Annotated in this window: 44 protein-coding genes (2 of these 44 cut by a window edge); 17 read left to right on the top strand and 27 right to left on the bottom strand. The window is 69.1% G+C overall.

Going from position 1 to position 57671, the window contains the following annotated elements; genetic code table 11:
- The 8 genes from IT359_01570 to IT359_01535 all read right to left on the bottom strand — a co-directional run.
- Positions 1-825 carry the 5' portion of a RagB/SusD family nutrient uptake outer membrane protein gene (locus tag IT359_01570; protein MCC6927653.1) on the bottom strand. Its footprint begins 534 nt before the window's first position, so 825 of the gene's 1359 nt are visible here — the first part of the coding sequence; the start codon lies at positions 823-825; its stop codon lies beyond the left edge, outside the window.
- Between the two features lie 2 nt (positions 826-827).
- Positions 828-3836, bottom strand: a complete 3009-nt coding sequence (locus tag IT359_01565; GenBank protein MCC6927652.1) for a SusC/RagA family TonB-linked outer membrane protein — start codon at positions 3834-3836, stop codon at positions 828-830.
- Positions 3837-4166: 330 nt separating this feature from the next.
- Positions 4167-6665, bottom strand: coding sequence for a GcvT family protein (locus tag IT359_01560; GenBank protein ID MCC6927651.1), 2499 nt, complete (start codon positions 6663-6665; stop codon positions 4167-4169).
- On the bottom strand, positions 6662-8620 hold the full coding sequence (locus IT359_01555; GenBank protein ID MCC6927650.1) for an oligopeptide transporter, OPT family: 1959 nt from the start codon (positions 8618-8620) through the stop codon (positions 6662-6664). The genes IT359_01560 and IT359_01555 overlap by 4 nt, the downstream gene beginning before the upstream one ends.
- Positions 8621-8662: 42 nt before the next feature.
- A complete protein-coding gene (locus IT359_01550; GenBank protein MCC6927649.1) occupies positions 8663-9760 on the bottom strand; it encodes a hypothetical protein in 1098 nt (365 codons plus the stop codon).
- 10 nt (positions 9761-9770) lie between these two features.
- On the bottom strand, positions 9771-10682 hold the full coding sequence (gene rocF, locus IT359_01545; GenBank protein ID MCC6927648.1) for an arginase: 912 nt from the start codon (positions 10680-10682) through the stop codon (positions 9771-9773).
- Between the two features lie 239 nt (positions 10683-10921).
- Positions 10922-12730: a hypothetical protein gene (locus IT359_01540; protein ID MCC6927647.1), complete on the bottom strand. Its 1809-nt coding sequence runs from the start codon at positions 12728-12730 to the stop codon at positions 10922-10924.
- An 84-nt stretch (positions 12731-12814) separates the two neighbouring features.
- On the bottom strand, positions 12815-13333 hold the full coding sequence (locus tag IT359_01535) for a winged helix-turn-helix transcriptional regulator (protein MCC6927646.1): 519 nt from the start codon (positions 13331-13333) through the stop codon (positions 12815-12817).
- Between the two features lie 346 nt (positions 13334-13679).
- On the opposite strand from IT359_01535, the gene IT359_01530 reads away from it, so the two are divergent.
- Together IT359_01530 and IT359_01525 are read left to right on the top strand one after the other, a co-directional pair.
- Positions 13680-15041 (top strand): response regulator, encoded by a 1362-nt coding sequence (locus tag IT359_01530; protein MCC6927645.1) that lies wholly within the window; start codon positions 13680-13682, stop codon positions 15039-15041.
- Positions 15042-15225: 184 nt separating this feature from the next.
- Positions 15226-18342 (top strand): efflux RND transporter permease subunit, encoded by a 3117-nt coding sequence (locus tag IT359_01525; protein ID MCC6927644.1) that lies wholly within the window; start codon positions 15226-15228, stop codon positions 18340-18342.
- On the opposite strand, the gene IT359_01520 is transcribed toward IT359_01525, so the two are convergent.
- On the bottom strand, positions 18339-20081 hold the full coding sequence (locus IT359_01520) for a hypothetical protein (protein MCC6927643.1): 1743 nt from the start codon (positions 20079-20081) through the stop codon (positions 18339-18341). The genes IT359_01525 and IT359_01520 overlap by 4 nt on opposite strands.
- 208 nt (positions 20082-20289) lie before the next feature.
- Between IT359_01520 and IT359_01515 the strand changes: the two genes are divergently transcribed.
- Positions 20290-20703, top strand: a complete 414-nt coding sequence (locus IT359_01515; protein MCC6927642.1) for an acyl-CoA thioesterase — start codon at positions 20290-20292, stop codon at positions 20701-20703.
- A 3-nt stretch (positions 20704-20706) separates the two neighbouring features.
- Here IT359_01515 and IT359_01510 read toward each other — a convergent pair whose 3' ends face one another.
- A complete protein-coding gene (locus IT359_01510; protein MCC6927641.1) occupies positions 20707-21336 on the bottom strand; it encodes a DUF421 domain-containing protein in 630 nt (209 codons plus the stop codon).
- Positions 21337-21460: 124 nt separating this feature from the next.
- A complete protein-coding gene (locus IT359_01505; GenBank protein MCC6927640.1) occupies positions 21461-22165 on the bottom strand; it encodes a BON domain-containing protein in 705 nt (234 codons plus the stop codon).
- Between the two features lie 639 nt (positions 22166-22804).
- Between IT359_01505 and IT359_01500 the strand changes: the two genes are divergently transcribed.
- The 4 genes from IT359_01500 (at position 22805) to IT359_01485 (ending at position 28406) form a co-directional block, all read left to right on the top strand.
- Positions 22805-23881, top strand: coding sequence for a Gfo/Idh/MocA family oxidoreductase (locus tag IT359_01500; GenBank protein MCC6927639.1), 1077 nt, complete (start codon positions 22805-22807; stop codon positions 23879-23881).
- Positions 23878-24603: a hypothetical protein gene (locus tag IT359_01495; GenBank protein MCC6927638.1), complete on the top strand. Its 726-nt coding sequence runs from the start codon at positions 23878-23880 to the stop codon at positions 24601-24603. Before IT359_01500 ends, IT359_01495 begins: the two co-directional genes overlap by 4 nt.
- A 459-nt stretch (positions 24604-25062) precedes the next feature.
- A complete protein-coding gene (locus IT359_01490) occupies positions 25063-26793 on the top strand; it encodes a hypothetical protein (protein ID MCC6927637.1) in 1731 nt (576 codons plus the stop codon).
- Positions 26794-26975: 182 nt separating this feature from the next.
- Positions 26976-28406 carry an oligosaccharide flippase family protein gene (locus IT359_01485; GenBank protein MCC6927636.1) on the top strand — a complete coding sequence of 477 codons (1431 nt, stop codon included), beginning with the start codon at positions 26976-26978 and terminating at the stop codon, positions 28404-28406.
- Here IT359_01485 and IT359_01480 read toward each other — a convergent pair.
- The 7 genes from IT359_01480 to IT359_01450 are packed head-to-tail and all read right to left on the bottom strand — an operon-like array spanning position 28403 to position 37732.
- A complete protein-coding gene (locus IT359_01480) occupies positions 28403-29542 on the bottom strand; it encodes a glycosyltransferase (GenBank protein ID MCC6927635.1) in 1140 nt (379 codons plus the stop codon). The two genes, IT359_01485 and IT359_01480, sit on opposite strands and share 4 nt — an antisense overlap.
- Entirely contained in the window at positions 29539-30729 is a 1191-nt protein-coding gene (locus IT359_01475) for a glycosyltransferase family 4 protein (protein MCC6927634.1), read from the bottom strand. The genes IT359_01480 and IT359_01475 overlap by 4 nt, the downstream gene beginning before the upstream one ends.
- Entirely contained in the window at positions 30729-31724 is a 996-nt protein-coding gene (locus IT359_01470; protein MCC6927633.1) for a glycosyltransferase family 2 protein, read from the bottom strand. The genes IT359_01475 and IT359_01470 overlap by 1 nt, the downstream gene beginning before the upstream one ends.
- Positions 31721-33097: an O-antigen ligase family protein gene (locus IT359_01465; protein ID MCC6927632.1), complete on the bottom strand. Its 1377-nt coding sequence runs from the start codon at positions 33095-33097 to the stop codon at positions 31721-31723. Before IT359_01465 ends, IT359_01470 begins: the two co-directional genes overlap by 4 nt.
- 2 nt (positions 33098-33099) lie before the next feature.
- Positions 33100-34599 carry a sugar transferase gene (locus IT359_01460; GenBank protein MCC6927631.1) on the bottom strand — a complete coding sequence of 500 codons (1500 nt, stop codon included), beginning with the start codon at positions 34597-34599 and terminating at the stop codon, positions 33100-33102.
- The gene (locus IT359_01455) at positions 34596-37019 is read right to left on the bottom strand and encodes a polysaccharide biosynthesis tyrosine autokinase (GenBank protein MCC6927630.1); all 2424 of its coding nucleotides are present in this window, start codon (positions 37017-37019) and stop codon (positions 34596-34598) included. Before IT359_01455 ends, IT359_01460 begins: the two co-directional genes overlap by 4 nt.
- Positions 37016-37732, bottom strand: coding sequence for a polysaccharide export protein (locus tag IT359_01450; protein ID MCC6927629.1), 717 nt, complete (start codon positions 37730-37732; stop codon positions 37016-37018). The genes IT359_01455 and IT359_01450 overlap by 4 nt, the downstream gene beginning before the upstream one ends.
- A 310-nt stretch (positions 37733-38042) precedes the next feature.
- On the opposite strand from IT359_01450, the gene IT359_01445 reads away from it, so the two are divergent.
- The 3 genes from IT359_01445 (at position 38043) to IT359_01435 (ending at position 41739) form a co-directional block, all read left to right on the top strand.
- The gene (locus tag IT359_01445) at positions 38043-39257 is read left to right on the top strand and encodes a hypothetical protein (protein MCC6927628.1); all 1215 of its coding nucleotides are present in this window, start codon (positions 38043-38045) and stop codon (positions 39255-39257) included.
- Positions 39258-39260: 3 nt separating this feature from the next.
- Positions 39261-40052, top strand: a complete 792-nt coding sequence (locus IT359_01440) for a L,D-transpeptidase (GenBank protein MCC6927627.1) — start codon at positions 39261-39263, stop codon at positions 40050-40052.
- 535 nt (positions 40053-40587) lie between these two features.
- Positions 40588-41739, top strand: a complete 1152-nt coding sequence (locus IT359_01435; GenBank protein ID MCC6927626.1) for an FAD-binding oxidoreductase — start codon at positions 40588-40590, stop codon at positions 41737-41739.
- A gap of 250 nt (positions 41740-41989) precedes the next feature.
- Here IT359_01435 and IT359_01430 read toward each other — a convergent pair whose 3' ends face one another.
- Entirely contained in the window at positions 41990-42373 is a 384-nt protein-coding gene (locus tag IT359_01430; GenBank protein MCC6927625.1) for a response regulator, read from the bottom strand.
- A gap of 29 nt (positions 42374-42402) precedes the next feature.
- Complete coding sequence (locus IT359_01425) at positions 42403-43524, bottom strand: PAS domain-containing sensor histidine kinase (protein MCC6927624.1); 1122 nt, start codon at positions 43522-43524, stop codon at positions 42403-42405.
- A 209-nt stretch (positions 43525-43733) separates the two neighbouring features.
- Here IT359_01425 and IT359_01420 point away from each other — a divergent pair, with 209 nt between their 5' ends.
- Entirely contained in the window at positions 43734-44852 is a 1119-nt protein-coding gene (locus IT359_01420) for a HAMP domain-containing histidine kinase (GenBank protein MCC6927623.1), read from the top strand.
- A 4-nt stretch (positions 44853-44856) separates the two neighbouring features.
- On the top strand, positions 44857-45291 hold the full coding sequence (locus tag IT359_01415; GenBank protein ID MCC6927622.1) for a response regulator transcription factor: 435 nt from the start codon (positions 44857-44859) through the stop codon (positions 45289-45291).
- Between the two features lie 74 nt (positions 45292-45365).
- Here the strand turns inward: IT359_01415 and IT359_01410 are convergent, their stop codons facing one another.
- Both IT359_01410 and IT359_01405 read right to left on the bottom strand, forming a co-directional pair.
- Positions 45366-46112, bottom strand: a complete 747-nt coding sequence (locus tag IT359_01410) for a DUF4397 domain-containing protein (protein MCC6927621.1) — start codon at positions 46110-46112, stop codon at positions 45366-45368.
- A 238-nt stretch (positions 46113-46350) separates the two neighbouring features.
- The gene (locus tag IT359_01405; GenBank protein ID MCC6927620.1) at positions 46351-46977 is read right to left on the bottom strand and encodes a response regulator transcription factor; all 627 of its coding nucleotides are present in this window, start codon (positions 46975-46977) and stop codon (positions 46351-46353) included.
- Between the two features lie 194 nt (positions 46978-47171).
- Here IT359_01405 and IT359_01400 point away from each other — a divergent pair, with 194 nt between their 5' ends.
- The 3 genes from IT359_01400 (at position 47172) to IT359_01390 (ending at position 49736) form a co-directional block, all read left to right on the top strand.
- On the top strand, positions 47172-47852 hold the full coding sequence (locus IT359_01400) for a hypothetical protein (protein ID MCC6927619.1): 681 nt from the start codon (positions 47172-47174) through the stop codon (positions 47850-47852).
- Between the two features lie 103 nt (positions 47853-47955).
- Entirely contained in the window at positions 47956-48186 is a 231-nt protein-coding gene (locus IT359_01395; GenBank protein ID MCC6927618.1) for a CsbD family protein, read from the top strand.
- 185 nt (positions 48187-48371) lie between these two features.
- A complete protein-coding gene (locus IT359_01390) occupies positions 48372-49736 on the top strand; it encodes a family 1 glycosylhydrolase (protein ID MCC6927617.1) in 1365 nt (454 codons plus the stop codon).
- Here IT359_01390 and IT359_01385 read toward each other — a convergent pair.
- The 5 genes from IT359_01385 to IT359_01365 form a co-directional block, all read right to left on the bottom strand.
- Positions 49720-51867, bottom strand: coding sequence for a sugar nucleotide-binding protein (locus IT359_01385; protein MCC6927616.1), 2148 nt, complete (start codon positions 51865-51867; stop codon positions 49720-49722). The genes IT359_01390 and IT359_01385 overlap by 17 nt on opposite strands.
- Complete coding sequence (gene glf, locus IT359_01380; protein ID MCC6927615.1) at positions 51864-53000, bottom strand: UDP-galactopyranose mutase; 1137 nt, start codon at positions 52998-53000, stop codon at positions 51864-51866. The genes IT359_01385 and glf overlap by 4 nt, the downstream gene beginning before the upstream one ends.
- On the bottom strand, positions 52997-54106 hold the full coding sequence (locus IT359_01375) for a glycosyltransferase family 1 protein (GenBank protein MCC6927614.1): 1110 nt from the start codon (positions 54104-54106) through the stop codon (positions 52997-52999). Before IT359_01375 ends, glf begins: the two co-directional genes overlap by 4 nt.
- 760 nt (positions 54107-54866) lie before the next feature.
- The gene (locus IT359_01370) at positions 54867-55199 is read right to left on the bottom strand and encodes a hypothetical protein (protein ID MCC6927613.1); all 333 of its coding nucleotides are present in this window, start codon (positions 55197-55199) and stop codon (positions 54867-54869) included.
- Between the two features lie 57 nt (positions 55200-55256).
- Positions 55257-55409, bottom strand: coding sequence for a lmo0937 family membrane protein (locus IT359_01365; protein ID MCC6927612.1), 153 nt, complete (start codon positions 55407-55409; stop codon positions 55257-55259).
- A 312-nt stretch (positions 55410-55721) separates the two neighbouring features.
- Between IT359_01365 and IT359_01360 the strand changes: the two genes are divergently transcribed.
- Positions 55722-55952: a hypothetical protein gene (locus tag IT359_01360; GenBank protein MCC6927611.1), complete on the top strand. Its 231-nt coding sequence runs from the start codon at positions 55722-55724 to the stop codon at positions 55950-55952.
- A 206-nt stretch (positions 55953-56158) separates the two neighbouring features.
- Positions 56159-57671 carry the 5' portion of a PAS domain S-box protein gene (locus IT359_01355; GenBank protein MCC6927610.1) on the top strand. Its footprint extends 1460 nt past the window's final position, so only the first 1513 of its 2973 coding nucleotides appear in the window; its start codon is at positions 56159-56161; the stop codon falls past the right edge of the window.

Here is a 57671-nt window from a genome sequence, read left to right as displayed (position 1 = left end):
GTTCTGCCGTCGCACGTTCACGCCGTCGGTCGAGATCGAATAGGTGAAGCCGGCGGGAATGCGTGCGGCATCAACCGCCGCCGCGGCGATCGAGGCCGCCGACTTCTGGTTCAGCAACGTGCGGGCACGCCCCAGCAACGCGAAGTTCAGCGTTGCCTGGTCGCTGGCCGCGGTAGCCGCGACCACCGCGGAATCGAAGCGGGACTTGGCCTGGTCAAAGAGCTGCGCCGGCGACAGTTCGGGCCCAAGGTTGATCGCCGCCGTGCACATCGACTCGCCCATGAGCAGGATGCTGTAGCCAGCGTACGCGTCGGCCTGGCCTATCAGCTTGGTGCGCACCACGCCCGTCGGCATCTGAGCGTCTGTCCATCCGCGGAGCTTGGCGGCGACGGTATCGGCCGACGCGCGCGCCACCGACAGTGTGGTATAGATCGGCGGCTGCTGGTTGGACCCACACGTTCCCGTGCCGTACGTCTCGATCGTCTGCACCGTGCGGCGATCGTAGTTGTAGTTCGACACGGAACCGATCGCGTTGGACAGCTCGTCGGTGAACAGCCCCGAACCGACGATGAAGCGAGAGAAGGCGCACTCGAAATCGGCGATGGCGCCGTTGGTCAGCAACTGCGCGTTGGACGGGATGTAGATCGTCGCCGCCGACAGCTGGCCGGGGTTGTCCTGCTTGAGCGCGGTCACCTCGGTGCAGGCACCGCTCACCACGAGCAGCGCGGCAACAGCGGAACGCTCGAACAGCGCCCGTTGCGACGCCGCCCGCGCACGGAGCGCCGACCGCTGCGACCGGCGCACGATGGAGTTGGAGAGTCGCATGGTTACCACGAGATGTTGAAGGTCGCGATGAAACGCATGAGGTTCGGCGTGGACGCCTGGTCGATGGTCTGCGCCGTCGTGGCCGCGTTGTTCACGTTTGATTCGGGATCGATGCCGCGGTAGTCGGTCCAGGTCTTGAGCTCGCGCCCGGCGAGCGTAACCGACGCACGCTTGCGGAACCAGCGTTCGGGGAGCGTGTACGTGGCCGACACTTCGCGCAGCTTCACGAACGACGCATCCTGGAAGTACGTCTCCGTCGTCCCGAGGCTCACCGCCTGTCCGCGCGCCTGCGCGACGTACTTGATGTCGTACTTCGACGGGTTGTACGCCACGTCGCATAGCGCGACGCCCAACTGCGCGCCGCAGCGCAGCAGCTCGACGGCGTTGTACAGCCGGTTGCCGTTGCGGAAATCCATGAGCGCGTACAGCCGCAGGTTGCGCCCGATGGTAACCGTGTTGGACACGGCGCCGGTGAGCTTGGGCGTCGGCGTCCCGATGTACAGGAAGGGAGCCGTGGCGCAGGCGATCGGGGTACCGCCGTTGGCGGCCTGGCAGAGGATGTTCGTGGCCGCGCCGGTGGCGTCACGATCGGCCGACGCGATGCGCCGCACGAAGATTCCGCCAATCGGGTAGCCCACGATGTTGGCCGCCCCCGCGGTGGCAATGACCGACGGCAGCCCGCCGAGGTCCTCGATCCTGTCCTTGTTGGTCGAGACCTTACCGGTCACTTCCCACGAGACGTTGCGCCGCTGTAGGGCCTGGAGCGTGGAGGAGATCTCGATGCCCGAGTTGCTCACTTCACCCAGGTTGCGGAACTGCTGCCCGGGGAAGCCGGCTGATGGCGCCACCGCCTGGCTCACGATCACGTCCTTCGTCGACTTGGTGAAGTACGTGAAGTCGATCGACAGGCGATTGAACAGCCCGGCCTCGAAACCGAGTTCGAGCTCCTTTCCGACTTCCGGCTTGAGGTCCGGGTTGCCGAGCGACCCGGGGGTCACCGCGGTGCCGCCGCCGGGGCCGGTGACGGGGGTAAAGGTGCGCAGCGCGGCGAAGGCGTTCGGTTGCCGTCCGGAGGCGCCGTAGGCGACGCGCAGGCGGAACGTCTGGATCGTGTTGTCGAGCGTCCAGAACTCTTCCTCGTTCACTACCCACGAGGCGCTCACCTTCGGATACGTGACCCACTTGAAGTCGGCACCGAAGGCGCTGTTGTTGTCCACGCGCAGCGCCGCGGTGACGTACAGGCGGTCGCGCCACGCGAACTGCTGCTCGCCATAGGCGCCGATGGTGGTGTTGAGCACCTGCGTCTGCGTGGCGGCCACCTGCGTGGCAGCGGCCGACACCAGCTCCAGCCCCGGACCGGCAAAGCCGAAGCCGCCCAGGAACGAGGTGTTGAGTTCCGTGCGGTAGAACTGCCCGCCCACCGACGACGTGGAGACGATCGCGCTCCCCAGCTTTGCCTTGGCGGTACCGCCGTACTCCGCGGTGAACAGCGTGTTGTTGCGAATCGTTTGCCCGACGCGGCCACCGGCCGCCGCGGGCGACATGACCTTGGCCAGATCGGGCGGGGCAAAGCGCTCGAGGGCGCGCGCGTCCTCGGCGCTCTGGTCGACCCCCAGGATGGCGCGGTGCGTGAACCAGCTGGTCGGGCGGTTCGTGACCTGCACGCTCCCCGTGAAGCGGTTCACGTTGCTCTTGTTGTCATACAGCCGCTGCGGGATCTCGGGAGAGACCGCGAAGAAACCGCGCGTGGCGGGAAAGAGGAGCGAGTGCCCCACCTGCGCGCCAAGGAGCGGCGAGGCACCGTAGTCGGCGCCCAGGCGGTTGCGCAGGATCACGCTCCCCAGACTCGCCGTGACATCGGTGCTGGGGCGCACCGCCGCGCTGACATTGGCACGGAACGACATCTGCTGCAGCGTGTTGTTGGGCTCGATGCCCAGGTCGTTCTGGTACGACCCGCCCACATAGTAGCGGAACAGGTCGCGTCCGCCCGAGACGGAGCCGTTGTAGCGGCGCGTCTGCCCGGTCTTGTAGAAGCCGCGCCCGGAATCGATCTCCTGCTGCAACCCGTTCCACGGGATCACGGTGCCGGAGGCGTTCTTCGCGTAGTTGGTGTTGATGCGGTTGACCGCGTCGTAGAACGAGAGCGATCCGACCTCGACCCCCATCGCCACCTGCGGGGCACTGTTGGCCGCGCCGCGCTTGGTGATGACCTGGATGACGCCGTTGGCCGCTTCCGTTCCATAGATGGTGCCGGCGGCTGGCCCCTTGATGATCTCGATGCTCTCGATGTCCTCGGGATTGAGGTCGTTGAGGCGCCCGCCAAACTGCGACCCCTGGCCGCCCAGGCCGCCGGAGACACCCACCGGCCCAGTGGCCGTCGAGTTGTTCACGCGCACGCCGTCGATGTACAGGAGCGGTGAGTTCTCGAGCGAGAGCGAGGCGCGGCCGCGAATCTGGATCGACGGCCCGGCGCCCAGTCGCCCGGAACGCGGGAGGATCGTCACCCCGGTGGCGCGGGCGTTGAGCAGCGCGCCAAGGTTGGGTGCCGCCGACTTGGCCAGCTCCTCACTGGCCGAGATCGTGGTGACCGCGTTGCCGATGGAGCGCTTCTCTTGCGCCCCGGCCGTCCCCGTCACGACGACCTGGTCGAGCGCGATGGCGCTCGCCTGCAGCCGGAAGTTTGCCGTGGCTTCGCTCCCCGCGCTCACCGTCACCGTTTGGCGCTGTGGGTTGTAGCCCAGGCGCCGCGCGATGATCACGTAGCTGCCGGGTTGCAGCCCCGTGATGCGATAGCGACCGTCGTTGGCCGTCCCCGCCCCGAAGCGAGTCCCTTCGACCTGCAGGGTGACCCCCGGGAGCGGCGCGTCAGCGGCCGCGTCGGTGACACGGCCGGCGAGAGTCCCCGTTTGCGCCTGCGCGACACTGGCGAGACCCGCTGTCAGTACGACGGCGAGGGTACCGGCGATGCGCGCGAGCCAGGGGGCCTGGTGGTGCCCCTTCGTGAACGACATGTGCGACTCCAGAGAGTGGCGTGGGAGGGCGGCGCCGCGCGGCCTGCATCCATCTGCTGTTCGCGGCAGTGTATACAAAATCGTAGTCGAACTTACAGCCTACGCTTCACGCCGCCAATGCGTTCGTTCGCGCGCGGCCTGCGCTCCCGGGGACGTGACGTGTCGAACAATCCCGCAGCGCCCCTCATCCCTTTCGGAGGGCGCGCGACGCGTGGGTCGCTCTCAGTTGGCAGGGGTGCGCCCTGGTACAATCCCGATCAACACGTTCGGGATTCATCGAGATGTTACGACGCCGCCGTTGAGACCCTTCGAGCCGGGGGTGCCGCGCCGTCACCCCTTCACGCGGAGCGCCGCAGGGTCGTACAGCGGGGCCAGCGACGCGATGGCTGGATAGCGCTCGCCGGCAATCTCGACGTCCCAGGCGCCGGCATCCAGCCAGCGCTGCGTGATCGGCTCGTCCGCTCTCTCGATCATCGCCAGCCCCACGGCCCCGCCTAACGTGTGGCCGTACGACGCAGCGCGCACGTATCCCATCGCCTCGCCGTTTCTCCGCACCACCTCGGCGTGGAACATCAGCGGCTCGGGATCCTTCACGAGAAGCTGCACGAGCTTCCGGCGGATCCCCGCAGCCTTCTTCGCCACCACCGCGTCCTTCCCCAGGAAGCCGCCCGGCTTGGAAAGGTCGAGGGCGAAGCCGAGCCCCACCTCGAGCGGCGAGTCGGTGTTGTCGATGTCGTGGCCGTAGTCGCGGTACCCCTTCTCCATGCGCAGCGAGGCCAGCGCCTTGAGCCCGGCGTGGCGCAACCCGAGATCACCCCCGGCCTCCACCAGCAGGTCGTAGACATGCACCGCCTGCTCGGTGGGGATGAACAGCTCGTAGCCTAACTCGCCAAGGTAGGTGATGCGCACCAGGAGAACGCGGGCGAAGCCGATATCGACCTCGCGAGCCGCGCGGAACGGGAAGGCGTCGTTGGAGAGGTCTGTCGAGGTCACGCGCTGCAGCAGCTCGCGCGAGCGCGGCCCCTGGATGTTCACCTGCGCGAAGGCGCTGGTGACATCCGTGGTGAAGCAATGCGCCGGGGCTGGCGTGTGCCGGCGCAACCAGGTGTGCACGTGGCGGTGCGCCGTGTCCGACGCGACGACGAGGAACGCCTGTTCGCCTGCTGCGCCCGTGTAGCCGGGTTCGAGCTTGGTGACGGTCAGGTCGCCCTCGAGCGTCCCTCCCTCGTTGAGCCACTGCGTGTACGTGGTGCGCCCCACCGCGCCATCCACATCGTTGGCCGAGATCCAGTTGAGGACGCGACCGGCGTCGCGCCCCTGCACGAGGAACTTGGCCATGAACGACATGTCCATCAGGATCACGCCGTTGCGGCAGGCCTCATGCTCGGCTCTCCAGTTCTCCCACGAGCGCGGACGCCCGAAGGTGAGCGGCTCGGGCTCGGGGGTGCTACCATCGGCGGTGTACCAGTCGGCTCCTTCCCACCCGCTCACGTCCTTGAACCAGGCGCCGCGAGCGGCGAGGCGATCGTGAATGGCGCCGCGCCGCGCGCCGCGCGCCGTGGTCATGGCGCGGTTGGGGTAGTGCGTCTGGTACACGAGCCCCAACGATTCCACGGTCCGCGTGCGCCGGTACTCGGGGTTGGCCTGGTAGCGGTGCAACCGGTCGAGGTGGTAGGCCGTCATGTCGCAATCGGGGCGCCCGGTGAGCATCCAGTGCGCCATGGCCCGCCCCACGCCGCCCCCCGTGAGGATGCCAATGGAGTTGAGCCCGGCTGCAACGAAGTATTTGTCCAACTCGGCCGACTCGCCCAGGCACGGCTTGAGGTCGGGCGTGAACGACTCGGGGCCGCAGAAGAGTTTGCGAATCCCGGTCTGCATCGAGATGGGAACGCGCTTCATTGCCGTCTCGAGGTACGGCCCCATGCGCTCCCAGTCGGGGGCAATCTCGCCGAAGGCAAAGTCGCTCGGCATTCCTTCCACCCGCCACGGCGCGCACACCGGCTCGAACAGCCCGATCATCAGCCCGCCACCTTCCTCGCGGAAGTAGCCGAACGACGCGGGATCCTCGAGCACGGGCCACGACTTGTCGACGCCAGCTATCTCCTCGGTGAGCAGGTAATAGTGCTCCGCCGCCTGCAACGGGACGTTCACGCCGCCCTGCGCGGCCAGTTCACGCCCCCACGCGCCACCGCAGTTGATTACCATCTCGCACGCGATGTCGCCTAACGCCGTGCGCACGCCGGTCACGGCGCCGTTGGCCGTCAGGAGCCCGGTTGCCGCCACGCCCTCGAGGATTGTGGCCCCCTGCAGCCGCGCGCCGGCCGCCAGCGCCATCGTCACGTCGACGGGGTTCACGCGCCCATCCTGCTTCACGTAGAAGCCGGCGAGGATGTCGTCGGTGCGGGCGAGCGGAAAGAGCGTCTGCACCTCGCTCGCCGAGATCTCCTGCACGTCGATGCCGCAGTAGCGATTGAAGGTGGAGACTCGGCGATACTCCTCGAGGCGCGCTTCGTCGATGGCGCACTCGATGAAGCCCACCGGCTTGAAGCCGGTGGAGAGTCCCGTCTCTGCCTCGAGGCGCGCGTAGAGATCGCGCGTGTACTTGCGGAACTCGGTCGATGTTTCCGACGTGGAGCCGAAGGTGACCATGAGCCCCGCCGAATGCCACGTGGTGCCGGCGGTGAGCTGGTGTCGCTCGAGGAGGACGACGTCGCGGCACCCCATGTGGGCGAGGTGATAGGCGACCGAACAGCCAATCACTCCCCCGCCGATGACGACGACGCGGGCGTGGCTGGGGAGCGCGGCAATGGACGACGACGGCTGCATCATGCCTTCGGTGCGCTGGCCGAGCGGCGAAGCATCCACCCGTACAACCCGACGATTGCCGCCACGAAACCGGCGGCGCCGAGCCACGGTGCCAGCGCAAAGTCGTCGGCGACGAGGGCGATCGGCGCATCCTTGGAGAAGCCGACTATGAGCCCCGCGTTGAGGACGCCCCACAGGCTCTCGCCGACGATCAGCCCCGACGCCACGAGCGTTCCGAGGCGTTCGGCGCGATCCGGGTTGGGCATCCTCCTGGAGCGCCCATCGTACCAGTGCGAGACGACGGCGCCGACGACGACCGCGAAGGTGGCCGACATGGGGAGGTAGATCCCGATGCCGACGGCCAGCGGCGGGATGCGGAGCTTGCCCATTGCGCCTAACGTCGCGTCGATGATGATCAGCGCCACGCCCACCAGTGCGCCGATCCCGATCATGTTCCACTCCAGCGACCCGCCAATCACTCCCTGCGCGAGGGCGGAGATGAGTGTCGCCTGCGGCGCGGGGAGCGGGTTGGGGGCCACGACGCCGACGTTCGCGGCCCCCGCAAAGCCGTAGGCCTTGGCGAGCAGGTTGAGCACCGACGGGATGACCGCCGCGCCAGCCGCAACGCCGACGATCAGCGCCACCTGCTGCCGCATGGGCGAGGCGCCGACGAGCTGGCCCGTCTTGAGGTCCTGCAGGTTGTCGTTGGAGATGGTGGCGCACGCAAAGACGATCGCCGTGGTGAAGAGCGCAAACGCCACGAGCGTCGCACGATTGGCCTCGGTGGGAGGGATGACCGCCACCAGCATCGAGGCGCAGATGACAATGGAGAGGATCCCGACGCCGGAGATGGGCGAATTGGAGGCGCCGATGAGCCCCGCCATGTAGCCGCAGACGCCGGCGATGAGGAAACCGACGAGGAAGACAAACGGGACGGCGATGATCGTGAGCGTGACCGCGTTGGGCGCAAGGACGCTGGCATTCGCGAAGCTCCACGCGAGCGCACCGGCAATCACCAGGCAGGCAATCGTGAGCCCGACAATCCACGGCGGGCTGATGTCGCGATCCAGGTCGTCGCCCGTGCCGCTCGTGCGCGACGCGGTGAGCGTGCTGACGAGCCCCCCGACGACCGGCCTGGCGAGCTTGGCGAGGGTGAAGACGGCGGCAACGGCAATGGCGCCGGCGCCGATGAACCGCACCTGCGTACGCCAGATGGTGGACGTATGCTGCGCCAGCGTGACGCCGTCGGCGATGGGGCTCATCGAAGTGAGGATCGGGACGCCGATCACCCAGGCGATGATGAGCCCCGTCAACATCGCCATCCCGACGGAGAGTCCAACGAGGTGGCCGGCGCCGAGGAGGGCGAGCGACCAGGCGATGTTGTAGCCGCTGGACGCGGTCGCACCCAACCGGAAGTAGCCTGCCAGCTCGGTGGCGGCGATGCGCGTTGCGCCAACGATCGCCAGCGACGCCGAGGCCACGGAGCCAAGGACCACCGCGCGCAACCCCTCGCGGGCCTCGCCGCTGTCGTCCTTTGACTCGCCGCGCGTCCCCGACCCCACCTTGAGCACCTCGGCAGCTGCAACGCCCTCGGGATACGGGAGGTCGGACGTCGTCACCAGCGCACGGCGCAGCGGAATCGTGAAGAGGACGCCCAGCACGCCGCCCGAGAGGCAGATCAGGAACGACTGCCAGAAGGGGAAGCCGGTCCACCACCCGACGATCACGAGCCCGGGAAGGACGAAGATGATCGCCGAGAGCGTCCCCGCCGCCGAGGCGACGGTCTGGACGATGTTGTTCTCGAGGATCGAGGAGTCCTTCACCGCGCTGAGGATGGCCATGGAAATCACGGCCGCGGGGATGGACGAGGCGAAGGTGAGCCCGACCTTGAGGCCGAGGTACACATTCGCGGCGGTGAAGACGAAGGTGAGGAGGGCGCCGAGGACCAGGGCGCGCGGGGTGAGTTCCTTGGGAGTCATGGGGCCCAATTCTACCGCCGGTTTGCCTCCCCGGCCACCGAATCAGGGCCCCTGCACCTCGCGTTCGACCGCCGCGCGCAGGATGCTCATGAAGTCCTGCGCGTTGGTCACCACCCCCACCGCCTGGTGCGTCCCGCGGTCCTTGAGCTTGCTCACGAGGAACTCGCTGGCGTCGACGCAGATGGTGGGCAACTCGCGGATCCCGCGCTCGGCGTCCTCGTAGTACGCGGGGAGCATGTTGCCGACCGCGATCGAATGGAGGGCCGTGGCGATCATCACCGCCATCGTGGCGCGCGTCGTGTGCGCGCGCGTGGCATCCTGCGCCGCGACCATGTCGGTGATCACGTCGGGAAGCGGGCCGTCGTCGCGCAACGAGCCGGCGAGGACGAACGGGATGTCCTCCACGACGCAGGCGTGCATGATCCCGGTCGTGAGGATCCCGCTGTGCACCGCCTGGGCAATCCCGCCGGCGCGACGGATCGCGTTGATGGCGCGCATGTGCGCGGCGTGTCCGTTCTCGGTGGCCTCCCCCTCGCTCGTCATTCCCAGTGTTGTCCCGACGATCGCCGCCTCGATGTCGTGCACGGCAACGGCGTTGCCCGCCAGCAGCACCTGCACGAAGCCGTTGCGGATGAACCAGACCAGGTTGTCGCGGGCCCGCGAGTGGACGAGCGCGGGGCCAGTGACCCAGAGCGTGTAGCCGCCGCGCCGCTTCTCCTCCACCAGCATGCGCGCGATGAGGCGATAGTCGATCGGCTTCTCGCGCGAGACCTGCGACGACATGAAGTGGAAGTCGCCCTGCGCCCCGTCGTCCATGCGGAAGCCGCGCGCATGCACGTAGACGCCGTCGCTCCCATCCTCGGCGTGCCCCACGACGACGGCGTCGCCCCGCCTCACGCGTCGCCCTTCGCGCACCCACCAGCCGCCGTCCGCATCGCGCACGAGCACGCCGTCCATGCGCGGCTCGCGCGGCATCGTCCACCGGCCGTCTGCTCCCTTTACATAGGTGGGGAGGTTGGTCGTGGCGAAGAACTCGTCGGGGAGCACGCCGTCGCGCTCGACCACGACGGTGCGCACCGCCGGCGCGTCTTGCAGCTGTCGGCTCGTGAAGTCGGGGGGGACGTAGGTCGGGATGCTCATGACGTGGGAGCTAGATGATGCGCTTGCCGAGCGCGGAGAGGATCAGTTCGCACGCCACCTCGGCGGTGCGGTTGCGCTCGTCGAGCACGGGGTTCACCTCGACGACGTCGATCCCGACCAGCTTCCCCGTATCGGCAATCATCTCCATCGCCAGGTGCGCCTCGCGATACGTGATCCCGCCGGGGACCGCCGTCCCCACACCGGGCGCGTCCGAGGGGTCGATCACGTCCACGTCGAACGACACCCACAGCCCGGCCGTCGCCTTCGTGGCGATGGACAACGCCTCCTCCATCACCTTGCGCACGCCATGCTCGTCGAGCGCGCGCATGGTGAAGGCCGACAGGTTCCACTTGCGGACGTGCGCCTTCTCGGCCTCGTCGAGGTCGCGGAGGCCGACCACGGCGAGATCGCTCACGCGCACCGCCGGCGTGCGCCCCGCAAGGGCGGACATAGCCTTGTCGCCGTGGCCCAGGAGCGCGGCGAGCGGCATGCCATGGACATTGCCGGAGCGTGATGTTGCCGGTGTGTTGAGGTCGCTGTGCGCATCGACCCAGACCACGCCCACATGACCGCCCTTCTGGGCAAAGAAGGCCGATGCCCCGGCAATGGAGCCCGCCGACAGTGCATGGTCGCCACCCAGGACGACGGGGAGCGCCCCCGCGCCCAGCGCGTCGCGCACGCGCGACGCGACATCGGCGCAGACGTCGGTGATGGCGCCCAGGTAGCGCGCGCCGCGCTGCGCTCCCTTGGCGGCATCCTCGCGGAAGGGGACGGGAACATTGCCCGTGTCCTCCACCTGATGCCCCATGGCTTCGAGGCGCTCGCGTAGCTCGGTGTATCGGACGGCCGAAGGTCCCATGTCGACACCGCGCCGCGAGGCGCCGAGATCCATGGGAACGCCGATGAGACGAATGAAAGTCATGCGCCCAAGCCTAGCGACGGGAGGCCTAACGTCAACCATCGCGCATGGTCATGCATCGCATGCAGGCGACTTTCACGCGATACGCATAACTATCGGAAGCCGCGAGCACGCCGCTTGGCGAGCACGCCGCCTGGCGCGCCCGTGCCTTGCGCCTGGCGCATGCGCGGCAGCGGCGCTCGTGCGCGACGCAATGCGCACGGGCGCGCCGAGGTGCCGCGGGTTGGCGGTGTGCGCCGCGCCTAACGCCTGAGCCCGTCGCCGCGGGCGAAGTAGCCAGGGAGCGAGACCGGCGTGGTCCCCGTGATGCGAATGCGCCCGGTGAGCGCTTCTGCCGCCGCGCGCTCCAGCCCATCGCCCACGCCATAGGTGACGAGATAGCTCCCGACCGCCGGGACCTGCCGCAGCAGGTACGGATTTCCGAAGGCGACGAAGACGAGTCGCGGCTGCGCCGACGCGGAGTCGGCCGCCGCAACGCTCGCCATCCATTCGGCGATGTGCGCAGGGATGGCCGGTCGCCCTTCACCTTCGATGCGCCGCACATAGGCGGCGAGGACCACACGCTCGGCGCCCGCCATGAGCGGGGCCAGCGCCTCGAGCTGCGGCGCGGCCGTGGCGGGCGAGATCTTGACGACGCGCACCGAGGGATCGGCGGCGCGGAGCGTGGCCGCGAAGGCGCGACCGGCGCGCAACTCCGTCTCCGGCATGTACTGGACAACGACGGTGCGCTTGCCGGCGAGCGGGACCAGCGATCCGCGATCGCGCAGGAGCGTCACGGCGCGACGGGCGATGTCGAGCGCCGCGGCGCGATGCGCGGGCGCACCAACTACGGCGCGCAGCGTGTCAAACGAGACAAAGCGGTGCTGCGCCAGGCCGACGCGCGCCTTGAGCTGGAGCACGCGACGGACCGACGAATCGATGCGCGCCGCCGTGAGCTCGCCACGCGCCACTGCGGCAACGATCGCGTCGATGGCCCTTGTCGGGTCGCTCGGCTTGAGGAGGATGTCGGCACCCGCCTTCACCGCGAGGACGCTGCTCTCGGCAACGCCGTAGCCCTTGCCCACGCCATCCATCGTGAGGGCATCGGTGATGGCCACGCCGCGAAAGCCTAACGTGTCGCGCAGCAGCCCCGTCATGATGCGCGGGGCGAGCGTGGCGGGGGTGGTCGAGTCGCCTTCGAGGGCGGGGAGAGCGATGTGTGCCGACATCACCAGCGCCGCCCCCGCGTCGACCGCGGCGCGGAACGGCACCAGTTCGACGCGGTGAAAGCGCGCCCAGTCGGCGCTCACCACGGGGAGCCCGGCGTGCGAGTCGACATCGGTGTCTCCGTGACCGGGAAAGTGCTTGGCGGTGGCGAGCGTTCCCGCCTCCTGCGATCCCTTCACGAAGCGTGCGGACAGTCGTGCGACGCGCGCGGGGTCCTCGCCGAACGACCGCGTGTTGATGACCGGGTTGGACGGGTTGTTGTTGACGTCGACCGTGGGCGCGAAGTTGATGTGCAGCCCCACCGCACGCGCTTCGCGACCGATGATGCGCCCCACGTCGTAGGCATCGTCGTCGCGCCCCGTCGCGGCGATGGCCATGGCGGTGGGAAAGACCGTGGCACCGCCCGTCTCCATGAGGTAGTGCGGGAAGACCGCCCCTTCCAGCCTGCCTAACGCCGGCTCGAGGTCGGACGAAGCGAGGAGCGGGACCTTGGCCAGCTTCTGGAACGCCTCCAGCTTGGCCGCCACCTCGATGGGAGTGCCGAGCGACATGCTCACCCCGCCAATGCCGTCGTTCACGATCCAGCGCCGGGCTTCCGCGAAGGTCGAGTCTTCGGCATTGGTGTAGTCACCGAGCTGCCACACCATCACCATCTGTCCCACGCGTTCGCGCAGGGTGAGCGACGCGAGTGTGCGTTCGACCCAGGCGCGTTGCGCGGCGGTGAGCGGCGTGGTGGGAGCCAGCGGCGCCAGGTCCGTGGGGCTCGGCGTGACGGCGGCGGGGGGGTGTGCCGTACAGGCAGCACCGAGCAGCGATGCCGCGGCCAGGAGAACGACTCGACGCATGAAGAGGGGTGCCGACGGGTGCAAACGGGTACGGACTGGTGCCGGCGGGTGCGGATCGCCGGCGGGGTGAGACGTGCCGGTCGATCAGCGGCGTGGCTTGGCGCGACGGGGCGGGGCCTTGGCCGTGTCGCGGACCTCATCGCGAATCGTCTCGAGTGAGGCACTCAGTTCGGTGAGCATCGCGAGCGTGGCACGCAACCGGGCTTTGGGGACGCGCGCCAGGACTTGTTGCACGCCACGCTCGACGCTCCCGCGCGAATTGGCCACGAGGTGCTCGCCCTTGGCGGTGAGCGAGACCATGACGACGCGGGCATCGCTCGAAGCGCGCGAGCGCCGCAGCAGGCCGCGTCGCTCGAGGCGTCCAAGCGTGGTGGAGAGCGTTCCGGGGTGCACGTGGAGGAGCCGGCTGAGTTGGCCAGCGGCAATGGGTCCGGTCTGGCCCGTTATGCGAAGCACCATTCGCTGCTGAGCCGTGACCCCGATCGTGCGGGCCATCTGCGACGAAGTGACTTCGAGTTCGTGGTTCAGCCGCCACAGGGCGCGCAGAAACTCCAGGACGGGTGGGAGCGCGGGAGCGTCGGCCGTCTGATCCGTAGGCGCCATGGAGGGGATTGGCGGAGAGAGTGCGGGGGGAGGGGGGAGAGAGCTGGCGGAACTTCGCGAGTCGCACGGCGGTCCGCGAGCCCCGGGGAACTGACCGCATGCGGTCGCCGGATGCAATAGCGGCGCGTCGAATCTAGCACCCTCCGTATGCGAGTCTGGCGCGATATCCGCGTTGATGTGGGGCGTTCGCCTCTTGCCGCTGCTCGTATCCGCAAACATGTTAGGCGGTCTCCGGCCGGCGGCGGTGCCGCGGCCGTCGGTGCCACCGCGCCGTTGGTCCACCGCGCCGTTGGCGCCAGAACCCGGCGGCGCGCTGGGCCGTCTCGCCCTCGACTCGACCGCGTCGATGTCACTCGCTGGCGTGTTGCGCCCGTTCGTCCCCGTCCTGTCCGAATCAGGGTCACCGCGCCTGTACCAGTCGATCGGTCCCCTGGCGGCGGTGGTCTGCGTGGTCACGTACGCGCTGACGATGTTGCTCCTGCACGTTGTCCTTGGGGAGCCCTTTGTCCCCGCTGGCGTGACGAACGCCGTCGCCACCGCCGGCTCGCTCGTGGCGCTCGCGGTCATGCGGCGAGGGCGCGCGCACCTGGGGGCGCGACTCCTTCTGGTCACGGTCGTGATCGATACCGTGGTCGACATGTTCGTCGGCCCGGCGCCGTTCTATCCGGTGATGGTCTTCATCCCCAACGTCGTGGTGGGGGCGTGCCTGCTGCTGGGGGCGCGCGACGCGTTGCTGGCGTGCCTGGTTTATGCAATCGCGATCCCGCTGTCGGTGCCGTGGCGGGAGGTGGCGGCCGCGGGTTTTCTGAGCAGTGCGCTGGTCGGCGTGGTGATGACGGAGCTGGCATGCGCCGGCGCACTGATGCTCGTCGTCGTCTCGCGGCACACCATCCTCGAGCTGGCGCGACGCTCGGAGCGGCTGGCGGCGCGGTTGGGGGTGATGATCGACCGTGCGCCCGACGGCATCGTGGTGATCGACGAAGCGGGCATTGTGCTTCACGCCAATCCGGCGGCCACGCGAACGCTGGCCCCGCACGTGGTGGCGGCGCACTCGCCGCTGGCGCCGTTGCTGCTGAACCTCGACGGTCGCCCCGCCGACGTTGCATACCTGCGCGGCGCCTGCGAGCAACTGCTGCGCGCGTATGTGCGTGAGAGCGGGCGCGACTTGGCCATCACGGGGGCCTACCTGGAACTGGGCGGCGAGGCGCGATCGATCGAGCTGATGATTCGCGACGTCTCGCCGCGTCCGCGCGATACTCGCGATACTCGCGACGCGCGTGACGAGGAGGTCTCGGACGCCATCGTGCCGCCGCCGGCCATGCCGCGCCAGCGGCGCGCGCTGGTGGTTGACGACGAAGCGCCGGTGCGCGAAGTGCTGCTCCGCCAGTTGCAACGCCTGGGATGGGCGGCCACACTGTGCGCCAGCGGTCACGAGGCGTTGCGCGTGCTGGAGCAGATGGAACCCGGGGGCGAGCTGATCGACCTGGTCCTGAGCGATGTGCGCATGCCATCGATGGACGGCGGCGAACTCGCGCGCCGGGTGCGGGCGCTGCGCCCGTCCACCCCCATCATCCTGATGTCGGGCGATACCGCCGGACTCACGCGCGACCTGGTGTTGCCCGGGCGTCCCTGGATCGCGCTCCCCAAGCCGTTCGACGCCGACCAGCTGGCGCGCGCGATCGACGTCGCGAACGGCGCGACGCGTTGACTTGCGGCGCGACGCGTTGACTTGCGGCGCGACGCGTTGACTCGCGGCGCGACGCGTTGACTCGCGGCGCGACGGGCGCCTGCACCGATTCGGCATCCGGCCCGCTCGATCGCTGGTTTCCTGGACGCGCGCTGGACTATCCTTCGGGGAGGCAGTCGCTGGCTTCCTCGACGCGGTCCTCCCTGTGTTCATCTCCGATTTCGCCATCAAGCGGCCGATCATCACGGTCGTCTCGATGATTGCGCTGGTCGTCTTCGGCCTGGCGTCGCTCGCCCGGCTCGGGACCGACGAGTTCCCCGAACTCAACCCGCCGGTCGTCTTCGTCGCGGTCCCCTACCCGGGCGCAGCCCCCGACGTGGTGGAGCGCGAGGTGATCACGCGCATCGAGGACAAGCTTTCGGCGATTAGTGGCGTCGACAAGCTCCACTCGTCGTCGACCGACGGCTTCGGACAGGTTGTCATCCAGTTCGTCTTCTCGAAGGATGTCGACCAGGCCATGCAGGATGTGCGCGACGCCATGACGGCGGTGCGCCCGCAGCTCCCGAGCGACATCCTCGAACCGGTCCTGACGCGCTTCGACCCGACGCAGCTCCCGGTCGTCTCGCTCGCCGTCACGTCGCGCACCATCCCCACGCCGCAGCTCACGCAGATCGCCGACCAGGACATCGGTGGCGAGCTGCGGGCGATACCCGGCGTGGCGCAGGTGAACATCGTGGGGGGCGACAGCGCGCAGCTCAACATCAACGTGCGCCCGAACGATCTCGCGGCGGCCGGCGTGGGGATCGACCAGGTGGTGAGCGCGGTGCGCACGCAGAACCTCGCGGCGCCGGTGGGGCGCGTGAATGCCGCGATGGAGAACCGCGTGATCCGCCTCGAGGGGCGGCTCGGTTCGCCGGCCGATTTCGCCGATATCGTCGTGGCGCAGCGCGCGGGACAGCTCGTCAGGCTCGGCCAGGTCGCCGGCGTGGAAGCAGGAGCCGCGGAACCGACGTCGGCGGCGCTGTTCAGCGGCGTCCCGGCCATCGGGCTCGACATCATCAAGTCGCGCGAGTACAGCACGACAGGAGTGGGCGACGCCGTGCGCGCGCGCGTGGCGGAGCTGCAATCCACGCTTCCCGCCGGGGTCCAGATCGAGTTCGTGCGCGATGGCGGTTCGCGCGTGCGACGGTCCGTGAACAACGTGCAGGAGACGCTGTTCGAGGGGGCGGTGCTCACCGTCCTCGTCGTCTTCCTCTTCCTCAACTCGTGGCGATCGACGGTCATCACCGGGCTCGCGCTCCCCGTCTCGGTGCTCACGGCCTTTGCCCCGCTCCTGCTCTTCGGCTTCACGCTCAACGTGATGTCGCTGATGGGGCTCTCGCTCGCCATCGGCATCCTCATCGACGACGCGATCGTGGTGCGCGAGAACATCGTGCGACACGTGGAGATGGGAAAGGACCATGTGCGCGCGTCGCACGAGGGGACCGACGAGATCGGGCTCGCGGTGGCGGCGACGACCTTCTCCATCGTGGCGGTCTTCGTCCCCGTCGGCTTCATGCCGGGGATCGCCGGGCAGCTCTTCAAGCCGTTCGCGCTCACGATTGCCAGCGCGGTGCTCGTCTCGCTCTTCGTCTCGTTCTCGCTCGACCCGATGCTGTCGGCCTACTGGCCCGACCCGCAGCTGGAGGCGCACGAGCGCCGCAACCCGATTGCCCGGCTCCTTGACCGCTTCAACACCTGGTTCGACCGTCAGGCGCAACGCTACGAGACGGTCATCGCCTGGGCGCTCGACCACCGCTGGTGGATGATCGGGATCGCCGCCGGGTCGCTGGTGGTGGCGCTCTGGCTGCAGGTCGCGTTTGGCGGCTTCGGCTTCCAGCCGGTGATGGACAACGGGGAGCTCAACGTCGGCATCGAGACGCCACCCGGGTCGTCGCTGGAGTACACGACGCTCAAGGCGGAGGAAGTGGCGCGGATGATCCGCGCGCACGAGGGCGTGGTCGCCTACACCTACACGACGGTCGGCTCATCGACGGGCTCCGGCGCGCTGGACGAGGCCACCGTCTACGTGCGCATGGTGCCCAAGCGCGCGCGCAAGGTGTCGCAGCTCCAGTTTGGCCAGCTGATCCGCCGCGAGGTGGCCACCGTGGCCGGTGCCGTGGTCTACACATATGATGCCGGGAGCCTGGCGGGCAACCAGAAGCAGATGCAGCTTCAGGTGCAAGGGCCCGACGCGCGCCTCCTGTCGCGGCTGGCCGAGCAGGTGGCGGACTCGGTGCGCGCCGTCCAGGGGGCGGTCGACGTCGGGCTCTCGACCAAGGGGCAGACGCCGGAACTCGGCATCCGCGTGAACCGCGCGCTGGCCTCGTCGCTGGGCGTGAGCGTGGGGCAGCTCGCGCAGTCGCTGCGCTTTGCCTTCGCCGGCGTGGAAGCGGGAACATGGGTCGATCCCTCCGGCATCTCGCGCTACGTGCGCGTGCGCCTTGCCCCCGAGTCGCGCGGGCGCGCCAGGGACGTCGCCCAGCTCCCGATCCTCCTGCAGGGTGCGCGCGCTTCGGCGGGCGAGACCATCCCCTTCATCCCGCTGTCGCAGGTGGCGACGGTGACGACGGGAATGGGGCCGGCGCGCATCGATCACTATCAGCGGCGGCGCGTGGTCACTGTCGGCGCCAACGTGCTCGGCGCCTCGATGGGGAACGTCGCCGCCGACGTGATGCGCCGCGTGCGCGCCATCCCCTTCCCTCCGGGCTACCGGGTGAGCGAGTCGGGGCAGGTCGAGAGCCAGAACGAGATGTTCAGCGCGATCATCACCGCACTCGGCGTGGCGATCCTGCTCATGTACCTCATCCTCGTGGTGCAGTTCGGTTCGTTCCTGGACCCGCTCGTCATTCTCCTTTCGCTCCCGCTGTCGCTGATTGGGGTGGTGCTGGCGCTGCTGCTCACCCGCGACACGCTCAACATCATGAGCCTGATCGGGGTGATGATGCTGATGGGGCTCGTGGCGAAGAACGCCATCCTCCTCATCGACTTCGCCAAGTGGGCGCACCGCGACGGCGGCCTGAGCGTGCGCGACGCACTCATCAAGGCGGGGCGCATCCGGCTGCGCCCGATCATGATGACGACCCTGGCGCTGATCGCCGGAATGACGCCCGTGGCGTTAGGCATCGGTGAGGGAGCCGACTTCCGCGCCCCGCTCGGACGCGCCGTCATCGGCGGCGTGATCGCCTCCACGGTGCTGACGCTCGTGGTGATCCCCACGGTCTACGAGATCGTCGAGCACTGGCGCGAATCGTTGCGCGCACGATTCAGGCGCAGCAGCTAGGGAAAGAGCGGCGGCGCCTTGCGTCGCCTGGTCGCCTGCTCGAAGGCGTAGGCAATCGCGATCAATCGCGGCTCCGCGCACGCCATGGCGGTGAAGGTGACGCCGAACGGCGCCGGTCGCGGCTCGAAGCCCGCCGGGAAGGGGCCGCCACCGAACGCCCCCGTCGTGCTCACCGGGAGCAACGCGAAGGGGACGGTGATGGATGGATATCCCGGGCGCGCCGCGATCGATGCGCTGCTCACGCCGGGAAAGAGAAGCGCATCCAGCGCGTTGGCCTTCATCGCCGAGTCGATCCCGTTGGCCGCCGAGAGGAGCAGGTCCTTGCGACGGTCGGCCTCGTAGCGCGCGCGGTCGCCCTGCACGTCCATCTCGTCGGAGATGTCGAGGAGCGCCTGTGCGTACTTGATGGCGCCGGCGCGCTGGTGGGCGATGTTCCACTGCCGCAGCTCGGTGAGCGTCCTGACGGGCGCCCTGTCGCCCAGCGACGTGAGCCAGGCGTTGAAGTCGCGCTTCATCCCGTACTTGAAGACGACGGAGCAGTCGGCGTCGCGCCCCTTCGCATTGTCGAGCCCACCACAGGTGTTCCAGTTGAGGAAGTTGCGGCTGGCGACGGTGTCGGTGACCGACGGGATATCGGCCGGGTCGACGATCGTCGCACCCTGCGTGCGGAGGATCTCGATCGCCTCCGCCATCGCGGTGCGCTGCGCATCGGTAATGCCGCCGCGCGGGTTGCTGCTCCCGGGGAGTGTGATGCGGTCGTAGAAGTAGGCGCGCGGGATCCCGATGCGCTTGCCAGCCAGCCCTTTCGCGTCGAGGAAGCGCGTGTAGTCACGACCGGCCGGCGGCGGGCACAGCGTCGTCGCCGGATCGTTAGGGTCCGGCGCGGCACCCTCCATCGCGCCGAGGAGGATCGCCGCGTCGGTCACCGTACGCGCCATCGGTCCGGGGGTGTCCTGGTCGGCGGTGATGGGGATGACTCCCCATCGCGAGATGCGCCCTACGGTCGGCTTGATCCCGACGAGGAAGTTCTGCTGCGACGGCGAGAGGATCGACCCCGACGTCTCCGTCCCCACGTTCGCCGCCCAGAACGAGACGCTCGTCCCCACGCCTGACGAGGAGCCGCCGGTGCCAAGTACGGGGCGTCCATCGAAGCTCCCGTCACGCGGGTCGCGCCGCGGGTCCCACGGATTCATCCCGTAACCATTGAGCCCGTTGTAGTTCCCCGGCATCCCGCTCGCCACCCAGTTGGCCAGCTCCGTCAGCTGCGTCTTGGCGAGGATGATCGCACCCGCGTCGCGCAACTGCCGGGTGAGCGTGGCGTCGTACGGTGGAACCAGGCCGGCGAAGGCGAGCGCGCCACCCGTCGTGGGAAGGTCCATCGTGTTGATGTTGTCCTTGAGCGCGATCGGGATGCCGTGCAGTGCTCCCCTTGCCCGTCCCTGCGCGCGCTCGCGGTCCTTTGCGTCAGCCTCGGCGAGCGCGTTCGGATTCACGGCAATGATCGCGTTGAGCCGGTCCTCGTAGAGTGCAATGCGCGTGAGGTACTGTTGCACGAGCTGACGCGACGTCACGCGTCCCTGTGCAAGCGCGGCCTGCATCTCGGGAATCGTAGCCTCGACGACGGAAAACGGCGTCGCGACCGCCTTGGTGCGCCCCCCCTGCGCGAACAGCGGAGCGGCGAACAGCACGGCGAGCGAAGCGGTCGAGGCAACCCGGAGCGAGATCGAGAAGCGGCGCATGTCGAGTGAGTCTTGGCAGAGTGGCGTCGGCGCATCGCCCTGGACGTGGTGTCAGAACCCACCAGTATTTCCGGCGGCGCGGCTCGACGATAGCGTGCGACGGACGACGGGACAACCTCTGTCGCTCCATGCGACGCGACTCCCCGGTTGACCCGCGCGCTGGGAGCGCTTTCTTGCATGGAGCGCCAGGACTCCCCCCGACTTCCATATGTCGACGCCGCATCCCGACGATCGCTTCGAACTCCCGCTCGTCATCTCGACGGACGACATCGACGAGCTGGGGCACGTGAACAACGTCGTCTACCTGCGCTGGGCGCAGGACGTGGCGACGGCGCACTGGCGTGCCGCGGCTACGACGAGGCAGCAGGAGGGCATCGCCTGGGTCGCGCTGCGCCACGAGATCGACTACAAGCTCCCTGCCCTTCCCGGCGACGCCATCGTCGCGTCGACGTGGGTCGGGCAAGCGGAGGCGATTCGCTTCGAACGATTTGTGGAGATCCTTCGCGCGCGCGACCGCAAGGTGCTGGCGCGCACGCGCACGCTGTGGTGCCCCATCTCCCGTGCCACGGGGAAGGTCACGCGCGTAGGCGACGACGTGCGGCGTGTCTTCTCGCGGGGGTGACGCTCAGCGCGGGGTGGTGTCGGTGCCCGGGATGATGGAGATATTGCCCCCGCGTTCGAGGATGGCGTACCGGACCGATTGCAGGGCGAGCAGTCCATGCTGTTGCCGCGCCGCCTGGAGCAGGTCGTCGACATCGACGCGATGCCGTCGCATGACCTGTTCGCGCGGTTGACCATCCTCCAGGAGGACGGCGGGGACATCGTCCAGCCAGGTGGAGAGCGTGGGCGATCGGTCCTTGGCAAACCCCAGCAAGGCGTCCATGCCAACGAGCGTAAGCAGGATGAGGGCCGCGTTGGTGAGCGAGTGGTCGTCGCCGACGAGTGCCGGTTGCACTGCCTCGCTCACGATCAGCAGGATGGCGAGGTCGAAGGTGTTCATCTCGCCGAGTGTCCGCTTGCCCGCCAGGCGCAACACCACCAGCACCAGGAGGTAGACGAGCATCGTGCGCGGCACGGTGAGTCCGATGCCGCTCCCGGGGACCTCCCACCGGACGCCGGCAGCGACGAGCATCGGCACGAGGAGGAGCCAGGCGACGCGTCGGACGCGTGTGAAGCGAACATCGATGCGATCGTCGGCACCGATGCCCAGCGGGTCCGGTGGGCGGTCGTCGCGATCCATCGTGGCGTGATCCATCGGCCGGTGGCGAGTGGCGTGGGAGCATCCAGCGACGCGGGGGCGGCTCAGACGCGGACCGTGACGGTCCGGCGCTCGGGCCACGCCCCGCGTCGTGGGTGCCGGCAGGTGACGCCCTCCGTGCCTAACGCGACTTGCTGCGACCCTCGGCTCCTTCGCCGGCCGTCGACGTCGCGGTGCCGGCCCCCGAGGACGCCGGGTTGCCTGACGACTGCCGCCCTTCGCGCGAGCGGCCGGAGGCGCCCTGCTGCTCCGACTCACCGCGCCGGGACATGCTGGTCCCTCGAGCGTCGTCGCGTTCGGCGTCGTCCTGACGCCTGACGCGCAGGTGATTCTGGATCTCCGAGGCACCGAAGATGTTCTCGGCCACATCCTCCGCGGCGCGCTTGTGGCGACGGTCGCGCACCGTCCCGCTCAGCGTGATCTCCCCGTTGTCGACGGCGACCTCGATCTCGCTGGCATCGATGCCGGGGTGGCGTGCCAGTGCCTCGTTGAGGTCCTCGCGCATGCGCTCGTCGGAGCGCTGCCAACCCTTGGGGCCACGACCGGCAAAGGACGCGCCCCACGTGCCGCCATCCATCGCACCCGCGTACTCGTTAGGTCCGTAGAGGCCCTGGCGTCGCACGCGTGCGTCGTCCATGGCGCTCCCATCCTCCATGCTATCGGCGTACCGCCCCATGCTCCCCCACCGGCGGGCGCGATCCTCGCCCGGCCCGAAGCCATGGCGGCTGGAGTAGCCGTCGGCCTGCTCTTCGGAGCCCCACCACGGCTCGCGCGCACCGCGCGCTCCCCAGCCTGCTTCGCGATCGTACCGGGCGAACGAACTCATGTCGTCCTGTCGATCTCGATCCCACCGTTGCTCGCGGTCGCCGCGCCCAGGACGGCGGCTCGACCCGCGATCGTCCCACGCGCGGATTTCCCACGGGCGATCGCTCATCGATCGCGCATTCCACGATCCCGGTCGCGAGTCGTAGCGACCGCGCATCGAACCACCGTCGTCCCGATCGGCGTCCATTTCGTAGGACCTGCGCCAGGCCCCCGCATCGCCCTCGCGTTCGCGGTCGTCGGACCAGCGACGGTCTCGCGCGCGGTACGCACCGCCCTCCGAGTCTCCCTGGTCGTCCCAATCACGCTGGCGATCCCGCCGTGGGCGTTCGCGATACTCATTCGCCTCGTTGCGTCCAGACCACATGCTGATAGCTCCTCTCGTGAGGGTGTTGAAGTTGTGACGTTTGGCCGTCGGCCACGGAGCAACGTGCCGCTTCGCTTGTGACGGCAACAGTCGCCGCGCGGGGCGTTTTTCCCTGTCTCCCACGGGGTAGCAGCGCGCTCGTCCGTCATGCGTGTGGCATTCGCGTGGGATGCGCGGCCGGGATCGTCCGGAAGGTAGAGATGCTCCTCGTCCCTGGTCCCGATGCGGCGCGCCGCCGCATTCGCGAGTTTGCCTCTCCCAGCACAGGGAGCCGTGGTGTCACCCATCCGCTTCGCGTTGGTCGGGATCGGCGACATCGCCGAACGTGCCGTGATTCCGGCGTTTCGCCATGCGCGGCGCGACGTGCGGCTCGAGGCGCTCGTCTCCGGCCACCGCGCGCGCGCCCGGCGCCAGGTGTCGCGACGCGACACGCCGCTCGTGGTTCGCTATCAGGACTACGACGCCCTGCTGGAGAGCGGTGCGGTGGATGCGGTATACATCGCCCTTCCCAACCAGCTGCACGCCGACTTCGCGCGCCGCGCGCTGCAACGCGGCGTGCACGTGCTGTGCGAGAAGCCGGTGACCACCACCGTAGCCGACGCGCGGCACATGCGGGAGATGGCCGCGAGTACCGGGGCGCGGCTCATGGTCGCGTATCGGCTCTACTTCGACGAAGCGACGCGACGCGCGATTACCCTGGCACGGGCGCGCGCCACGGGCGAGCTGCGCATCTTTGCCTCCGTCTTCTCGTCGCCGGTTGACGCCGGCGACATCCGCCTCGAGCGCGCCGGTCGCGGTGGACTCTTCGACCTGGGGATCTACTGCGTGAATGCGGCGCGGATGGTCTTCGGCAGCGAACCGTTGGAGGTGCAGGGGATGCACCTGGGGGGCGGCGGCAAGTTTGGCCAGGTGCCGGAGATGACGGCCGCGCTGCTGCGCTATCCCGGCGAGCGCCTGGCGAGCTTTGTCTGCAGCCTGCGCGCGCATCGCGTCAACTGGTGGAGTGCGCTCGGCACCCGGCGCCTGTTGCGCATGGAGCCGGCCTTTCACTATGCGGAGCCGCTGGCGCTGCACGTGCAGCGCGACGGCCGGTCGCGACATACCCGGTATCGCATGCACGATCAGTTCGCGGCGGAGCTGCGGCACTTCGCGCGGACGGTGGTGCGTACCACTGGCGAGGACGACACGGCGCGCGATGGCGAGGCCGACATCCGCATCCTGGACGCGATCGACCGCGCGGCGCGCACCGGGCGGGCGGTGCCCGTGCGCGCGCCGGAGGGCGCGCCGGGAAGTGCGGTTCTTTCCTCAGCACCCGGCCAGCGCTCGCACGCGTCGAGGAGTCGCCCCGCATGAGCGCCCCGTCGCGGTATCCGCACTCGGCGACCCAGCCACAGGGGGCGCACGCCATGGTGGACATCACCGGCGAGCGCGGACACGCGGCGGCCACCTCGCCGACGCGCGCGCTCGACAGCGAGGGGCTCGCGCGCTACCTGCGAGCGCACGTCGGGGCCTCGGAGGTCGCGTTGCAGCTCACGGCAGCGATCGCGAGGGGAGCGCGGGCGCTCGACCGCGGAAGGGGGCGCAGTGCCGCGGAGGCAGCGCTCGAGCCAACGCGAATCGGCGAGGAACTGGGCGAGGTGATGCGCGTGCTTGCCCGCGAGCTGCGGGAGGAACAGGCAGTGCTCCGTGTCCTGATTGGCGCCGTGGGTGATGGTGAAGGCGTCGTGGCGCGCACGATGCGATGGGGGAGCGAGCGCCTGACGAGTCGGCGTACGTACGCCCCCCGCGGCCCTGGCGCGGAGCGCCTGCTCCTGGCGATCGAGGAGCTGTGCCTCGTGCTGTGGGCGCGTCATGCGCTCTGGCGCGCCCTGTCAGCCATCCCGCGTGACCTCATCCCCTCGCGGCGTCTGGACTGCGCGGGCTTTGCCGCGCGTGCCTGCCAGCAGCACGACGCCCTGGAGCAGTGGCGCCTGGCCTGCGCCACCAGCGCGCTCGTGCGGGACGTTCCGCATGAGGGAGTGCGGGACGTACCGTCGGTCCCATCGACGTACGAGGCGCGCGACGCTGGCGAGTGAGCGTAGCTTCCTCATCCGGGTGATCCCACTGTTGCGCCGCCGCCGGGCGTTAGGCGAGCCCAACGTTGCCGTGCACCTGATTGCTCGTCCAACGGATGACCCTGCTCCGCTTCCGGGAGCGCTCGAGTCCTCGAGCATGGGTCGCGACACGAGCAACGCCGGCCCCCGCCGGCCGCGCCGCGCGGCGAGGCTCCGAGAACGCGCACCTCTGCGTGCGCTCCGTGACACCACGCCGTTCGAGCCGCGGTTTGCTCAACTGCGGTGGTTGGATTGGCAACGTTCCTCGGAGAACGCCCGCGCACCGTTCGTGCCTGGCTCTCGTGCCTGGTGCTCGCCGCAGCATGCGGCAACGCGACACGCGCGGTATCGCCTCCCCGCGACCCCTCCCAGAGCGCCGCGACCGCGACGGGGTGTTCCATTCCCACGATCCGCGGCCCGGGCGGTGAACGCCCTGGCATCGTGGCAATCGGTGAAGTCGCACTCGCCGTGGGCGACACCGTGCGGTTGCGCGACGCCCTTCCAACGAGCACGATCGCGAAGCCGGAGCTCGCCAATGCACCGTGGACGGCGGATGCGCCCGAAGTCGCCGCACTCGCGGGTGACCTCGTGGTTCCGCTCGACGCGGGCGTGACCTCGGCGCGCGCCACGGTGGGGTCGCGCGTGTTCTGCGTCACGCTGCGGGTGATGGCGAGCGCCGTGAGCGTGCAAGGGCTGGTGGTGGCCACACCCGTGGGGCCGCTCTGGTCGGGGGCGAGCGCACGCGTGACGGCGCAACTGGCCCTTAGCGATGGACGATCGATCGCGATGCCGCGCGGCGTGACGTGGGAGAGCGCCGACTCCTCGATTCTCTCGATCGATGAAAGCGGTATGCTCGCCCCACGCCGTGCCGGTCGCACGATTGTCGCCGGTCGCGTGGGTCTCTTTCGCGACTCCGCCGTGGTGCAGGTGACCGATAGCGGCGTGGTGACATTGCAGCCGGCGGCGACGACGGCGTTCACGCAGTCGGTAGGCGTGAACGTGCACCTGAGCTACCTCGACCGGGTGTACGGGTCGGGGCTTCGCAGCATCATCATCCCGCGGTTGCAGGAGCTGGGGGTTCGTCACCTGCGAGACGGCGGCACGGTGCTCCCCAACGAGGATTGGATGCGGGAGGTGTACGGTCGCTATCGCGAGGTGGCTATGGCGACCGGTGCGCGCTTCACGCTCATCATGAGCCCGCGACGCACGGCGGCCGGTCCGGGGAGCAACTACGACGACATGACGCACGTCCGCGAGCTGCGCGATCGGCTCGGGTTGCAGGCGATGGCGGCGGTGGAGGGGCTCAACGAGCACGACAACTCGGGGCATCTGCTCTTTGCCGCCGAGGTGCGTGCGGCGCAGCGCGCGCTGTTCGAGGCGGTCAAGGGCGATCCGTCGCTCGCCGCCTCGCTGGAGGTGCTGGGGCCGTCGATGGCCTTCGCGCGAAACGCCCCCGCGGTCGGCGACCTGTCACCCTATATGGATGCAGGGTCGATTCATCCCTACAGCGGCGGCGGTGTCCCGACGTCGAGACTGGCGGAGCATCTGGCGGGAGCGCGCGTGATATCGGGCAATCGTCCCCAGCAGGCCACGGAGGTCGGCTACCACACGTCACCCGTGTCGACCAATCCCTGGCATCCGGCGGTGTCGGAGGGAGCGCAGGCGCGCTATCTCCTGCGCGAACTGCTGCAGCTCTTCGCGGCCGGGATCCGTCGGTCGTTTGTCTACGAGCTCATCGACGAGGGGAGCAACCCGGGTGAGATGGAAGATCACTTCGGCCTGCTGCGCCTCGACGGGAGCGCCAAGCCATCGTTCACGGCACTCCGCAACCTGCTGCAGATCGTTGGCGACGCGGAGGCGGCTGCCTTCGTCCCCACACCGGTCACGCTCCAGCTCCGTGGCGACACGACTGGCATCCGTCGCCTCGCGCTGCAGCGCCCGGGTGGCGAGCTGCTCCTGTTGCTCTGGCAGGACGCGGACGCCTACGACACCGCCAACCGGCGGGATCTGTCGGTGGCCGCGCGCCGCCTGACACTCGAGCTGCCGGGCTCTTCGAGGGTGCGCGTCTACACACCGCTCACCACGGCGGCACCGCTGACCACGCTGCCATCGGCGCGTACGATTCAGCTCGACGTCCCCGACCATCCCGTGATCGTCGCCATCGCGCCCTGACGGCGCAGGTCCGCGCGCGCTGATGGCGCGGGGCCGCGCGCGCTGACGGCGCGGGGCCGCGCGCGCTGACGGCGACGCGCTTCGCATCGGGATGAACAAACGTCGCCGGCGACGGTACGACGAGCACGCGGCTGTTGCTGCGGGCGATGGACAAACCGGCGGCAGGAGCTTGGCGACCGAGCATGGGTGGCAGGAGCGAGGCACTCGAAAGCGGAGGCGTGGCGGCGCACGAGGTCCTGGCCCGCGCGCATCGCGGTACGCGCGTCATGACGGCACGCGTGGCCGCGATGCGCGTCATCAGCGTGAGCGCGAACCTTCTCCTCGTCCTGCTCGTCACACCGCGCGAACTGGGGCTCCTGGCCGTCGCCCGCGGGACGTTCACGCTGCTGCAGTACGCTGCCGAACTCGGCGTTGGCAAGGCGCTGCTTCGACGCGCCGCGGTCCCCACGCGAGAGGAGTACGCCGCCCTCTCCGGGCTGCAACTGGCCGTTGGTGTCGTCATCGTGATGGCCGGCCTGGGGTGGCCGCCGCTCGTCCTCGGCTTTGGCGCGATCGATCGATCGTTCCACCTTCCCATGCTTGGCACCGTGGTGACCATGCTCTCGCTCGCCTGGGGAACGGGGGCACGCGTGCGGCTGGAACGGGCGCTGGCCTACGAGCGGCTGGCCGCGGTGGACGTCGCCAACGTCCTGATGCTGAACGTTGGGCTGGTCGCGTGCGCGGCGTTCGGCGTCTTTGTACCCGGCGCCTTTGTCGTGCTGGGGGTGAGCACCGTGGTGAGCAACCTCATGCTGCATCACTGGGCGCCCGGGCCCGCGCCGACGCTGGCGATTGCGCCATTGCGGGGCGTGATGCGGGATTCGGGCGGCTTCCTCGTGGCCTCCTCGCTCATGGTGGCGCGCGAACAGGGGACGGCGGTCGTGGTGGGGCTCCTGTTCGGGCTCCCGACCGCCGGCGTCTACTCGTTCGCCGAGCGTGTGGCGCAGGTCCTGAACATCTGCTTCGATGGCTACAAGAACGCAGCGATTCCGGCGGCGTCGCGCCTTGCGGGCGAGGCCGCGGCGCTGCGCTCGCTGGCGACGCGCGTGTTGTCGGGGAGCATCGCGCTCGTGGCGCCCTGCACCGTGCTGGGCGTGATCCTGCTGCCGGCGGCGGCGCCGTGGTTGCCGCGCTGGGCCCCCGCCATCGTGCTGACGCAGTGGTACATGCTGGCCTTCGGATTGTTTGGGGTGATGCTGGCCACGCTGGATCCGATCAGCGTGGCGCGGCGCGGGGCCGTCGTTGCGATGTGGGAGAACGGTCTCGCGCTCCTCGCGGGGTGGGGGGCGTTTGCGCTGCTCGCCTGGCTCCACAGCTCGCGCCTGGAAATGGCGGTGGTCGCGATGTACGTGATTCCCTCGCTGGCGCTGGTCGCGTTGACGCCAGCCGCCATTCGCCCCGCGCTCGAGCCCGGGGCGCGGAGATCGCTTGCCTTGAGCGCCGGCGGGCTGTTGATCTTCCTCGCGCTGCGCGTGGCCGGCGCCCCCGTGTGGAGCCGGGTCGCGACCGCGGCGCTCCTGCCCGCGCTCGCCCTGGGGCGCACCGCGTGGCAGGTGCTGCAGGCGCGGCGTTAGGCGCTCGCCGTATGGGGGGCCGGGGGGATGGGGAGAAGGCCGTCGGTCGCGCGCGCCACGGCCAGTACCACGGCGCGATAGAAGCGATTGGCAAACGACGGAATGCTGAACTGCGCCGCATGCGCCCGAAGAACGTTGACATCCCACGCGATCTCGTCGGCCCGGCGCACCGCGGCCGCCAGGGCGTCGGCCGTCTCCTCGGCGAACAGGACGCCGCTTTCGCCATCGCGCACCGTGTCGATCGCCCCACCGGCGCGCAGCGCGACGACCGGGCACCCCGCGGCATTCGCTTCCAGCGGCGTGATCCCGAAGTCCTCCTCGCCGGGGACGATGAAGAGGCTGGCCCGTGCCATGTACTCCACCACTTCCGCGTCGCTTCGGCGCCCGAGCAACCGGACCATCGGCCCGGCCATCGCGCGCAAGGCCTCCGCGTCCGGGCCATCGCCAATGATCACGAGTGGGCGGCGCAACCGGTTGAACGCCTCCACGGCGCGATCGATGCGCTTGTAAGGCGCGAGCCGAGAGACGATCAGGGCGAAGTCGTCCCGATCCGAGTCGGCGCGGTAGCGCGTGGTGTCCACCGGGGGAAAGACCACTTCCGAGTCGATGCCGTACGCGCGGCGGATGCGCGCACGCACAGCGCTCGAGTTGGCGAGATAGACGCTGGGCCGATGCCGCGTGCGGTAGTCCCAGCGGCGCAGGTTGGCCAGCAGCGGCGACAGGGCGAGGCGCGCAACGCCCGGGACGCGCTCGCGTTCGAGGTAGCGCTCGCTGTTCCACGCAAAGCGCATTGGGGAGTGACAGTAGCAGACGTGCACGGCATCGGGCCTCACACGCACGCTCTTGGCAAACGCCGAGCTGTTGCTGATCACAAGGTCGTACGGCGTCAGGTCGAGCCGTTCGACAGCGTGCCGATACAGCGGGAGGAGGGCGCGCGGCCCGATACCAGTGCCACTCAGTGCCTGCAGCCAGGGAACGGGGCGGATATCCGCCGTTCGCAGCCCCGGCCACAGCGTCTCGGCACGGACGATCGTCGTATGTATGGGAGCAGCCGGGAACATGGCGTGGAGCGTCTCCATCACGCGCTCGGCGCCGCCAGCCTGGAAGAAATAGTCGTGCACCAGGGCCGTCTTCATGCGACCACCGCGGCGGGCGTGCTTGGGGCGCTGCGATGCAGGGGGCGCCCCATCGTGTTTTGCAGCTGCCGGACGATGCCCGCCACGTAGGCGTCGCGCGAGAAGCGCTTGCGGGCGTAGGCGCGTACGTGCGCCGATCGTTGGCGGAGTTCGTCGGGATTGGCGAGCAGGCGCTCGAGCAGCGTCGTGAGGGCGTGCGTGTCGCCGGGCGGAAAGAGGAAGCCGGTCTCCTCCGGCATCACGAGCTCCGGTACCCCGCCGCACCGCGTGGCGACCGGGGCATGCCCTGCCATCATCGCCTCGATCAACGTGCGCGCGAACGGTTCGGGGGCGATGGACGGGTGCACCACCACGTCGACCACATGGAGGAGCGCGGCCACGTCGCTGCGCTGCCCCAGGAAATGGACGCGATCCTCGATGCGCAGCGAGTGCACCGCGTCACGGAGTTCCCGCTCGTACGCCAGCTCACCGAACAGGGGACCACCCGCCAGCAGCACGTGAACGCCGGGCAACGGCGCCACCGCCTGCAGCAGCGTGAGCTGTCCCTTCCAGCGCGCCAGCCGGCTGAAGCAACCGACGAGCGGGACGTCGGAGAGACCGAGGGAGCGGCGCAGCGCTGCGCCCGACGCGGCATGGCGCTCGATTGCAGCGTGGTCGATGCCGTTGTAGACCACGCGCACGGCGCGCCGCTCGCCGCCCGCCCGCACGAACGCGTCCGCCGCGGCCCGGGAGACCGCGATCACGCGGGCGCCGTTGAGCCTCGCCAGCTGCACGTCGGCCCAGACATTGAGCCGGCTGAACGTCGGTGTCTCCAGGATGTCGTGCAAGTGCCAGACAAACGGCCGGCGGCTGCCCAACTCCGCCACGCTACCGACAATCATCGCCTTCTGGCTGTTGGCGTAGACCATGTCGTACTGCGCCGCCATGCGCCGCACATCGCGCGCCGCCGCCAGCAGGCTCCGGACCGAGGCAGCGCTCGGTGCGGCGGTGTCGCGCCGGACATCGTGCAGCGCACCGAAGTCGCAGACCGTGACCGACACGCCCGCATCGGTGAGCAGCGTGCGCAGCGGGCCATCCTCGAACAGCAGGACGTGCGCATGCTGCCGCAACTCGGTCACGACGTCGAACATGCCAAACTCCGCACCACCGATCTGCGCGGCATGGTTGAGGAAGAGGATGCGTGGCATCAGCGTCTCCGATGACTGGGGGAAGGCGGGTGGTTGTGCCGCGCCTCGTCGGCGACGGTGGCGAGCGCCTCGGCACTCTCGTCGCCACGCGGCACCTCCGTCGTGCCAGACGTCGCGGGCTCCTCGGACGGGCTCAGCACGTCGTCGTCGCCCCGCATTCCAAAGCGGGAAAGCACCGTCGAGGGCGGGTGCGGCAGTGCCGGCGCGCGCTGCTGCTCCCATGCCGTGGCGTGACGCAGGAACTCGGCGACCGCCACCATCAGGGCGTGCACGAAGCCGCGGGCGCCCAGCCGCAGCCCCCCGCACGCGACGTAACACCAACCGAAGCGCAGCAGGGGCCGAACGATCAGCGCCGCGACCGGGATCCGACGGCGCGAGGCAAGGAGCATCTCGGCCTCGAGCGGGGCGTACTCGGTGTATCGCGCCACCTGTTGCGCAATCGTGAAGCCCCGCCAGTGCAGCAGGACGCCGCGCAGCGGAATCGCCCGACCGGAGAAGCGCACCTCGTCGTGCACGATGCGCTGCGGGTCGTACCGGCTGTAGTCCCGGTGGAACAGGCGCACGAATCGCCGGCGCTTCGACGGTCGCTTCATGCGTGGCAGGAGCGCCCCAAGGAAGTCATCGCGGCGATCGACCGAGTAGCCGTCGCGCGCATTCATCGCCGTCGCCAGCACATCGTGGATGGCAGCCGCCAACTCGGGCGTGACGATCTCGTCGGCCTCCATCACGAAGACCCACGGATGCCGCGCGGCTCTGATGCCGAGCGCGCGCTGGGCGATCCAACCGCGCCACGGCTCCACGATCACGCGCGCGCCGAACGATTCCGCAATTGCGACGGTCGCATCGGTGCTGCACGAGTCGACGACGACGATCTCATCGACGACACCGCGCACGCTACGCAGCGCACGCGCGATGAACGCCTCCTCGTTGCGCGTGAGGAAGACGGCCGACACGTGCTGTCGGCGCTCGCCGCGGGGCGGGAAGGCCAGCGTCATGGCTCGACTCTCGCCGCGACGATGGTCCGCGGCGCCGGCCGCGCCGCCAGCGTCGCGCGCCCCGCCGGCTGCACGCGGTGGTTGGCCAGCGCCACGGCAAGCCAGAACATCGCGCCGCCAACGCCCGCGAAGACGGTGCCGCCGGCCACCTGCGCCAGGAGCGCGGTTGCTGCGGCCAGGTAGCCCACGCGCCCGGCGCGTCCCACGGACGATGGCGCGAACGAGGCATGGGCCACCGCGGCGGCGGCCGAGAGCAGGAATGCCGCACCACCGAGCCACCCCAGCACGAGGACGATCTCCATGACGCCGTTGTCCATGTACAACCCCTGGTCGGCCAGTCGTGCCGAGGCGAGCCCGCGTGCCCCGCCCACCAGCGTCGCCCCCAGCCCCCTGCCCAGTGGATGCGCCCGGATGTCGGCGAGCACCACCGGCACCAGGTAGCGGCGTGCCCGGTAGCTCTCGTCGAGTGACAGCGTGCCTAACGTCGTTATGCGGGCACCGACGGTGCGTTCGACGGTGAGCCGCGCCTGTCCGTTGGGCGCGGCCTGCCAGGCCACGGCGGCAACGCCCGCGGCGAGCACGAGCGGGAGCGCGATGCGCCGTAGCGTACGCTGGCCCAGCAGGAGGAGGACGATGAGCCCGATGGCCGCCCCGAGCCATGCCGAGCGCGCCAGCGACAGGATGAACGCCGCGCTCCCCACCGCCACGCTCCCCCATCGCACACGCTCGCGCCGGGCGAGGATCATGAGGAGCGCCGCGGAGAGGAACTGGGCGAGCGGTCCCGGCGCGTTGAGGGTGCTGAACACCCGCACGCGCAGCGGCAATGGCGCGCCTATCGAGTCCATGCGCGTCTCGATCATCCACACACGATCCCACACCGGCGGCGCGACGTATTGCAGCAGCCCGTAGCACCCCACCACCATCACCCCCCCGATGAGGACGCGTCCCACGGCGCGATCGACCTCGCGATGTGCATCGCCCCGTACCATCACGTAGAGACCGAGCGCGATGGGCGCCCCCCAACTGAGCGCAGCGTACGCGACGAGCGCGGGCGGGGAGACGAACACCCCGACGATTGCCCCGCCCAGCACAGCGCCCCCCGCCAGCAGGAGCGGCAGCATGCGCGTGTCGTCGAGCCGCGACGACTGCCGCACCACGGTCAGGACCGCAACCGCGGCGGCGAGCAGCGGCGCCAGGAGGACGGGGCTCTGCGGGTCCCATCCATAGTGGGCATCGATCACCCGCCGCACGAAGGGCGAGAACATGAAGAGCGCGAGCGTCCAGGCCACATACCAGGCGGGGCGGGATTGCTGGAGCAGCATCGCAATGGCGACGGCCCCGGCCGGATACCCCACGCTGAAGAGCTGGCGCATGGTCAGTAGGCTCCGTCCATCCGCAGGACGACCGGCACGGTGCGGAGCAGGATGCGCAGGTCGCGCCAGATGGTCCAGCCGTTCATGTACTCGGCCTCGAGCGCCACCACTTCGTCGAATGAGGTGATGCGATTGCGCCCCGCCACCTGCCACGGCCCTGTTATCCCGGGTTTGACATCGAAGCGGAGGAAGGCGCGATGTTCATACGCGGCCACTTCGCACGGGAGTGGCGGGCGCGGCCCCACGAGCGACATCGAGCCCTCGATGACGTTGAGGAGCTGCGGCAGTTCATCGAGGCTCGTGCGCCGGAGCACGCGCCCCAGCGGCGTGGTGCGGGGATCGGCGCGCACCTTGAACAGCCGGCGGTCGCGGTACACGCTCTCCTGCCGCAGGCATTCCACCTCTCCCTCGGCGCCGTCGCGCATTGTCCGGAACTTCAGGATCCGGAAGCTCGTGCCGCCGTAGCCCACTCGCTCTTGCCGAAAGAGGATGGGGCCGCGCGAAGTAAGGCGCACCAGGACGGCCACCACGAGCATGATCGGCGATGCGAGGATCACGAGGAGCATGGCGCCCGCGAGATCGATGAAGCGCTTGATGGCCAGGTGGTGCGCGCGCGCGGCGGGGCGCGTGAGCTCCACCAGCGGAAAGCCGCCGCACTCGGCCACTCGCGGGAGCTGCCGCGCCACCGGGTACATGCGGGATGGCGATACGACCCGGCACCCCGACGTCTCGGCGATGCCGAGCAGCAGCTGCAACTCCGTGGAGGCAAACTGGCTGCAGAGCACGACGGTATCGACGTCGTGAGCGTTGAGCAGGCAGGGGAGACGCAGCTCCAACGGTGCATGCTCGCGCGGTCGGCCGCGGGCGAGCGGGCCGGTCGTCACTTGTGCCACGGGAAGGAGCGCCTGGTCACCGTGCAATGGTGTGCGATGCAACGCGTCGGCGATGTCCTCGGGAGTCCCGATGTAGAGGGCACGTGGGAGCCCGAGACGGCCGAGCACGTGGGCGCGCACCAGGGCGCGGGCGGCGATGCGCCCCAGCGAGACGAACACCGCAACCACCACGACCACTCGCAGGTAGGCGGCGCTGGACCCGTCGATCGCCTGCCAGAGAAACGGCCAGTGAAAGAGCGAGACACCGAGCCCCACGCCGCCGAGGGTCGGCCACACGGCGGTGGGGGATCGATGCGAACGATAGGCGCCACATACGTGGAGTCCTACCAGCAATGCCAGCGAGAGCTGCACGCCGACGCTGAGGAGGTCGAGCGATGGATTGATCCATGCCAGCGCCCGCGGCCAAATGCCGCTGTCGTCGAGGAGCGCGAGCACCGTCACGGCACCGGCCACGGCCGCCACGTCCAGCAGGTGCAGCATCGCGCCGCGTATCCACTCGCGCAGCGCATGCTGCCGGCGGTTGGTGCGCGCCAGCTGCTGCAGTACATCGCGCGGCCACATCGCGTCCCAGCGAGAGCGAGCCGCCTCCACCTGCACCGCCGCCGTCATGCGCGCGTGAAGGTGTAGGCCCGGTACTCCGCCAGCGATGCGTTCCCGTCCTCGGCGGCCAGGCGCGCATCGTTGAGCACGGCGCCCAGCACGTGTCCCCCGGCCTCGCGCAGTTGGTCGACGGCGAGCGCCGCCGCCGGGCTGCCGGTCGTCCCGGCGCGCGCCACCAGCACCACGCCGTCGGCCAGCGGCGCCAGCGCGGCGGCGTCGGCGACGAGGTTGATGGGCGGCGAGTCGAACAGCACCAGTTCGTACGCGGTGGCCCACTGGAGGATGCGCCTGACGGCATCCATCGTCTGGGTCAGGTTGGCGCTGCGCGTGAGGCTCCCGGCACCAATGACGTCGGTGACCGTCCCGCCGGGCATGGCCAGCTGTGTGAGGCACTCCGCCGCGTCGTGCGTGCCGTGCGCGATGTCCACCACGCCGGGGCGGTGCGCCAGGGCCAGCGCGCGCGACAGTCCGCCGCGTCGCAGGTCGACATCGACCAGCAACGTGCGTTGCTGCTGGCGGGCCGCCACCGCGCCCATCGACAGCACCATGCTCGTCTTCCCCTCCCCGGGGAGGGCGCTCGCCACCAACACGCTGCGCGCCCCGGGCGGGAGCTGCGCGCGCAGCGCCAGCACGACGCGCAGGTACGCCTCGCTGGCCGCCAGTTCCGACGGCGACGACGCCGCGGTGCTCCCCACGGCGCGCGGCAGCGCGCGTGGCGCGCGCGAGGCCTGGATGCGCGCCCCCATCCGCAGGGCGCGCGACTCGCGAAAGTGCGGCACGACACCGATCACGGGGAGCGCCGTCGCGCGACGCAAGTCTCCCCGTGTGCGGACGGTGGGGCGGCGCTTCTCACCGGCCACCGCCGTCGCCACGCCGCCCAGTGCCCCCGAGAGCAGCCCCACCGCCAACGCCACCGGAAGGTGCGGCGACGACGGTTCGTGCGGCAGCACCGCGCGGTCGACGATGCGCACGCTCGCGTCCTGCACGGTCTGGTTGAGGCGCGCCTCCTGCAGACGCGTCTGCAGCACGCCCACGAGCGACTCCAGCACGCGGGGCGCGCGCTCCAGTCGAGACAGCTCCAGCTCGGTGCGCGGAATGGCGGCCAAGCGCCCCTGCTCCACGCCGAGCGAGGCATCGAGGGATGCGACCCGCGCGCCTAACGCGCTGGCGTAGGTGCTGGTAATGTCTTGCAGCTGCTGCTCCACCTGGGCAATGCGCTCGGTGAGCGCCTGCACATCGGGGTCGCGTGACGTCCGGCGCACCAGGAGCGACGCGCGCTGGTCGTCCAGCGTGACGAGTGCGCGCAGCAGCTCGCCCGAGGCCTGGTTGCGGAGCAACGACGGAATGCCGAGCAGCGCGCGGTAGGGCGACGATTCGCCTGCAGCGGCGGCGGGAGTGCGCGCGCGCGCCAGCGCCTGATCGATTGCCCCCTTCTCCGAGGCAACGTCGTCCCGCTCGGCCTGCCGCGCCGCGCGCTGGCGCACCGCCACCACCGCCGCCTCGTCAGGCGCCACCACGGCGTTGGCGTCGCGGAATCGCAGCAGTCGTGACTCGGCGGCCGCGAGTTGCGGGACGAGCGTGTCCAGTTGCGACACGATGAACCGCGCCGTCTGCTCGGCTTCCGAACGACGTATCGCCTGCCGGCGATCGATGTAGCGCGAGGTCCAGGCGTTGAGGACGTCGCGCGCGCGCTGCGGATCGCTGGACGCGTATCGCAGCACGATCACGTTGGCCTGCAGCCCGGCGCGCGACACCTCGACCTCCTCTTGCAGCCGCGCCACCACTTCCTGCTCCGGGGCGACGCGCACGGTGAGCGGTGCGACACCGCGCGGCGCGGGCGTTAGCGTCAGTCGCGCACCAAGGACGCGCACTGGCTCGCCCACGGCAACGGTATCGCCGCGCTCGCGCGCGAGGTATCGCCCGTCGGCCAGCGGCACCAGCGTCACGCTTCCTGTGTCGCTCGGGTCGGCGATCGACACATCGCGCACCGGCGGCTCGTGGGGCACGATCCCGCCGCGAGCGTGGCGCCACGTGACCTGCAGCGCAAGCGCGTGCGCCACGTCTGCGGCCAGCGTGCGGCTATGCAGGACTTCCAGCTCGGTGAAGACCTCGTCGCGGGGGACGGCGTCCTCGTAGAGCGACGGGAGCCGGCTCTGCCGCGCCTCGAGTCGCAGCGTCGCCGTCGCCTCGTACTGCGGCGTTGCAAGGCGCGTGTAGGCAATCGCCGCGACGATCCCCAGCGCCGCTCCGGTCACGACGCGCCGCCAGCGCGCGGCGAGCGTCCCCAGGAGGCGCGACGTCGAGAGCGCTATTCCCGCGCCCTCACCCGCCTCGCCTTCCCGCGCCGTCACCTCCCGGTCGCGCGGCGCGCGGTCGTCAGCATCGCCGCCGCTCCAGCTCAGGCCGAGATCAGATGAAGTGCGCATCATCGGGCAAGCAATGAGATGGCGAGTCCCCCACCAACGCTCACGATGGCCGCGACCAGCGGCACGTTGCGCGACAGCCACGCGCGCTGCTCGACCACGAGTTGGTCGCCCGATCGCAGCGTCACCTCCTGGCCGCCGAGCCAGAGCGGAATGACCATCGATCGACCGCCACGGTCGAGTCGGACCTCCGCGTCGCGACCGTCAGGTGTCGCACCACCGGCGAGCGCGAGTACATCGCGCACCGACATGGTCGGGTCTGCCGAATAGAGTCCGGGCGTGCGCACCGCCCCCAACACGCGAATGCGCCGTAGCGGCGTCACTTCAATGGATGGATCGCGCAGGAAAGGCGCATACGCGTCCGTCAGCTGCTCGCGCAACTGCTCGGGTTCCAGCGCGCTCACGTTCATCGCTCCCAGGCGCGGCAGTGTGACGATCCCGCGTCGATCGACCACGAACTCTCCCGACAGCTCGGGCTCGCGCCACACGCGGATGCGGATCACATCCCCCGGGACGAGCGGTGCCTGCGTCGCGCCAGCAGCGTAGGGGAGCCTTTCCTCGTTAGTCCGCGCGCCTGGGCCGCCACCGATCGATGTGCGTTGCGACAGCGAGGATGAGCCTGGCAGGCGGATCGCGCAGGCGGCGGTCGACATCGCCACCATGAGCACGAGCGCAGCACGGAGGCGCGCAGGCTGTGCGCGCGGGCCTGTCGTTGGCATGCATTCGCTCCGTTGTGGGCGGGACGCGGGGGGTCGAGTGCCACGTTATGCGCGCGGCGCGCCTCCGCCTATTGGCCGCACGTCCGCTTGTCGCTTGCCCCTCGTGGAGGGAGTGCGCTCCCTCCTTCGGGGCGATGGCCGCGTGGTACACGAACGCATAGCCCAGCGGGCGCGGAACAGAGATCGGCCCGGCGCGCGATGCGTCGCCCCTGGCTTCCGCCTAGCATGCGGCGCATACACCGGACCCCAACCGTGGCGTGCCTCTCGCGGCACGCCAGGGTCCGCCAGCAGGAGGGAGAGGATGCTGACGATGTCACATTGGCTCGGCGTCACGGCAGTGGCGCTCGGCGTAACGACGCTCGTGCTCCCGGCGTCCGCACAGGACACCACACGGACCCGCGACTCGCTGCGCGTACGCGATTCGCTGCGCCTTCGCGGTTCACTACGCCTTCGCGACTCGCTGCGCGTGCGCGATTCCTTGCGCGTGCGTGATTCGCTGCGGATGCGCGACAGTGCACGCACCACCGATCCGCTGCGCCGAGATGGCACGCCGGCGCCGTCGGCGCAGCGGGTCTTCGATCCCGCACCGCGCTCGCAGCAGCGCATTCCGATCCGGAAGGAGTCGTCGGGTGAGGTGGATTACAGATCGCAACCGGATTCAGCGGCGCGTGCGGACTCGCTCGCCCGCCTTGAGCGCATGCGGGACGATTCGTTGCGCCTCGAACGCCAACGCATGGCAGACTCCGTGGCGCGCATCGACTCCATGCGCCGCGACTCGCTGCAGGCGGTCGAGCGCGCACGCAACGACTCGCTGATGCGGGCACAGCAGCGCGTGCAGGACTCGATTGCAGCCGCCGACTCGGCGCGTCTCGCTGCCGAGCGGGAGCAGCAACGCATGCGACAACGTTACCTGTTCAATGGCTCGCCCTGGTACATCGGCATCGCGGGATCGAGCGCCGTTCCACGCGCGAGGCTGGAGGCGCTGGGATACGATGACGGCGTGGGGGTGACGGTTCCCATCGGGGTGCACGCTCGCAAGGCGCTGCTCGGTGCACGCCTCGACCTCGGATACACGCAGTTCGGGAACGGGAGCTTTACCGGGACGCTCCCCGGCGGCGGTACGCTGACGCTCGACAATCCCAAGCCGCGCGTCTGGTCGGCCGTGCTCAATCTCACCGCGCACGTGCCGCTCGTGTCCGGTCGGTCGCTGCAACTGTACGGGCTGGGCGGCGGCGGCGTGTTCCACTTCACCAACCTCGGGACGCGCTCGTCGTTAGGCGGGGTTCTGGGGGACGACGTCCTCAATGCCCAAACGAGCACGACGGAGACGACGCGGACCAAGTGGGGGATGCAGGCGGGGGGCGGGCTGGAGTTCACCTTCGGGCCGCTGGGCATCTTCGCGGAGTCGCGGGTGGTGAGCGTCCGCACGGGGCGCGATCGTGACGGCGCACTGGAGTCGTTCCTCGGGAGTCGCGATCGCGACGTGCGCTGGATCCCGTTCACGCTCGGCCTCACCTTTCGCTGATCCATGCACGCCCGAGTCATCCCGGCACTGGTCGGGTTGATCGTCGGCATGGGCGCGGCGGTGTGGCTGCCGGCACAGCACTCGCCTACCAGGCGAGTGCCTCCGGCGTCACGCCCCGCGCACCAGGCGTGGTTCCCCACCATTCCGCAGCAAGGCGACACGCTCATCGACGTCTCCCTGGTGCGCCGTGAGCTGCACGTCCTGTCCGGACCGGACACACTCTATACGGCGCCGGTCGCGATAGGCGCCGATTCGGTGGTACGATTCGAGGCGAGCGTGTGGCACTTCTCGACGCCGCGCGGGCGGCACCGGATCCTGCGCAAGCGCGCGAACCCGGTCTGGCGCCCACCGGACTGGCACTACGCCGAGGTGGCGCTCGCGCACAGGCTGCGCCTCCGCGCCATTCCTGCCGGCGGCATCGTGCTCGAGGATGGACGCCGACTCGTCGTGCGCGACTCACTCGTGGGGCTCGCCTGGCGCGACGACGATTCCGTTCCCACCGAAGGTGATTCGTCGCCCTCGACGACGGAGACGTTCGCCCCCCTCCCGGTCGACGAGCACATCGTCTTCGACGCCACGCTGTTCATTCCGCCCCTTGCCTCGCGCAACCGCGAAGTGTCGGGGATGCTCGGTGCGTTCGCCCTGGATCTGGGGGACGGCATCATGCTGCACGGGACGGTTGACGACGCCACCCTGCAGTCGCAGCGTACGCATGGCTGCATTCGCTTGTTGGCGCGCGACCTGCAGTGGCTGTATGACCATGTTTCGGTCGGTACCGTCGTGCGCATACGCTAACGCGCCGGGAGCGGGGCTGCGCCCGCAGTTCGGCGTTGGCCTACTCCCGATGGGCAATGGTGCATCGCATGAAGTCATCGCATACTGCTACCCCTTCGGTGAGATGGCTTCCACCTTCGTCACGCGAGATGGCGCATGGCACCGCCCTGCTCATTGCCCGCCGTTGATGCCGCACTCCCCCTGACCTCGGGATGCCCGGCCGTTTGCGAGGAACGCGCCACCACCACGCACTGCCCCTGGGTGGCCGATCTCCTCCTCGTGCTGGGGTCGACGACCGCCGTAGTGCCGCAGATGTGGATCCAGCAACTGGAGCGACGCGCCCCCTGCCGACGCGCACGGGAGCAGGCGCGCACACGACGCGGCGCCGAGCTCGAAAGGCTCGGCCCGTTTGCCGCTTCGCGGCGCTAGGGCTGCGCGGGTCGCAGGAATCGCCCGTGCGCCCCGCTACCGGATGACGACGACCGAGCGACGTCGGCTGCGTCTGGGTAGGTCATTCTGGGAAGGCTCGTGGGGGACGCATTTCCCCGTCTCGGCAATGCCGCGCGATACCACGTGCGATGTCGTCGTCGTGGGTGCTGGCATCTCCGGAGCGATGATGGCGCTGACCCTGGCGCGAGACGGACACGACGTGCGCATCGTGGACCGACGGTTCCCCATTCGCGGGAGCACCGCGGCCAGCACCGCCCTCCTGCAATACGAACTCGACCTGCCGCTCACCGCGCTCGCCGACCGGTTGGGGATGGCGGCAGCGCGCCGGGCATGGCAGCGCTCGTATCGGGCCACGCGCGCCATCGCGCGACTCGCGCGCGACGAGCGGATACGCTGCGGCCTGGGCCTGCGCCAGTCGCTGTACCTCGCGGGCGACGCGTTCGGCCACCGTGCATTGCGCCGTGAGGCCGCGGCGCGCCAGGAGGCGGGGATTCCGGCGGAGTTCCTCCCGCATGACGCGCTGATGCGGCGGTTTGGCGTGGACCGGACCGGGGCAATTCTCAGTCCGCACGCGGCGGTCGCCAACCCATTGCAGCTCGCGGCCGCGCTCCTGCGCCGCGCCATCGCGCGTGGCGCCCGCGTACACGCCCCGGCCGACGTTGTCGACATCGCCGTCAGCTCGCGCGGGCGTCGACGCCGGACACTGACGGTCTCGGTTGAGCCGGACGCCACCTTCCGCGCCCCCACGGTGGTGTTCTGCACCGGCTACGAACTGCCGTGCGCCCTTCCGCAGAGCGGCCATCGCATCCTGTCGACCTGGGCGCTGGCTGCGCGACCAAATGCCGCTCTGCCTGCCTGGCTCTCCCGCACGACGGTATGGGAGGCATCCACGCCGTACCTCTACCTCCGCACCGCAGACGGCGGGGCGCTGCTGGCGGGGGGCGAGGACCTCCCGGCGACACGCGCCCTTGCCCAGCATGGCGTGTTGCGCACGCAGACGCAGCGCGTGGCGCGCAAGGTCGAGCAGCTCCTGCCCGGCCTTCGGCTGGAGGTCACCCATCGCTGGGGCGGCGCGTTCGGCGCGTCGGTAAACAGCCTCCCGATCATCGATCGAATTCCCGACCTTGCCGGCGCCTTCGTGGTCGCAGGGTTCGGCGGGAACGGGATGACCTACAGCGCGATAGCCGCCGCCCTCCTCCGCGCCCGCCTCGCGGGGCACCCCGATCGTGACGAACGGCTCTTTCGCGCCGATCGATAGCGCCGCCGGCACCGCTCGCCCCTCGGCGCCGGTGGCTTCGCAAGGGCTCCTGTCCATCCGGGAGAGGGCGATCTACCTCTCACGGGTCATACCGCCGCATGACTAGCGGCGGGCTGCAATACACATCAGCGGAGGAATGGCGGCAGGAGGGATTCACCCGTAGGATGGCGACAGAGCCTGACGCGTCGCACCGAGAAATCGTGCGTAGCGGCACGTTTCGCTCGTTCGTCTCCCCGCCTCTCCATCCTGCTCAAACCGATCGGAACTGTTCGAGCACGGTACGGATGACACCGACATCGATCGGCTTTTCGTACACCCAATCGAAGCCCGCCTCGAGCGCAGGTACCCTTTGCGTCGACAACTCCCAACCCGTCATGGCCACCAGCACGGTGTGCGCCCCCCACGGTTCGCGGCGCAGTCGGCGTGCGGTCTCGAATCCGTCGAGCCCGGGCATGGTGACGTCCATGAACACCAGGTCGCACGGGGCGTCGGCCAAGTGGGCCAGCGCCGCCAGGCCGCTGGTCACGCCGTGGCCTTGGTGCCCGAGCATGCCCACCACGGCCACCAGGCTCTCCATGAGGTCGCGGTCGTCGTCCACGACCAGGATCCGCAGCGGTGATGCAGCTGACGGCATTGATTCTCCTGACGGGGGGCGCGCGTTCATCACGACCGCGGCGCCATCACGAGCGGCACGCGGATGACGAAGCAACTCCCGCGCCCCGCACCGTCGCTGTGTGCCCCGATCGTCCCGCCATGGAGATGCACGAGGTTGCGGCTCACGGTCAACGCCGCCCCAAGCCCCTCGCTCGTCGCGCCCACCTCGCGTGGCGAGCGCGCCAGCCCTTCGACGATCTCCGCCAATCTCTCCGCCTCGATGCCACGACCGCAATCGGTCACGGTGAAGACCGCCATGCCACTCTCGACGTGTGCCCTCAGCGCGATGTGCCCGCCGTCGTCACTGTGCGTCGCCGCGATCTCGAGGACGTTGGCCAGCGCCTGCGCAATGCGGCCGGCATCGACCGTGAGCAGGCTCTCCGGTTCTACGACCTCGACAGACAGCTCCTGCGCGCGTTGCTGTACGATAGACCGCACCGAATCCACCGTCTCCTGGATCAGCGCGGCAAGCGAGACGTTCGACGGGATGAGGACGACGCTGTCCCAGCGCATCGTGTTGACGTCGAGGAAGCCGTCGGTAATGCGCGTCAGGAGCTGGATCTGCCGCTCCATCAAATCGAGCATGCGCAGGCGGACGTCATTCGGTGTGCGCTCCGAGCGCACGAGACTCTGCGCGTGATGCAGCGCCTGAAGCGGGTTGCGGAGGTCGTGGGCCAGCGTGCCGAGCGACTCGTCACGGTGGCGCACCACCCGGTGCAGCTCCGCTTCGTGCACCTTCTTCTCGTGAACGTCGGTGAGCATCCCAACCCAGTGCGTCAGCGTTCCGCGCGCATCGGTGACAGGCTGGGCGCGCTTCTCACACCAGCGGTAGGCGCCGTCGTGCCGGCGACAGCGGACGTCCACTGCAAAGGCGAGCGGTACCATGGTGGCGCGGCGCCAGCCGTCATCGAGACGCGCGACATCGTCGGGATGCACCAGGGCCGTCCATCCCGCCTCGGCGAACTGCCGCGCGCTCAGCCCCGTGAACTGACGACACGCTGCGTTGAAGTAGCTTGGCGCGCCGGCCGCCGTCGTCACCCACAGCAAACCGGGGATGGCATCGGCGACGTCGATCACGGCATCGGCGAGGTTGGGTGGTCGCACGCTGCGCGTCGGCGAAGGAGAGGTCACGGGGCAACTCGTGCCGGTGTGGAGCCGCGAACGGGCGCTTTCCACTTCACGGAAGAACCGTACGAGTGTGTTACGCATATGGGAAGGGCCGTCGTTGCGGCACCAATCGTGCGCGTCACGACATCACCACCACGATGTGCGAGCTCAGCGGCCATGTTCCGCATGGCAGGTGACGCCCATGAGCGGCGTGCGCACAGGGAGACGACCGGATGCTGATCTCGCCGGAACGCGACGAAGGAACTGGGACGACTGGTGATCGGCAGCAGCAGCGCGTGCAGCGTGTCGCCATGGTCGGCACTCTGGCGGCAGGGTTGGGCCATGACCTGCGCAACGTCCTGATGCCAGTGATGCTGCGCCTGGACGTGCTCGCCTCGTCGCCCGACCTTCCGGACGCGGCTCGGCGCGACGTGGCGAGCATCCGCTCCAGCGTGCTGCAGCTGCAACGCCTGGCCGCCGGGCTCAGGCTGCTGGGATCCGATCCGTTCGACCAGGCGGACGAGCTGCAGCATTTCACGCTTGCCGCATGGTGGCCGGACGTGGCGCCGCTCGTGGCCGACGCCCTGACGGCGGAGACGCGCGTCGTTGCCGAGTTCTCGGACGGGTTGCCGTCGATTGCCGTCCCGCCGGGCGTTGTGGCACAACTGGTGATGAGCCTGGTGATGAACGCACGCCGCGCACTCAGCGGGATCGACGCACCCGCGGTCTGGGTGCGTGCGATGCGCCTCGACGAGGACACGGTGCGCCTCGAGATCACCGACAATGGCATCGGGATGGAGGAGGAGGTGCGGCTTCGATGCTTCGAGCCCTTCTTTACCACCCGCCCGCGCGAGTATGCGACGGGGATGGGGCTCTCCACCGGGCGGTCACTGCTGCGACGCTACGGGGGCGACCTGCGCCTGGCGGTGGCCGACGCAGAACCCGGAGCGACGTTTCATCTCCTCCTGCCGGTACACAAACGGGGAACGGCATCCGATGCACAGACCACGCGCACACGCGGAGTGACGAAAGAAGAGCGGGTCCAGCTCCTGCTCGCCGATCCGCGGCATCGCACTGTGGTGCGTCTGCACCTCGCGCAGCGCGGCGTGCGTCTCTGGGAGGGGACACCCGAGGCGGTGGAGGGACGGCGCCGGAAGCCTCGTGCGCCGAGTACGATCATCTGCGATGGCGAGGGCGTGGCGCGCGTCCTCGACGACTTGCGGAAACGGCGCCATCGACAGCCGCGCATCATCGCACTGGGGACGGCCCCCACGCCCGAGGCGGCCTCGGAGGGCGGCGTGGTGTGGGTCGCGATGTCGCAGCTCTCGACGCTGGCCGACCTGGTCAACTGACGCCATGCCCCACGCGGCGCCGCCTAACGACTCGCTCCCCCTGGACCGCTTCAGCGTCCTCTGCATCGACGACAACGTGCTCCTGGTGGACGCGCTCGAGCGACGGTTGGCGCTGGAGCCGGGGTTTGACCAGTTGATTCGGGTGGAGGACCTTGCCGACGCGGTGACACTCGTGGCGGCCCACCGGCCGGCGATCGTGCTCCTGGATGTGGACCTCCCCGGTGGCATAGACGCGTTGGTCCTCCTCGAGCGCATCGTGGCGCTGGAGTCGGACAGCCGCGTCGTGGTGCTCACCGGATACCCGCAGGGTGCGCTCATCTCCCGATACATGAGCCGGGGGGCGTGGGGCTTCATCTCGAAGGGGGTCACGTCCGATCGACTAATCGGCGCACTGCATCGGGTGCGCGGGGGCGAAGCCGTGATCGAGCTCGACGACTGATCGGCCCCTCACCACGCGCCGCCGACGGCGACACACGCGACCAATGTCCCGTGTGCGCCGTCCGCGCGTTTTGCCTACGCCTGCTGGCGATCCTCGAACCAGAAGGAAGCCAGCTTCCCGCCGGCATCACGGGTGATCACGATCGTGTACGAGCCGCCGGCCATGAGGTCGAGCGAAGGAAGCGTGAGCAGAGTGCTCTTGCCGTCGCCGTCGCGCACCTGCAGCGCCCCCTTCCATGGCGCCATCGACTTGAAGCCGGCTTCGGACGTGTAGTCCACGTCGTCGAAGATGGTCTCGCCGCCTGGGGCCACGATGTCGAGCTCGCCCGCGCCCTTGGCGGCGTGGATTACCCGCACGTGGGCCGACGTCGAGTCCGAGGCGATATCGTCGCGGAAGATGCGCGTCGAGAAGCCGCCACCTTCGGACTCGCGCATGACGACCATGGTGTACCGATGCCCGTCGGTCAGCATCTCACGATTGACGTCGATCGGCGCGTAGGCACCGTTGGGCGAACCGGACACCTGGAACGTGGCCCAGTTGCGGTCGATGGGTTGGTACGACGAGACACGCTTGTAGTCGACCGAGGGGAGCGTGTGCGCCTCGTCGGAACGCACGGTGAGGCCGATGACGTTCGGCACGGCGTTCACGACGCGCACCAGTGCCTGGTTGCGCGTGTCGGCCGAGTCGCCGGAAATGGATGTGGCAGCGTCGCCGGCGGAGGTCCTGGTGGTGACCTCCTTCTCCGTCTGCATGTCGCGACCGCAGGCCGCGAGAAGCAGCACGCTCACGAGTGCCAGTGGTGCACGGGTTGATGGAATCATGGCAGCAGTCCCTGTGTGGGCAGGAGTGGTGGGGACGGCGAGGCGATGCCCCGTCGTGTGTCGCTCAACCTGCCAGCGTCCGCCTCCGGCCGCCATTCGCCGCGGGGTGCGTCTCCATCTCGCTCCGGATCGGTAGGGATCTGCTGTCGCGAGGGACGAGTGGGCCCTATCCCTCGCGGCCAGACGGCACACCCAGCCCCGGCGTGTCGCCGATCACACGCGCATCGCCCGCGTCCAGCTAGCTCGAGCGCACGAGCCCGCGTTTCATCGCGATCGCGATGGCCTGCGTGCGATCGCGCGCATCGAGCTTCTCCAGGATCGCCTTCACATGCGCCTTCACGGTGCCACCGCTGATGAACAGCGTGTTCCCGATCTCGAGGTTCGACTTCCCCTCGGCCAGGCAACGCAGCACCTCGGCCTGTCGCGGCGTGAGTGCGTCCGACGCCACATGCTCGGCGAGCTTCGCGGCAATGGCGGGGGCGATGGAGCGGCGCCCGCTCTGGACGATGCGAATGGTCTCCACCAGTGTCGACGCGTCCACGTGCTTGAGCAGGTACGACGCCGCACCGGCGCGCAGCCCACGAAAGACCTCCTCGTCGGTGTCGTACGTCGTGAGGAGGATCACGCGTGCGTTCGGATCACGCTCACGCATGGCCTGCGTGAGCTGCGCGCCATCCATGGGGGACATGCGCAGGTCGACGACCGACACGTCGGGACGCACTTCATCAAAGAGCGCCAGCGCCGTGGCGCCATCGCCGGCCTGGCCAACGATGGTGAGCCCTCGTGCCGACAGCACCGCCGCGAGCCCCTCACGCATCACGGTGTGGTCGTCCACCAACAGCACACGAATCTCGGTATCGGTCATGGGCGCACCTCGTATTGACCTGGCTCTCGGGTTCGGTCCAACGAACGGCAGACCATGTCACCATCCTCCTGCCTGCTGCCGTGATCGACAGCACGGCATCGCACCACGCACATATTGCTGTTGGCAACGCGTACGCAACAGTAGCTTGGCGTCACCCATTCGTCACGCGACGCGCGCGCCCGATGAGTCCGTCGATGAAGCACGATCCCAACCACTGCGAGTCCACGCTCCTGCGGAACGTGCTGGGAGCGGCCGCGCACGACCTGGGCGGACTGTCGAGTGCACTCGCGCTGCGCAGTGAGCTTTTCCCAATGGAGCAGGGCGCCCCGCTGGCAGCGATTGCCAGGGAGCTGCGTTCGCTTGGGCAGCAGTTGCGCGCGGTTCGTGGCGTGCACGACGCAGAGTTCGCCGCGCCGGAGCGCGTTGGCGCACTCCCCACGGTCTTCGCCCTGCTCTCTCGCTTTGGGCGCGCAGCGCTCGGCAGCGGCTTCGCGCTGGAGTGCCGCGCGAGCGACGTCGCGGTAACGGCGCCGCACGCCGAGGCCATCACCTTCGGCTTCCTCTCGCTCCTGCACGCTGTGCGCGAATCGGACGTTGCGCGCCCGTCGCATGTCACGATCGACGCCGAGTGGCCCACGCCGGAGCATCCAACTCAACTGCGCATCTCCCTCCGGCTCGTCACGGCGGAGGGCGCAGCGGTCGCGCTCCCACCCGACAGCTCGCCGTGGGTTGCGTTCGCCGAACGCACCTTCACTGACGCCGGCCTCGCGCGCGTACGTCCGACAAATGACGCCGCCGGAGCAGGCGGCACGCAGGCGTTTGTCGTTGCCGTTCCGATGCGCGACGCCCCACGCTCGTCCTCGCGCGGCACTTGAAAATCGTCCACCGGGGCAACTGCGGCGTGGCGCGCAGTGCAGCACTGTTCTCCAGTCATCAGCTTCGCCACGCGCGTCGCCCACCCGAGACTGGAGGACGATCATGAATGACGGCGACTTCAGGGCCCACTGGCTGCAGCTCAAGGGGAAAATCCGCGAACAATGGGGAAGGCTCACCGACGATGAGGTCGACGTCATCGATGGGCGCCGCGAACAGCTTGCCGGACTGCTGCAGAAGCGATACAACCACACCCGCGACGAAGCCGAGCGGGCAATCCGCGACTTCGAATCCCGCTGGGAGGCGACGTCATCGCCAAGCGACCGGCGCGCCTGAAGCCCGCCTCGCGCGCATGAGAGCGCCATCTCGCACCGCAGTGTGCGACGGCCTTACCGTCTCGTCGTGAGAACATTCAGGATGATGCCGCGCACGCCGCGGCGCATCCACCGACGGAGCGACGTCGATCCACTCCCTATGGGCGACGCGCGCCCGGTGCGCTCCCGCGTACGATGCATTCCAGAATGCTCGCACGCGGGGCGTATGGCGTGACAAACGGTTTCCTGCAAGTCCTCAGGGAGCGCTACGGCAGCGATCGCTACGCCGAAGGCACCTCGCACTCTGGCGCACCGGGCGCCGACGGACGAGGGCTCCCGATCGACACCAATCGCAACTTCATGTTCGCGACTGGCATCGAGTGCTCCTACCCGACCATCGGTGCCGGGAGCATTCGACGTGACCAGCTCGAGGAATGCGGACACTACCGACACTGGCGCGAGGACCTGGCGCTGGTGGCCGAGCTGGGGCTGCGGTACATCAGGTACGGCCTTCCCTACTACCGCGTGCACCGCGCCCCCTCGCAGTACGATTGGGACTTCTGCGATGAGGCCATGGCGGAGATCGAGCGGCTCGGCCTAACGCCGATCCTCGACCTCATGCACTTCGGCGTGCCGGACTGGCTCGGCAACTACCAGAATCCGGAACTCCCCATGCACTTCGCCGACTACGCCGAGACGGTCGCACGACGTTACCCATGGGTACGCTTCTTCACACCCGTCAACGAGATGTACGTCACGGCTCGACTGAGTGCCTTCGATGGGATCTGGAACGAGCAGTTGCGCACGGACCAGGGCTTCGTGACGGCGATGAAGCATCTCGCGGCGGCGAGCATTCTCGCCAGCCACCGGCTGCTCGGCGTGCGTCGCAACTGCGTCATTGTCCAGAGCGAGAGCGCCGAGCACACGCATGACCTGCGCGCCATCCCTTCCGACGAGCTCACGCTGCGCAACAAGCTCGGCTTTCTCGCGTTGGACCTCCTGTACGGGCACGCGCCCGACGCCGAGGTGCTGTGCTACCTGCTGGACAACGGGATGTCGCGGGACGAGTACGCATGGTTCATGGCGGGCGAGTCGCCGGGCTTCCAGGTACTCGGCATCGACTACTACGGACGCAACGAGCGCATGCTCCTTCCCGACGGGACAATGCTCTTTGCCGAGGACGTCTTTGGGTGGTACCAGATGGCCAAGGTCTACCATCAGCGCTACCATCGCCCGCTGATGCACACCGAGACCAACCTCCTCGATGCACACCTGGCGCCCAACTGGCTGTGGAAGCAGTGGGCGAACATTCTCGCCATGCGTGGCGAAGGCGTCCCGGTCCTGGGCTTCACCTGGTACTCCCTCATTGACCAGGTGGACTGGGACATCGCGCTCTCCGAGAAGCGCGGCAAGGTGAACGAGTGCGGGTTGTTCACCATGGACCGGCAACCTCGCGCGGTGGCCCTTGCCTATCGTGCACTGCTGCGGGAGTTTGGCCAGCTCACGATGGTCCCGCACGGGGAACTGTTCGAGATCACCAGCGGTGACGCGCGACTCAAGGTGCGCGTGTAGGCGCGGCGTCTCGGCGGTAGGAATCCATGAACGACTCGAGTGACCGTTCGAGCGACGGCATGATCCAGGCGCGCCGCGAGCCGAGCGCGCTGTAGCTGGGGCGCGCGGCGACCCAGCCGGCCGTGCGCCCCTCGCACTCCTCGACCAGTGCCGCGTCGAAGCCCGCGACCATGGCGACGCGCCGGGCCAGCTCGCCCCAGGTGACCGCTTCGTGGCTGGACAGGTGCCAGATCCCGCTCTCTCCGTCAATGAGGAGGTCGAGGGCGGCATCGACGAGCGCGGGGACGTAGGTGGGTGAGATGGTCGCCTGTGGCGCGAGAAAGGGCGCGCCAAGGGTAAAGGCGCGCATGGCCTGCACGACGTAGTTTGCCGAGTCCCACGGGCCGAAGAAGGCGCTGGTGCGGACCACCAGCGCGTCAGACCCGAGCTCACGGAGTTCACGCTCGCCGGCAAACTTGCTGGCACCGTAGACGTTGAGTGGATTGGGCGCGTCGTCCTCGTCGTACGGGCGGGTCACCGCCCCGTCGAAGACGAGATCGCTGGAGAAGGTGAGCAGGCGCGCACCGGTTCGCCGGCACGCATCTCCCAGGTGGCGGGTGCCGGCGGTGTTGACGGCCATGCAACGTTCGCGCTCCACCTCGGCCTGGTCCACGTGCACGTAGCCGGTGGCGTTGATCACGCCCCACGGGCGACAGGCGGCAACGGCCCGGCGCACCTGCATGGCATCGACCACGTCCACCTGTTCGCGAGTCAGCGCGAGGTGCGGCAACCCTCGCGCACGGCACATCCGCACGAACGCCGCACCCAGCGTACCGCCGGCTCCAAGGATGAGCAATCGCGAGCGGGCGGGGGCGCGCTGCGCCACCGCGGGTGCGCGCGCTCCCTGCCACCATCCACTCTGCGCCGCCACGGGATGCGAGATGTGTCCCAGCATGGAGAGTTCGCGTATGGCGCCGGCGAGTGCTGTTGCGCGTGGTTTGGGCGATCGGATGTCGAAGGCGCCACTTTCGTAGTGCCCCGCCGCGCTGGTCACCAGGCGGTTCCAGTCGTGCGTCCCCAGCAGCGCCCATGGCGTGACCGCCTCGACCGGCGTCCCCGCCTCGCGGGCGGCGCAGGCCCCGCTCCACGCCTCGTGCAACCAGCGAAGCTGCTCCTCGCGCGTGCACCCCAGGTGCACCTCGGTGAGCGCCACCGGGCGGTGGTACTTGGCGTGCCAACGGTCGAGCGCGCGGCGAAAGCCCGGCCGCCACTCCGTGTCGTGGCGCGTGGCGGCGACATCGGCGTACCTCGTCCTGCCATTCCCGCCCAGTACATCGGCCGGATACTGCGAGATGCGGTCGTCGAGCCAGCGATCGCTCGTGGCGTAGTAGTCGATGCCGATCACGTCGGGCGGCGTCGGATGCTCGAGGAACCACGACAGCTCACGCTCCCGCGCACCATGCTGGAGGAGGTAGTTCGCCAGCGGATGCGCTGCATCGACGCGCCCGCACAGGAGGTCGAGCGCCAGGTCGCGGCGCAGGTTCTCGAACTCAGCCTGCTGGGCCAGCGCTGGCGTGGCGGTGATGGTCCCGGCGTCATCAGTCTGGATGAGGCGAGCCCCCGGCGTGGCGGCGCGAATGGCCTGCATGGAAAGGACGATCGCCCGGCACTCGTTGAGCAGGATGCGCACGAAGGTCGCATCGTTGCGCCCATGGGGATACCAGTGCCCGTACAGCCCGCAGAAGCGCGCCGTCGTCAGCGGCTCGTTCACCGGCGTCCAGTCGCGAATCGCGCCAAAGCGCTTGGCTGCAGCGGACGCGTAGTCGGCAAGTCGCTCGGCGAAGGCGGCGTCGGAGATCGGCGCCCACGCGGGCCCGCTTCCATGGTGCACGAGACCGGCAATGGGCGCCACGCCACGCTGGAGGAGGCGCTCGACGAACGGCTCGACGCGCTCCCAGCGCGGTCGGGAGGAATCGGCCATCATGCGCTCCCAGAGCATCGGGTATCGCATGGCCGAGATTCCCAGGTCGGCGAAGCGATCGATGTCGCTCACGCGCGCATCGTGGCCGCTTCGCCGCACCTGGTCGAACCACTCCCCGCCCACGCGATTGACCGTGCACTCGATGCCGCCCCAGAGGGCGGGGCGCGTCATGAGAGCGCCACCAACTCGCTTCGGCGTACGCCGCCGATGCGTGCGCACAGCGCCAGCGACTGGGCCACCACCTGGTCCATATTATAGTAGCGATACGTGGCCAGGCGGCCGGTGAAGTGCACCCCCGCCGTGGCGTCGGCGAGCGCACGATAGCGTTCGTACAGCGCGGCGTTGTCCGGACGCGGCACCGGGTAGCATGGGTCGCCGGCGTCGGTGGGATATTCGTAGACGAGCGTCGTGGCGTCGTGTACCTGCCCCGTCAGGTGCTTGAACTCGGTAACGCGCGTCCACGGTTGCTCATTGGGCCAGTTGACGACCGCGACGGGTTGCACCTGACGCTCCGCGTGCGTCTCGAAACGGAAGTCGATCGACCGGTAGGGGAGCGGGCCATACCGGTGGTCGAAGTACGCGTCCACCGGCCCCGTGTAGATCATCTCCTTGTAGGGCATCACCCCTTCCACATCCTGGTAGTCGGTGTTGAGCAGGACGCTGATGTTGGGATGGTCCAGCATGCGCTCGAACAGCCGCGTGTAGCCGTGCCGCGGCATGACCTGGTAGGTGTCGGTGAAGTACCGGGCGTCGCGGTTGGTGCGCACGGGGACGCGCGCCGTGACCGCGGCATCCAGCTCCGAAGGATCGAGCCCCCACTGCTTCCGCGTGTAGTGACGGAAGAACTTCTCGTACAGCGCGCGCCCCACCTTGGAGACGATTACGTCTTCCGACGTGAGCACGCGCGGGACCACCTCGGCCACCGAGGCGAAGTATTGTTCCAGCTCCTGCGACGTGAAGTTTGTCCCGTACAACTGGTTGACCGTGTCGAGATTGATCGGCATGGGGACGAGCTGCCCGTCGACGCAGGCGCGCACCCGATGCTGGTACGGACGCCACTCGGTGAACTGCGACAGGTAGTCGAAGACCTGGCGCGAGTTGGTGTGGAAGATGTGCGGTCCGTACTTGTGAACCAGGATGCCGTGCTCGTTGTAGTGATCGAAGGCATTGCCGCCGATGTGTTGCCGCTTCTCGACCACGAGCACGCGCTTGTCGAAGCAGCGCGCCATGCGTTCGGCCACGACGCTCCCGGCAAAGCCGGCCCCAACGATCATGTAGTCGAACATCGCCCCGCGACGCATCACGCGACCCTCAGCGCTGCGTTGGCCATGGCATCCTGCATCCTGCGCCATGTGTGATCCCACGTGTCGTCCGCCAGCTCGCGATCCACGCGCGCCAGCCGGTTGGGGTCGGCGTCGCGCAGCGCGCGTGCGATCGCGTCCACGAACGCGTCGGGCGTCTCGGCGATGCGCACCATGCCGCGCGCGCCCCACGTGCGCACCACGTCGCAGATTGGCGTGGAGACCACGTGACGCCCTGCGGCGAGGTACTCGGGCGTCTTGGTCGGGCTGATGAATCGCGTGGCCTCGTTGCGCGCGAACGGGAGCATCGCCACATCCCACGCCGCGAGGTACGCCGGCAGCTCCGAGTAGTCGCGCGCGCCGAGGTAGTGGAGGTTGGCCCCCTTGGGAAGTGAGAGCACCGAGATCTTGGTCACGGGACCGACAAAGACGAAATGCCACTCGGGACGCGACTCGGCCATCTCGGCGATCAGTGAGAGGTCGAGGCGTTCGTCGATGACACCGCAGTAGCCGATGCGCGGGTGCGGGATGTCGCGCTGGTCCGCTGGTTCGCTGGTGAGCGTGCGCGCAGCGCGGAAATGCTCGGCGTCGACGCTGCTGGGCATCGCGTGCACGTTGTGATGCAGGGAGCGCTTGGCCTCCCAGAGGCTGTAGCCTCCGGTGAAGACCACGTCGGCGCGAGCCAGGAGCTGGCGCTCGAGGAGCTTGAGTTCCGGCCGTGCCCCGGCAAAGGCGGTGAGCTCATCCATGCAGTCGTACACGGTGAGCTTGGCGCGCAGGTGCGACGAGAATGGAAGCGCCTGCGGCGTGTAGTACCACAAGGTGCCGGGATCCACCGCGTCCTCGTTGCACCAGACATCGAGGAGGAGACGCTGGACGTGTACGAGGTCGGCGAGTCCCGCCTCGAACGGAATGTGGGGTCGCACCACGGTCACGCCGTTGTGCACCATTTCGCGCTGCATCGTGGCCGGGCCAGCGCACCGTACCGGCTCTTCCACCACAAAGACGCGCCGGTCGCGCGCGGCGCGCGTCATGAGGTGTTGCGGACGCTGATAGACCCACCGCCAGCGAAGGTGCGAGAAACAGATCAGGTCGGGTTGCGTCGGCATCCTGGAAGAAGCGCCTGGGTTCATCGGACTGTCCGCCTGGTGTCGGTGTCGCCGAGGCCGCCCGATCGGGGCAGCTCGCAGCGAGTCGGTAGGGGGATGCAACATAGAAGTGCGCATCGCATCGAAACCAGCCACCGTTAGGCCGATACCTCTCTCGTCCTTCGGGCCGATTGCCCTGGCAGGCCTGACCATGCCGCAGCCGTACCACCTGCGGACGATGCGACACCCTTCCCTGCGGGCGATGCCACGACGGTGTGCGCCCCTACATTCTCCCTGCCGGCGCATGGCGCGCCGCGAGTACCACGGAGGTCACATGCGATTGGATGAGCCCCTTTCGCCGCGCGACGGCGGTGGGAGTGCGCGCCGCGGCACGGAATGGTACGAGGCGGCGGTTCGCACACCGTGGGAAGTGCCCACACTCACGCGCTGGCCCGCGGCGGGACCGGAGGAGCAGGACGCATCGCGGCGCCAATGGCGTACGACGCCCGAGCGTGCCGACTGAGGCACGCTGGGGCGCCGTAACGCGGCAACGCGAGCGCACGAGCAGTGCGCTTCGTTACGCGCGGCCTAGTCGCTCCATCGCCGCGCGCGTGGCGAACTCCAGCAGCAGCCCGCTGAACATCGCTGCCCCGATGTATATGGCAGGATGCCGACGGTAGTGCTTGCGTAGACGCCGGGAGCGACGCTCCAACGTGACCACGACATTCGGGCGCGATCGCTTCATACGATTGGCTCCTCTTCTCGGTGTGTCTGAGCGCGCTCAGTTCGCGCGTCGCCGCAGCGAATGCGCCGCCAGGAAGCCGACGGCCACTCCCGTGAGGAGCACCGCTCCCGGCCTGCGCCGGGCATAGCGCATCACGCTGTCGATGATGTCGTCCGTGTCGAAGTCGCGCACCAAGTCCTCCGCCGAGTCGAGCGCGTTGCCCGCACGCTCAGCGAGGTCGGCGGCGCGCCCATCCATGCGGTCGGATCGATCCCGCAGGCGTGAGGCCGCGCGCGCGAGTCCGTTCGCCAGGCGCTCACGCCGCGTCAGCTCCGATTCGTCATCGACCGCTCCGTCACGGTCGACGTCGTACTTGCTGGAATCCAGCATCACTGCCCTCCTTGGTCTGGAAGCACGCATGGGACCGAGCCCGTCACTCGTCAGGCACTACAGCACCGGACGACGCCCCTGGATCACGCGCACGAGGAACAGGACGATCGCCACGATCAGCAGGACGTGAATGAACCCTCCAATCGTGTACGACGAGACCAGGCCAAGTACCCAGAGCACCAGCAGTATCATCGCAAAGGTCATCAACATCGTTCGGTCCTCCTGATGGGGTGCGGATGACAGGCCATCTCCCAAAGGGTCGCCGGCGCCCAGCGCCGGCCTGGAGTCGTCGACCACGAGGCTCGGGCACCGCGCGGTCGGCACAAACTCAGCATAGGTGTCTTCCACGACCTCCCACCATCCTCCCGCAGGATCGTTGTGAGTGCCCCCTCACGACCGGTCCCCGCCCCGCACGCGAAGGCTAGGCGCCATGGTCAGGATTGGTCTATCTCTCACGGCCGATGCGCGAACTCCTGTCGCCCGCCAACGTCATGCATTCATGAACCCGACCGGGAGGGACGCATGGCCACGCGCAAGAAGAGCAAGCGGGCATCCACGTCCAGCACGCGCCGCTACGGAAAGGCCGCCTCCAGGACCGTGGCGAGCGCGATGAGGCGTCGAAAACGTGGCACGCTCAAGAGCGGGAGCGGACAAAAGGTCACAAGCCGAAAGCAGGCCATCGCGATTGGCCTGTCCGAAGCGCGTGAAAAGGGCGCCAAGGTGCCACGCAAACCCGCCAAACGCGCGCGCTAGACGCCACACTGCCTTACGAGTCGCACACCACGGTCCCATCGATGTACTGAAGCGGCACCCCTCTGGCGCTCGAGCCGGTGGGACTGTTGCTTCCTGTCTCCGATCCACCCCTCTTCCGTCCATCGGGATAGCGACTCGTGCCCGCCTTTCGACCAAGGCGTCCGATTACGGGCGAGAAGTGGCAGGCGGTCCTCCCCCGCGCGTCGGTGCGACGGCTCACCATCGGCGCCATCGTCGCCGTGGTCCTGGTGCTGGTCAACGTCGCACTCGGACTTCGCAACGCGCGAGAGCAGGAGGCCGACGCGCGACTGGTGCTGCACACCGAAGTCGTCCTGGGTTCGCTGGCGCGACTGCTGTCGTCAACGATCGAGGTCGAGTCCGCCGTTCGCGGATTCCTGCTCACCGGCCGCGACACGTATGTCGCGGACTACGACGGCCTGCGCGCCAGTACCGAGCGTGAACTGGCGAGGCTCGACTCGCTTCTCGCGGACAACCGCACGCAACGAGGTCTCATGCCTCCACTGCGCGCGGCGATACGGCAGCGGCTCGACCTCCTCGATCTCCGCCTCGATGCATATCGCACCGCCGGACGCGATTCCGCCATGAGGGTGGTCGGCACGGAGGTCGGGCGGTGGAAGATGGACTCGATCCGCGCGCAGATCACCGTCATGAATCGCATGCAGCGTGCGCTCCTCGAGGATCGCTCCAACGATCTCGCGCGCTCCAACCGGTTCACCGCCCTCTCCGCGGCGCTCGCCGGGCTCGCAACCATGGCCGGGCTCGCCGTCTTCCTCCTGATCCTTGCGCGACACCTCGACCTCACGCAGAGCACGGCATTGCGCGTCGCTGCTCAGCGCGAGCAATTGCGTACGACACTCTCGAGCATCGGCGACGGCGTCATCACCACCGACGAGGAGGCGAGCGTCAGGTCGATGAATCCCGAGGCGCAGAGGCTCACCGGATGGAGCGAAGCCGACGCGATCGGTGAGCCGCTGGAGTCGATCTTCCAGGTCATCAACGAGGAGTCGCGGCTCCCCGTGGAGAATCCCGCTCGGCGCTCGCTGCGCGAGGGAAGTATCGTCGGCCTGGCCAACCACAGCGTGCTGATTGCCCGGGACGGCACGGAGCGACCGATCGACGACAGCGCCGCCCCCATCCGCGCGTCGAACGACGAGATCATTGGATGCGTGCTCGTCTTTCGCGACGTGAGCGAACGGCGGGCGACCGAGGCCGAGCTGCGGCGCAGCCAGCGTCGGCTGCAGAGTGCGCTGGACGGTGCGCGCATGGTCGCGTTCGAGCTGAATCCGACCGACATGTCGCTGAGCACATCCGAGAACGCGACGGTGGTGCTCGGGCTCGCGCCCGGCGCGCAACTCACGAGTCTCGAGCAGGCGCTCGAGCTGGTGCATCACGGCGACGTGGCGCACGTGCGGGCAACCGTCACCGACGCGGTGGCCAACCGCCGCTCCTTCCACATCCTCTTCCGGCTCACGCGCCCACTCGACGGTGCCATACGATGGCTCGAGGTCCATGCGCAGCCATCGCGCGACGAGATGGACGAAAAGCTCCGCATCGTTGGAGTGGCGCTCGACGTCACCGATCGCCGTCGCTCGGTCGAGGCCATGCGCGAGAGTGAGGTCCGCTTCCGCTCGATGGCCGACAACGCCCCGGTCATCATCTGGATCAGCGACTGTTCGGGGGCGTGTACGTACCTCAATC

The organism is Gemmatimonadaceae bacterium (assembly GCA_020852815.1).
Lineage (GTDB): Bacteria > Gemmatimonadota > Gemmatimonadetes > Gemmatimonadales > Gemmatimonadaceae > SCN-70-22.
Note: the sequence above shows the minus strand (reverse complement) of the source record. Positions and strands in the feature narration are given on the sequence as shown.

Excerpts from the sequence above, each read along its gene's own strand:
- IT359_01565 (MCC6927652.1), bottom strand. The coding sequence starts at position 3,836 with ATGTCGTTCACGAAGGGGCACCACCAGGCCCCCTGGCTCGCGCGCATC.
- IT359_01560 (MCC6927651.1), bottom strand. The coding sequence starts at position 6,665 with ATGATGCAGCCGTCGTCGTCCATTGCCGCGCTCCCCAGCCACGCCCGC.
- IT359_01555 (MCC6927650.1), bottom strand. The coding sequence starts at position 8,620 with ATGACTCCCAAGGAACTCACCCCGCGCGCCCTGGTCCTCGGCGCCCTC.
- IT359_01550 (MCC6927649.1), bottom strand. The coding sequence starts at position 9,760 with ATGAGCATCCCGACCTACGTCCCCCCCGACTTCACGAGCCGACAGCTG.
- rocF (MCC6927648.1), bottom strand. The coding sequence starts at position 10,682 with ATGACTTTCATTCGTCTCATCGGCGTTCCCATGGATCTCGGCGCCTCG.
- IT359_01540 (MCC6927647.1), bottom strand. The coding sequence starts at position 12,730 with ATGCGTCGAGTCGTTCTCCTGGCCGCGGCATCGCTGCTCGGTGCTGCC.
- IT359_01535 (MCC6927646.1), bottom strand. The coding sequence starts at position 13,333 with ATGGCGCCTACGGATCAGACGGCCGACGCTCCCGCGCTCCCACCCGTC.
- IT359_01530 (MCC6927645.1), top strand. The coding sequence starts at position 13,680 with ATGTCACTCGCTGGCGTGTTGCGCCCGTTCGTCCCCGTCCTGTCCGAA.
- IT359_01520 (MCC6927643.1), bottom strand. The coding sequence starts at position 20,081 with ATGCGCCGCTTCTCGATCTCGCTCCGGGTTGCCTCGACCGCTTCGCTC.
- IT359_01515 (MCC6927642.1), top strand. The coding sequence starts at position 20,290 with ATGTCGACGCCGCATCCCGACGATCGCTTCGAACTCCCGCTCGTCATC.
- IT359_01510 (MCC6927641.1), bottom strand. The coding sequence starts at position 21,336 with ATGGATCACGCCACGATGGATCGCGACGACCGCCCACCGGACCCGCTG.
- IT359_01505 (MCC6927640.1), bottom strand. The coding sequence starts at position 22,165 with ATGAGTTCGTTCGCCCGGTACGATCGCGAAGCAGGCTGGGGAGCGCGC.
- IT359_01495 (MCC6927638.1), top strand. The coding sequence starts at position 23,878 with ATGAGCGCCCCGTCGCGGTATCCGCACTCGGCGACCCAGCCACAGGGG.
- IT359_01485 (MCC6927636.1), top strand. The coding sequence starts at position 26,976 with ATGGGTGGCAGGAGCGAGGCACTCGAAAGCGGAGGCGTGGCGGCGCAC.
- IT359_01480 (MCC6927635.1), bottom strand. The coding sequence starts at position 29,542 with ATGAAGACGGCCCTGGTGCACGACTATTTCTTCCAGGCTGGCGGCGCC.
- IT359_01475 (MCC6927634.1), bottom strand. The coding sequence starts at position 30,729 with ATGCCACGCATCCTCTTCCTCAACCATGCCGCGCAGATCGGTGGTGCG.
- IT359_01470 (MCC6927633.1), bottom strand. The coding sequence starts at position 31,724 with ATGACGCTGGCCTTCCCGCCCCGCGGCGAGCGCCGACAGCACGTGTCG.
- IT359_01465 (MCC6927632.1), bottom strand. The coding sequence starts at position 33,097 with ATGCGCCAGCTCTTCAGCGTGGGGTATCCGGCCGGGGCCGTCGCCATT.
- IT359_01460 (MCC6927631.1), bottom strand. The coding sequence starts at position 34,599 with ATGACGGCGGCGGTGCAGGTGGAGGCGGCTCGCTCTCGCTGGGACGCG.
- IT359_01455 (MCC6927630.1), bottom strand. The coding sequence starts at position 37,019 with ATGATGCGCACTTCATCTGATCTCGGCCTGAGCTGGAGCGGCGGCGAT.
- IT359_01450 (MCC6927629.1), bottom strand. The coding sequence starts at position 37,732 with ATGCCAACGACAGGCCCGCGCGCACAGCCTGCGCGCCTCCGTGCTGCG.
- IT359_01445 (MCC6927628.1), top strand. The coding sequence starts at position 38,043 with ATGTCACATTGGCTCGGCGTCACGGCAGTGGCGCTCGGCGTAACGACG.
- IT359_01440 (MCC6927627.1), top strand. The coding sequence starts at position 39,261 with ATGCACGCCCGAGTCATCCCGGCACTGGTCGGGTTGATCGTCGGCATG.
- IT359_01435 (MCC6927626.1), top strand. The coding sequence starts at position 40,588 with ATGCCGCGCGATACCACGTGCGATGTCGTCGTCGTGGGTGCTGGCATC.
- IT359_01430 (MCC6927625.1), bottom strand. The coding sequence starts at position 42,373 with ATGCCGTCAGCTGCATCACCGCTGCGGATCCTGGTCGTGGACGACGAC.
- IT359_01420 (MCC6927623.1), top strand. The coding sequence starts at position 43,734 with ATGCTGATCTCGCCGGAACGCGACGAAGGAACTGGGACGACTGGTGAT.
- IT359_01415 (MCC6927622.1), top strand. The coding sequence starts at position 44,857 with ATGCCCCACGCGGCGCCGCCTAACGACTCGCTCCCCCTGGACCGCTTC.
- IT359_01410 (MCC6927621.1), bottom strand. The coding sequence starts at position 46,112 with ATGATTCCATCAACCCGTGCACCACTGGCACTCGTGAGCGTGCTGCTT.
- IT359_01405 (MCC6927620.1), bottom strand. The coding sequence starts at position 46,977 with ATGACCGATACCGAGATTCGTGTGCTGTTGGTGGACGACCACACCGTG.
- IT359_01400 (MCC6927619.1), top strand. The coding sequence starts at position 47,172 with ATGAAGCACGATCCCAACCACTGCGAGTCCACGCTCCTGCGGAACGTG.
- IT359_01395 (MCC6927618.1), top strand. The coding sequence starts at position 47,956 with ATGAATGACGGCGACTTCAGGGCCCACTGGCTGCAGCTCAAGGGGAAA.
- IT359_01390 (MCC6927617.1), top strand. The coding sequence starts at position 48,372 with ATGCTCGCACGCGGGGCGTATGGCGTGACAAACGGTTTCCTGCAAGTC.
- IT359_01385 (MCC6927616.1), bottom strand. The coding sequence starts at position 51,867 with ATGACGCGCCCCGCCCTCTGGGGCGGCATCGAGTGCACGGTCAATCGC.
- IT359_01375 (MCC6927614.1), bottom strand. The coding sequence starts at position 54,106 with ATGCCGACGCAACCCGACCTGATCTGTTTCTCGCACCTTCGCTGGCGG.
- IT359_01370 (MCC6927613.1), bottom strand. The coding sequence starts at position 55,199 with ATGCTGGATTCCAGCAAGTACGACGTCGACCGTGACGGAGCGGTCGAT.
- IT359_01365 (MCC6927612.1), bottom strand. The coding sequence starts at position 55,409 with ATGTTGATGACCTTTGCGATGATACTGCTGGTGCTCTGGGTACTTGGC.
- IT359_01360 (MCC6927611.1), top strand. The coding sequence starts at position 55,722 with ATGGCCACGCGCAAGAAGAGCAAGCGGGCATCCACGTCCAGCACGCGC.